Raw genomic sequence first — 52732 nt, 5'->3', positions numbered from 1 at the left:
CCGCGTTGTACCGGTGGGTGCTCACTCCGCTCGGGCATGGGCTGACCTGGCTGTACGCCCGGGCCGTCGTCCCCGCCGCGCTCGGGCTGTGGTCCGCCGTGGTCTGGCTCGTCCGCGCGTTGGTCATCCTCCCCGTCGTCTTCGTCCACCGCTGGATACTCAACCCCGTCGGGCGCTTCCTCGCCGTACTCGGGCGGGAGACGGCCGACGCGCTCAGGGTCGCCTGGCGGATCGCCGGATATGTCTCGCGGGCCGTGGGACGGGCACTGAAGTGGCTCGCCTGGAATCTGCTCGGGCGCCCGGTGGCCTGGTTCTACCGCGAGGTGTGCACCCCGGTCGGGCACGTCGTACGCGACCGGGTGTGGGGCCCCGCCAGGCGGGCCGGGATCGCGGCCGGACGGGCCGTACGCGGCGCGCTCGTATCAGCACGTCAGACCGTGCGGGAGGCGCGCCGTGCGGCGTGGTACGCCCTGGTCGGCGGGCCACCGGAGGTGCGGGGCGGAGAACCGGTGCCGGCGCCAGCGCGTAACCTGGAAGGTACCCCGACCCCTGGACCCGAGGTCTCCCCCCACCAGCGGGGGTGAGCCGGGAGAGGGCCGCAAGGGGACACACGCAGACCAGAGGGCGGCGTTTCACCGCGCCCGCCCCGCACCGAGGAGAAGAACCACTGGGCAAGCGACAGCCCGAAGGCCCGCCGCCCGCACCCGCGGTGCAGCGCATCCGACTGCGCTACACCAAGCGCGGCCGCCTCCGGTTCACCAGCCACCGTGACTTCCAGCGCGCGTTCGAGCGTGCGCTGCGCCGTGCCGAGGTGCCGATGGCGTACTCGGCGGGCTTCACCCCGCACCCGAAGGTCTCCTACGCCAACGCGGCACCCACGGGCACGGGCTCCGAGGCCGAGTATCTGGAGATCGCGCTCACCGAGGCCCGGGACCCCGAGAGGCTCCGGGCGCTGCTCGACGAGTCGCTGCCGGACGGGCTCGACATCACGGACGCCGTGGAGGCGCGGATCTCGGGGCTCGCTGACCGGCTCACCGCGTCGGTCTGGGAGCTGCGGCTCGACGGCGTGGCCCCGCAGGACGCGGAGCACGCCGTGAACGCGTTCCTCGCGGCCGAGACCGTGCAGGTCCAGCGCAAGACCAAGAACGGTATGCGCAGCTTCGACTCCAGGGGCGCCGTGGCCGCTCTGGAGGCGACGTATCCACAGCCTGATAGGCCCGGAGAGCGGCCCTGTGCGATACTGCGGCTGGTTGTTCGGCACGTGACACCTGCCGTACGACCCGACGACGTCCTGTCCGGTCTCCGAGCTGTGGCCGACCTGGCGCCGCCGGTCCCCGCTGCGGTGACCAGGCTGGCGCAGGGGCTCTTCGACGAGGAGTCCGGCACAGTGACCGACCCGCTCGCGCCCGACCGCGAGGCAGTCATGGCCGCCCCAGCCGATCGCTCAGGGGTCGCCTGACCGGCCGCGTCGGAATCTCCCGGCCATGCCGGGAGAGGCGGAGGGTACCGGTCCCGTGTAGGGGCAGCCGTCGAAGCGCCGCCCTTGTACTCGGGAGCCACCAGGGTCGGGCAGCGCTCAGACCAGGAGACTTTCGCCAGGCCGTGCGTACATCGCGTACGGAACCGGCGAGCCGAACACACAGCTCCCGTGCGGCGCTTGCGCCCCGGACGGCGGTCATCGCGGCCCACCGCGGAAGGGCCACCGGACCGGACCACGACGCAGCGCCCGGGAGCCTGACGGGAGAACCGCCCGCATGCTCGAGACGAACGACCCCGGTATGACCGGGGACAACACTGAAGACAACGGAAACACGCCGAGCGACACGCTGCCGCCGCGTCGCCGCCGCGCTGCCTCGCGCCCCGCGGGCTCGCCCGCGGGTGCCACCCCCGTGGAGACAGTCACCGACGTGACGGCATCCGTCGCCGCCGCCATACCGGCTTCGGCCACCGAGGACACTTCGGCCGCCGATGCGCCCGCGCCGCGTACCCGCCGCCGGGCCACGCGCAAGGCGACGGCCCCTGCGGGTTCGCCTGCCGCGGCTGAGGCTGTGGCTGCCGCGGAGGCCGCCGCAGCCCCGGCGCCATCCGCCGAGGAGGGCGGTACCGCCGCCGATGCGCCCGCGCCGCGTACTCGTCGTCGCGCTGCGCGCAAGGCGACGGCCCCTGCGGGTTCGCCTGCCGCGGCTGAGGCTGTGGCCGCTGCCGAGCCTGCCGCAGCCCCGGCGCCCGCCGCCGAGGACATTTCCGCCGCAGCTGAGGCGCCCGCACCGCGCAAGCGCCGTCGGGCCACCTCCCCCGCCGGGGCACCGGAGGCCGAGCCGGTGGCCGAGCAGACCCAGCAGGCGGAGCAGCAGGCCGAAGAGGAGGCCCCGCGCGGCCGTACCCGTCGCCGGGCGAGCCGTAAGGTGTCCACGCCCGAGGCGGCTGCTGAGGCCGCCGAGACCACCGAGGCCGCTCCGGCCGAGGTCGAGACCACCGAGGCCGAGCAGGCTCCAGCCGGCCGTCGCCGCCGCGCCACGCGCCGTGCAGCGGCACCTGCCGGTACTCCGCAGGCCGAGCGGGAGGCCGAGTCCGCTGACTCCGCCGCGCCCACCGAGCCCGCTGAGGTCCCTGAGGCCGCGCCCGCTCGAACCCGGCGCCGCGCCACCGCTCCGCAGTTCACCGCGGAGCCGGTGCGTGCGAAGCGCGAAGAGCGCGAGGACCAGACCGAGCGGCCGGAGCGGACCCGCCGCGCCGCCCGTCCCGCTGTCGCGGTGTTCCAGGCTCCCGTGTTCGCGGAGCCGATGTTCCAGACCCCGGAGACGGCCGCCGCCGCTGCCGCCGCCGAGGCGGTGGACTCGGACGAGACGGCAGAAGAGTCCGAGGAGGCCGTCGAGCAGCCCGCCCCGGTCGCGGAGACGCCTTCGCGCCGCCGCCGCCGTCGCCGCGCTGAGACCGCCGAGCCCGCGGCGGCCGCTGAGCCCGAGGCCGCGGAGGAGTCCGGCGAGGAGTCCGAGGCGTCCGCCGAGGCGGAGTCGGAAGAGTCCGACGAGTTCGAGGACCGGCCCACGCGCCGCCGTCGCCGTGGTGGCCGTCGCCGTCGCCGCGGCGAGGCCTCCGATTCCGATGAGCACGAGTCCGCCGATGAGGCGGAGGACGCCGAGGACGCCGAGGCTGAGGACGCAGACGAGGACGAGGACGCCGAGGGCGGCACGCCGTCCGCCGCGGGCACCAGCGGCAGCCGTCGCCGTCGTCGTCGCCGTCGCCGCAGCGGTGAGTCCCCCGAGGGCGAGGGCGAGCCCGGTGCCGACGACCCCGACCGTACGGTCGTCAAGATCCGGGAGCCCCGCCCCAAGGCGGAGCCGTCGGACGAGGTGCAGTCCATCAAGGGCTCGACCCGCCTCGAGGCGAAGAAGCAGCGCCGCCGTGAGGGCCGCGAGCAGGGCCGCCGCCGGGTGCCGATCATCACCGAGGCGGAGTTCCTGGCGCGCCGTGAGGCCGTCGAGCGGGTGATGGTGGTCCGGCAGAACGGCGACCGCACCCAGATCGGCGTCCTCGAGGACAACGTGCTCGTGGAGCACTACGTGAACAAGGAGCAGTCGACCTCCTACGTCGGCAACGTGTACCTCGGCAAGGTGCAGAACGTCCTGCCGTCGATGGAGGCCGCCTTCGTCGACATCGGCAAGGGCCGCAACGCCGTGCTGTACGCCGGCGAGGTCAACTTCGAGGCGCTGGGCATGGCCAACGGCCCGCGCCGGATCGAGTCCGCGCTGAAGTCCGGCCAGTCGGTGTTGGTCCAGGTGACCAAGGACCCGATCGGCCACAAGGGCGCCCGGTTGACCAGCCAGGTCTCGCTGCCCGGCCGCTACCTCGTGTATGTGCCCGAGGGCTCGATGACCGGCATCAGCCGCAAGCTGCCCGACACCGAGCGCGCCCGGCTGAAGACCATCCTCAAGAAGATCGTCCCCGAGGACGCGGGCGTCATCGTGCGCACCGCCGCGGAGGGCGCCAGCGAGGACGAGCTGCGTCGTGATGTCGAGCGGCTCCAGGCTCAGTGGGAGGAGATCCAGAAGAAGGCGAAGAGCGGAAACGCCCCGACCCTTCTCTACGGCGAGCCGGACATGACCGTCCGGGTGGTGCGCGACATCTTCAACGAGGACTTCTCGAAGGTCATCGTCAGCGGTGACGAGGCCTGGGAGACCATCCACGGCTATGTCTCGCACGTCGCGCCCGATCTGGCGGAACGGCTGAACCGCTGGACCTCCGAGGTGGATGTCTTCGCGACCTACCGGATCGACGAGCAGCTGATGAAGGCGCTGGACCGCAAGGTCTGGCTGCCGTCCGGCGGTTCGCTGGTGATCGACAAGACCGAGGCCATGATCGTGGTCGACGTCAACACCGGCAAGTTCACCGGCCAGGGCGGCAACCTCGAGGAGACCGTCACCAGGAACAACCTGGAGGCGGCCGAGGAGATCGTGCGCCAGCTGCGGCTGCGCGACCTGGGCGGCATCGTCGTCATCGACTTCATCGACATGGTGCTTGAGTCCAACCGGGACCTGGTGCTGCGGCGGCTGCTGGAGTGCCTGGGCCGGGACCGTACGAAGCACCAGGTCGCCGAGGTCACCTCGCTGGGTCTGGTCCAGATGACCCGCAAGCGGGTCGGCCAGGGGCTGCTGGAGTCGTTCTCGGAGACCTGTGTCCACTGCAACGGCCGCGGTGTGATCGTGCACATGGAGCAGCCGGCCACCACGGGTGGCGGCGGCAAGCGCGGCAAGAAGCGCGGCCGCGGCGGCGCCGAGCAGGAGCACGAGCACGTGCACGAGGCAGCTCCGGTGGAGGAGTCAGTGGCCGAGGTTGCGGCGGAGGCCGCAGCGCCGGTCGCGCTGCCCGAGCCCGAGTTCACGCTGGACGAGGAGCTGTACTCGAGCGCTGCCGAGGCCGAGGCCGCGGCCAAGCGGGGCAGTCGCCGCCGCCGGGCCACCCGCAAGTCCTCCGCCCCGGCCGGCGCGCCGAAGCAGACCGAGCCGGTGCAGACCGAGCTCGCGCAGGCCGAGTCGGCGCAGGCCGAGCCTGTGCAGACAGAGCAGCCCCAGGCCGACGTCGCGCCGGAGCCTGCCGAGCAGGAGACCGCGGCGCCGACGGGCCGCACCCGTCGCCGGGCCACCCGCAAGGTCTCGGCCCCGGCCGGTGCGCCGAAGGCCGCGGAGGAGGCCCCGGCGGAGATCGTGGCGCCCGTGGCGGCTCCCGCGGTCGCCGAGCCGGTCGCCGAGACGTCCGAGCCGGTGGCCGCTGCCGCTGGTGCCGAGGCTCCGGTCGCGGCCCCGCCGCGGGCGCGTCGCCGGGTGACGCGCAAGGTCAGCGCTCCCGCCGGTTCGCCGTCGGGCGCCGATGACACGGCCGTCCTCGTGGTGGCGACGGGGGCGCAGGCCGAGGCCGCCGCCCCGGAGGTCACCGCGGACTCGGACGCCGGCGCGGCGGACGAGACCACGGACGGTGCCCCGGCCAAGAAGACCGCGGCCCGCAAGACCGCCAAGAAGGCCACGGCGAAGAAGGCCGCCACCAAGAAGACGGCGGCCAAGAAGACCGTGGCTAAGAAGACGACCGCCAAGAAGGCCACCAAGGCGGCGTCGAAGAAGACCGCAGCCGCGGAGCAGCAGTCGTCGCCCTCGGTGACGGTCTCGGCGCCGCCAGCGGTCGAAAGCTGAACAGCCGATGACCGTCGGCTGAACGGTCGCGTCCCGTCCTCCACGATCGGAGGACGGGGCGCGGTCTTCGTAGCGCAATCGATGCCTTGCGCTGTTAACGGGCCCGAAATTGACTAGGAAATCCCTGATAATGTGACGGCGGTTGCTGCCGTGTCGGGGCCCCGCCCACACAATCCCGAAGATTACGGTCGGTGGCCGGCCCGGTTACACGGACTGACCGGTTCCCAGCATTCCTCGGTAGGGCGTCGGCATCATGCCGGGGGGTTCGCGTGGCCCACAGAACGCCCCGCAGGCCCCGGACCTCTGCCACATAGAGCTCTCGCGGTGTTCAAGGAGGACGTCCAATGCCGAGCAGCAACGAGCAGCCCATCCCCGCTGCCCGCCCGGTCATCGGTGAAGAGGAGATCGAGGCCGCCGTACGCGTGCTGCGCAGCGGCAGGGTCGTACAGGGCCCGGAAGTGGCCGCGTTCGAGGAGGGCTTCTCGGAGCAGGTACAGGGGCGCCACTGCGTGGCCGTCAACTCCGGTACCTCAGCACTCCACCTCCTTCTGATGGCTTTGGACATCGGCCCGGGTGACGAGGTGATCGTTCCCTCGTTCTCGTTCGCCGCCTCCGCCAACGCCGTCCGCCTGGTCGGCGCCGACGCCGTCTTCGCGGATATCGACCCGGACACGTACTGCATCGACCCGGCCGCGGTCGAGGCCGCCATCACCCCCCGCACCGCCGCGATCATGCCGGTGCACCTCTACGGCCACCCGGCCGCGATGGACCAGATCATGGCCATCGCCGACAAGCACAAGCTGGCCGTGGTGGAGGACGCCTGCCAGGCGCACGCCGCGGCCCTGCACGGCACCCCCGTCGGTGCCTTCGGCGCCGGTGGCACGTTCAGCTTCTATCCCACCAAGAACATGCACAGCCTCGAGGGCGGCATGATCTCCACGGCCGACGCCGAGGTCGCCCGCACCCTGCGGCTGCTGCGCAACCAGGGCATGGAGCAGCGCTACGCCAACGAGATCGTCGGCGCCAACATGCGGATGACCGACGTCAACGCCGCCATCGGCCGGGTCCAGCTCGCCAAGCTGCCGGGCTGGACCGAGCAGCGCATCGCGAACGCCGCGTACCTCTCCGCGCACATCACCGCGCCGAACGTGGTCACCCCGGTCGTCGCCGAAGGTGCGCGTCACATCTACCACCAGTACACGGTCCGGATCCGCGGTGACCGCGACGCCGCCATGGCGAAGCTCACCGAGGCCGGCGTCGGCAACGCGGTCTACTACCCGACCCCCATTCACCGGCTGAAGCCGTACTGGGAGCCGGACCAGAAGGCCGGCCGCACCTGGGACCTGCCCGAGACCGAGCGCGCGGCGGCCGAGGTCGTCTCGCTGCCCGTGCACCCCTCGCTGACCGAGAACGACCTTGAGCGCATCGTCACCGCCGTGAACGCGCTGGGAGAGAACCTGTGACTGCTGCTGGACTGCGGGCCGGGCTGATCGGCCTGGGCTCCATGGGGCGCCACCACGCCCGTGTGCTGGCCGGTCTCGACGGCGTCGAGCTGGTCGCCGTCGTGGACCCGATGGGGGACAAGAACGGCTGGGCGCAGGGCGCCCCCGTGCTGTCCACCGTCGAGGAGCTGATCGCGCTCGGTATCGACTACGCCGTGGTCGCCTGCCCGACCGCGCTGCACGAGGAAGTCGGCCTGAAGCTGGCCGAGGCCGGGGTCGGCGCGCTGGTCGAGAAGCCGGTCGCCGACACCGTCGCGGGCGCCCGCCGCCTGGTCGAGGCCTTCGAGTCGCGCGGCCTGGTGGCCGGAGTCGGCCACATCGAGCGCTGCAACCCGGCGCTGCGCTCGCTGCGCGCCCGGCTGGAGTCCGGCGAGCTCGGCGACGTCTACCAGGTCGTCACCCGCCGCCAGGGCCCCTTCCCGCACCGCATCGCCGACGTCGGCGTGGTCAAGGACCTCGCCACCCACGACATCGACCTGACGGCCTGGGTCACCGGCCAGCAGTACCTCTCGATCGCGGCGCACACGGTCTCCAAGTCCGGCCGCCAGCACGAGGACATGGTCTCCGCCGTCGGCAAGCTCTCCGACGGCACGATGGTCAGCCACCTCGTCAACTGGCTGAGCCCGCTCAAGGAGCGCTTCACCTCAGTCACCGGCGAGCGCGGCTGCTTCATCGCCGACACCCTCACCGCCGACCTGACGTTCTACTCGAACGCGGCCGTCACCACCGAGTGGGAGGCCCTCCAGGCCTTCCGCGGTGTCTCCGAGGGCGACATGATCCGGTACGCCATCCCGAAGCGCGAGCCGCTGCTGGTGGAGCACGAGCTGTTCCGGGACGCCATGCTCGGCAAGTCCCACGACATCTGCACCCTGCGCCAGGGCCTGCGGACCGTCGAGGTCGCCGCTGCCGTCATCGACTCCGCCAACACCGGCACCACGGTGAAGCTGACCCCGGAGGACGTGGCCAGTTGACCACCCCCGACGTCACCGTCGTCGTCGCGGTCTACAACACCATGCCGTACCTCACCGAGTGCCTGAACTCACTGGTGAGGCAGAGCATCGGGGTGGACCGGCTGGAGGTCGTGGCCGTCGACGACGGCTCGACCGACGACAGCGGCCCGGAGCTCGACCGCTTCGCCGAGCGCTATCCCGGCACCGTGAAGGTGATCCACCAGGCCAACTCCGGCGGCCCGGCCGCGCCCAGCAACCGGGCCCTGGACGTGGCCACCGGACGTTACGTCTACTTCGTCGGCTCCGACGACTACCTCGGCGAGGAAGCGCTCGAGCGGATGGTGGCCTGCGCCGACGAACACGGCTCCGATGTCGTGGTCGGCAAGATGGTCGGCACCAACGGCCGCTATGTCCATCAGGTGCTCTACAAGAAGAGCGACCCGGACATCAGCCTGTACGACTCGGCGCTGCCGTTCACGCTGGCCAACACCAAGTTGTTCCGGCGCGAGCTGGTGGAGAAGCACAAGCTGCGCTTCCCCGAGGACCTGCCGGTCGGCAGCGACCAACCGTTCACCATCGAGGCGTGCGTACGGGCGAGGAAGATCTCGGTCCTCGCCGACTACACGTACTACTACGCGGTGAAGCGCGGTGACGCGAGCAACATCACCTACCGCGCCAACCATCTCGCGCGGCTGCGCTGCACCGCCGAGATCATGAAGTTCACGGCGGGTCTGATCGAGGCCGGTCCGCAGCGTGACGCGGTGTTCAAGCGCCACTTCACCTGGGAGCTCGCCAAGCTGGTCCAGGACGACTTCCCGGCCCTGGACCGCGAGACCCAGGTGCAGGTCTGCGCCGGGATCGCCGCTCTCGCCGACGAGTACTTCACCGAGGCGCTGCGCGACTCGATGGACGTCAAGCGGCGGGTGCGGATCGCGCTGGCCCAGCGTGGCGCGGTCACCGAGCTGATCCGCGCCATCGGCGACGAGGCCGCGGCGGGGGCTCCGCCGATGCTGCTGGAGCACGGGCGGGCGTATCTGCGCTACCCCGGCTTCCGCGATCCCGCCCTCGGGCTGCCTGACCGGCTCTTCGAGGTCATCGGCGAGTCCGTGCCCAAGCAGCTCGCAGACGGCACCGGACTGGTGTCCGCCCAGTGGGAGCAGGAGGGCCAGGAGCTGGCGCTGGCGCTGTCGGTCCGGGTCCCCGTCACGGGTGAGACGGACCATGCCGTCATCCGCCTCGCCAACAAGGCCATGCCGAAGAGCGCCGACAAACCGGGCGCCCGCAGACTGCCCGCCGGCACCGAACTCCCCGCTCCGGCGGGGGAGCTGAGCCGCAGCACGACCGAGGACGGCACGGGCACGGTGCTCACCGCCCGGATCCCGGTCAAGCCCGCCAGGGCCAAGCTCGGCGTGCGCGCCTACCTGGACGTGGCAGGCTCGACGTACGAGGTCCCGGTGAAGACCCTGGGCCTGCCGCTGCCCCTGGCCCGCCGCTGGCGCGAGAAGATCCCGTACCGCATCGCGGCCAACGCGAACGACAAGGGCCGACTGGTGATCACCACGGCCCCGCTCTGGGAGTCCCTGTCGCCTCGCGAGGGCAGCCGGCTGCGCCACTTGATGTCCCGTGTGAAGAGGAAACTGACCCGATGAATATCTGTGTAGTCGCGCTCGGCAAGATCGGGCTTCCGCTCGCCGTGCAGTTCGCCGCCAAGGGCCACAAGGTCATCGGCGCCGACGTCAACGAGAAGGTCGTCGAGCTGGTCAACGCCGGCACCGAGCCCTTCCCCGGTGAGCACGACCTGGACGTCAAGCTGAAGCAGGTCGTCGACGCCGGGCTGCTTTCCGCCACCACCGACACCGCCGCGGCCGTCGCCGGGTCCGATGCCGTCGTGGTGGTCGTCCCGCTGTTCGTGGACGCCGAGGGCACCCCCGACTTCGGCTGGATGGACTCCGCCACGCAGGCCATCGCCAAGGGCCTCAAGCCCGGCACCCTCGTCTCGTACGAGACCACGCTGCCGGTCGGCACCACCCGCACCCGCTGGGCCCCGATGCTGGAGCAGGGCTCGGGCCTGACCGCGGGCAAGGACTTCCACCTGGTGTTCTCGCCGGAGCGGGTGCTCACCGGCCGGGTCTTCGCCGACCTGCGCCGCTACCCGAAGCTCGTCGGCGGCATCGACGAGGCCTCCGCGAAGCACGGTGTGGAGTTCTACGAGCAGGTGCTCGACTTCGACGAGCGTGCCGACCTGCCGCAGCCGAACGGTGTGTGGGACCTGGGCACCGCCGAGGCCTCCGAGCTGGCGAAGCTCGCCGAGACCACCTACCGCGACGTCAACATCGGTCTGGCCAACCAGTTCGCCCGGTTCGCCGACAAGAACGACATCGACGTCAAGAAGGTCATCGAGGCCTGCAACTCGCAGCCCTACAGCCACATCCACCAGCCCGGTATCGCCGTCGGCGGCCACTGCATCCCGATCTACCCGCGGATGTACCTGTGGAACGACCCGGAGGCGACCGTGGTGCGCGCCGCCCGCGAGGCCAACGCCGCCATGCCCGAGTACGCCGTCGACCTGCTGGCCGCCGCCTACGGCGACCTGAAGGACGTCAACGTGCTGGTGCTGGGCGCCGCCTACCGCGGCGGCGTCAAGGAGACCGCCTTCTCCGGTGTCTTCGGGACCGTCGAGGCCCTGAAGGCGCGCGGTGCGGTGCCGTTCGTCTCCGACCCGATGTACACCGCCGACGAGCTCGTCGCGCACGGCCTCACGCCGCACCAGGGCGAGAAGGTCACCGCCGCGATCCTCCAGGCCGACCACGCCGAGTACCGCGAGCTGGCCGCCTCCGACCTGCCGGACGTCACCGTCCTGGTCGACGGCCGCCGCACCACGGACCCGGCCCGCTGGGAGGGCGTCCGCCGCGTCGTCATCGGCGGCTGACGGACGGACCCCCGTACGGAACGACCGTGGCCCTGTCCCGTGTGACCGCGGGGCAGGGCCCGCTTGCAGAAGGTGCAGAAGGGTTTCCCATGACCTGGTTGGTTACTGGCGGCGCCGGATTCATCGGCTCGCACGTGGTGAAGGCGATGGCCGAGGGCGGCGAGCGTGTCGTCGTGCTCGACGACCTGAGCACGGGACGCCCCGAGCGGCTCCCGGACGGCGTCCCGCTGGAGGTCGGCACGGTCCTCGACCGGAACACCGTGGACCGAGTCCTGCACGAGCACCACATCACCGGGATCGTGCACATCGCGGGCAAGAAGCAGGTGGCCGAGTCCGTCGAGAAGCCGCTGTACTACTACCGTGAGAACGTGGAGGGCCTGCGAGTCCTGCTGGACGCGGCCGTGGCCGCCGGGGTGAGCCGCTTCCTGTTCTCCTCGTCCGCCGCGGTGTACGGCATGCCGGACGTCGACCTCGTCACCGAGCGAACCCCGTGCGCGCCCATCAACCCGTACGGCGAGACCAAGCTCGCCGGGGAGTGGCTGGTCACCGCGGTCGGCAAGGTCCACCCGATGGCCACCGCGTCACTGCGCTACTTCAACGTCGCGGGGGCGGCCACGCCCGAGCTGGGCGACGACGGTGTGTTCAACCTGGTCCCCATGGTCTTCGAGCGGCTCACGGCCGACGAGTCGCCCAGGATCTTCGGCGACGACTACCCGACGCCCGACGGCACCTGCATCCGCGACTACATCCACGTCGAGGACATCGCGTCCGCGCATGTCGCGGCGGCCCGCCGGCTCGCCGCCGACCCCGAGGCCCGTCTGATCCTCAACATCGGCCGCGGTGAGGGTGTGTCCGTCGCGGACATGGTCGCGATCATCAAGGACGTCACCGGCCACACCGACGTCAAGCCCGAGGTCACGCCCCGCCGCCCCGGCGACCCGGCCCGCGTGGTGGCCTCCGCCGACCGCATCCGCGAGGAACTCGGCTGGACCGCGCGCCACGAGGTGCGGGAGATGGTCGAGTCGGCCTGGGCCGGCTGGCAGCTGCGCCACCCGTAGAGGTACAGGCAGGGCAGAGGGCCCCGGGACATGTCCCGGGGCCCTCTGCCCTGCCTACGGTCAACCGTTTACCGCTCGTCGAGGAACAGCTCCTCGAAGTGCTTGCGCACCACGGGCCAGTCCCACACCGACAGTGCGTGCTCGGCCGCCAGCTTGCCCGCTTCGCGCCAGGCGTCCTCGGTGGCCGTGCTCTCGAGGATGCGCTTCGCCGCCTCCTCGGGGGAGCCGACCACCCAGCCCTCCGGGTAGAGGGTCCGGGCGCTGTTCGGCTTGCCGGCGTAGAAGGGCCAGTCGCGGGCGACCGGCACCGCGCCACTCGCCGCGCCCTCCATCAGGCCGACATGGCAGCCCTCGCGCACCGAGGAGCTGATGATGGTGCCGATCTCCGCGAGCTTCGACGGAACATCGTCCGTCGGCCCCAGCCGGACCACGGCGCCGGACTCCTCCAGCGGAGCCAGCTCCTGCTCGAACTCGCGGCGGTACTCGCGGGTCGCACGGCTGGTCTTCGGGTCCATGTCACCACCGACCAGGATCAGCCGGTAGCGCTCGTCGTGCTTGCGCACCCGCTCCAGGACCTCCACGGCCCACTTGGGGTCCTTGGCGACCTGGCTTATCCCGACCAGACCCAGGTTGAAGCGGGCCTCGGCCGGCTTCGGACGGGCGAAGCCCGACAGGTCCATGGCGTTGTCGAGGACGTGGAAGCGGGGCGCCGACTCGCCGCGCAGCTGCGGGACGAGGGAGGCCGCCAGGTCCTTGACGTGCGGGGCGACGAACACGAGGTCGTCGATCCGCGAGAAGTCCGTCATGTGCGGCCAGCGCGTGAACGCCTCGTAGCTGTGCAGCCGCACCACGATCCGGGTGTCACCCGGGTCGATGGTGGTGAGCATTCCGGCGGGACCCACCGACCAGTCCACGAAGACCGTGTCCGCCCAGTCGAGGTACGGGCGCATCAGGCGCTCCACCTCTTCCTGGTAGTCGCTGGTGCCGCCCGCGAGACGGTCCTCCAGCATGCGCCGGCCCGCCCAGGAGATCCGCTTCAGATGCTTCGAAGCGGCCAGGTCGAGGTAGCGCAGCTCCACGTCGGGGTGGTCCCCGAAGTGCTCCAGGATGTGGTGGAGGAAGTTGTCGTTGGCGCTCGTGGTCACCAGGAGCCGCAGTGGACGGTCCTTGGGCGCGGGCGCCGCCGGGACCTTGCGGCCCTGGGGACGGCTCAGCGCCTGCATCGCCTTGGAGCGGTACAGCGGCTTGACGAAGCCTTCGGCGTCCTTCGCCAGCGGCGAGGTCAGCTGGTCGATGTGCAGCACCCGGTGGAAGTCCAGGAACAGCGCACGGTCCAGAGCCGAAGCGGCCTTCGCCGTCTTGCCCGCCGCGAACTGCTCGTCCGCGTGGGCGAGCTGGGCCGCCACCGCCTTGCCGAGATCACGCGGGCTGATGCCCTTGGTGATCTCCTTCATCACGGCCTCGTCCATGAGCTGCGCCCTGAGCCCGAGGTCCGGGATCTTGGACGCCGCAGCGACGAGTGCTATGGCCGCGCCGCTGGTACGGCCCGCCCACTGCATGCCCTCGGCGACATAACGAGAGGTCGCCGCCCGCACCCTGGTCGGCACACCGGGCGCGGTGACGGCCGTGCGCCACAGCCGGGCACCCACGCTGGAGCGCATCACCGGGCGCGCCGTGGCGGTGCGCATCACCGCGGCGGGCAGCCCGTCCACGGAGCGGCGCACATCGCGGGCGACGGCGTCCAGGGGCGGCAGCGCCGAACGGCGGGTGACGCTGCCTCCCTGTGCCTGGAGGCCCTCGACGGCCTTCAGGGCGGGCGCGAGGCCGAACATGGCCTCGGCGCTGCGGTTGTACTGGGCGAGGCGCCACACGGTGTACACGGCGCCCGGGTCGAGGGCGACCAGGACATCCGCCTTGCGGGCCTGGGCGCGCAGCCACGCGTCGCCCTTGGACTGCATCCACACCCGCATGCCGAGTGGTGAGGTGCGGGCCTTGCGCCGCAGCGCCTGGCTGCGGTGCGCCACGGTGCGCGGCAGCTGGTGCAGCCCGGCCACCTCGAGCGTGCCGATCTCCTCGGCGCAGGACTCCAGATGGAACGTGCCCGCCATGTGGACGCGGGCGCCCTGGGCGTTGAACTTGCGCACCGAGTCGGCGAGTACGCCGAACTGCGGCTTGGCAGCGGCGATGAACAGGACTTCGGTCACGGGGTCGGTCCTCCGGCGACGATCGACTTCTCGGCGAGGGGTTCCTCGTCCCCGGTGCCCGGTGCCATCTCTCCGGGCGTGAGCGCATCGGCCGGCTCCGCCGGGTCCACGGCGCGCTCGGCCGTGAACTGCGTGACGAGGTTCTTCACGGCAACGGTCATCAGCGCCTCGCGGGTGAACTGGTCGGCGTGCGCCATCGCCTCGGCGTGCACCTCGTCGCTGGTCTCCACCGCCATGTGGGCGGCCCTGACGAACGACTCGGTGAGACCGGCCTCGTCGATGCCGACGGCGCCCGTCCACAGCGGGTGCCCCTGCAGCACGTTCGACGCGTCGTGCTCGACGACATGCGCCGAGACGATCGGCAGGCCGGTGGCCATGTACTCGTACACCTTGCCGGAGGTGACGTAGCGGCCGCCGATGAGGATCAGCACCATGGCGTCCCAGCGGGCGTAGATCGACGCGACCTCGGCCTTGGCGGCGGGGCCGCCGAAGTGGACGCCGTCGGCCTCGGCCTGCTTGAGGATCTCGGTGTGCCGGTTGGACTCGCGGCCCGCGCCGTTGCCGATGTGGCCGCGCACCTCGAAGCGCGCGTTGGCGAGCAGCGGTTCCTGCTCCCGGGCCGCCCGCCAGGCGTTCAGCACCGTTTCCAGGTGCTGGGGGGTGAAGTTGACCGTCCCGAGGTACCCGAAGACCAGCCCGGACTCCAGGTCCGGCGCGTGGGCGCGGCCCGGGGAGCTGTCGGCGTCGTAGCCGTTGCGCACGACGTGCACACGGTCGGCGAAGTCGGGGTAGCGCTTGCGGTAGTGCTCGGCGATCGGGTCGTTCACGACCCACAGCGAGACCGCGTGGTCGAGGATCCTGCGCTCCCAGCGACCCTCTTCGGAGTCGGGGCCGAAGGCCTCGACGCCCTCGATGACGTCGATGGACCAGCCGTCGCGGAAGTCGACCGCGTACGGCACCTGCTTGTCCTGCCACAGCTTCCAGGCCGCGGCGAGGTTCACGTACGGGACGCAGCTCGCCAGCAGCAGATCCGCCGGGTGCTCCTGGTGGATCCGCAGGACGGCCTGCTCCAGGTCGGTACGCCACTCGCCGAAGTTCGGCTCGGGGAACGGCTTCATCTGGCGGCGGCGGAGCTTGGCGACCCAGCCGTTGGGATTGAGCGCGCGGGCCTCGTCGTAGAGGCGGATGTCCGTCTCCAGGTCTTCACGGGCGAGCGGCAGCTCGACGATGTTGACCCGGGGGTCGACCTGCTCCAGCAGGGTGAGGTCGATTCCGGAGTCCCGTTCCCAGGACTCCTGGGCGACGGTGACGACGGTGACGTCCCAGCCCACGTTGATGAACTGGTTCGCGGTCTCGCGCATGCGGTACGCCGAGCTCTTGGCGGCCGGAGGGAAACCGATGGCGAGGTAGATCACATGGGGCCGCTTGCCTTCCGTGGGCAGCCCGGACCTGGGAGACGCTGACATAACCGGTGACGCTAGCACGGTGACATGTACGGATTCGGGTCACTCTCGCCACACTCCCCGGGGAGACTCCCCTGGAGCATGGTGAGGTGGGCCACGTGCCCGTCATGCGTGCTGGCTGCCTCCCTTCCACTCTTCCATGATCCGGACGACGTTGTGCGCGGCACGGCCGTCGCCGTACGGGGTACCGGGGTCACCGGTGGGTACGGCGCGGGTCACCGTTGCGGCCCACTCCTCCGACGAGAGGAGGTGGGGCTCGGGAACAAGGACGTTCCAGCCGGTCTCGACGGTTTCCACCCACTCGGTCTCGGGACGGACCGTGGTGCAGATGCGCTCCAGCAGGAACGCCTCCTTCTGGAGGCCGCCGGAGTCCGTGATCACGCCGGTGGAGGCCAGTACGGCGGCGACCAGGCCGGCGTACGGCAGCGGGCGGCCGACGTGCACATTGCCCTGCGCCAGGTCGATGCCGTGCGCCTCTGCCCTCGCCACCAGGCGGGGGTGGGCCAGCAGGGCCACCGGCACGGGCAGCTTCGCCATCGACTCGAGGATGGCGGTCAGCCGCTCCGGGTCGTCGGTGTTGTCCGGGCGGTGCAGGGTCGCCAGCAGGAACGGCTGCGACGGGTCGATGCCCTCCGGGAGCACGGGTGCGGGGTGCTGTCCGGCCCGTACGCCGTCGCGGATCTTCAGGCAGATGTCGACCATGACATCGCCGGCGAGCTGCGCGCGGTCCGCGAGGCCCTCGCTCGCGAGGTGGCGCATGGCCTCCTCGGTGGGGGCGAGCAGCAGGTCGGCGCAGTGGTCCGTGAGCACGCGGTTGTGCTCCTCGGGCATCCGGCGGTTGAAGGAGCGCAGGCCCGCCTCCAGGTGCGCCACCGGAAGGTGCATCTTCACGGCGGAGAGCGCACCGGCGATGGTGGAGTTGGTGTCGCCGTAGACGAGGACCCAGTCCGGCTTCTCGCGCTCCAGGACCGGGTCGAGCGCGGAGAGCACCGAGCCGGTCTGCACGCCGTGGCTGCCCGAGCCCACACCGAGGTGCACATCAGGGTCGGGGATGCCGAGACCGTCGAAGAAGACGTCGGAGAGGTCGGCGTCGTAGTGCTGTCCGGTGTGCACGATGAAGTGCTCGTGCTCGGTCCCCGCGAACGCCGCCGCGATGGGGGCGAGCTTCACCAATTGAGGACGGGCTCCGACGATGCTGATGACTTTCACTGAGCACTCTTCTTCTTGGTCCAGGGCAAGGGAGGGCGTGTCACGGTCTCACACTGGTCGCCATGGTAGGCAATCCACGGCGGCGCCCTGCCGGGCCCGGCAGGGCCCCGGAGGCTTTCCGGCGCCTTGGGCCGGGCGTTGTGCCATGGTCAGGGCACCGGCTGGACGACGCCGGGCCGCGGATCGTGATGTCCGGCAGCCGCATAACGATTGCGTGAATCGCGCGCGTACTTCGACCGAAAACGCGCCATGACCCTATGCCCTTGATGACCGGGTGTGATCGGCGGGTTGTCGAGTGTGAGCGGTGCCGCCACCGCGTCCGCCCCGGGCCGGCGGGCCTACGCGTGCCGGCGGACGCGGCACCCGGGTCAGACGGTGGCGCGCTCCGTCAGGACGCCGTCCTTCTCATCGAACAGGGAGCCGGTCTGCGGGCACTCCCACACCCCCGGCTCGCCCTCCCGCTCGGCCAGCCGCACACCGGCCCGGCCGACCCAGCCCACCTGGCGCGCCGGCACCCCGACGACCAGAGCGAAGTCGGGCACGTCCTTGGTGACGACGGCGCCCGCCGCGACCATGGCCCAGCGGCCGATGCTGATCGGGGCCACACACACCGAACGCGCGCCGATCGAGGCACCGTCGGCGATCTTCACGCCCACGGCCTCCCAGTCGCCGCCGCGCTTCTGCTTGCCCTCGGGGTCCACCGAGCGGGGGTTGTGGTCGTTGGTGAGCACCACGGCGGGGCCGATGAAGACCCCGTCACCGAGCTCGGCGGGCTCGTAGACCAGCGCGTAGTTCTGAAGCTTGCAGTTGTCGCCCATGCGCACGCCCGAGCCGACGTAGGCGCCGCGCCCGACCACGCATCCCTCGCCGAGGTGCGCGCCGTCGCGGATCTGGGCGAGATCCCACACGCTGCTGCCGGCGCCGATCTCGGCGCTCTCGTCGACCTGGGCGCTGGGCTGGACCCTGTAGTTCACTTCTCCGCCTTGCTTCCGGTGTCTGGCCTACCGGCGAGCATACGGGGCGCCCGCCCCCGGCCGTCCTCGCCGGCAGGCCGGGGGCGGGCGCCCCGTATGACTCCGTCCATGTGCGACTGCGCGATCAGACGCCGTCGGCGATCACCTGGTTCGCGGGAACCCACTGGCCGGCGAACTCACCCGCGGAGATCCGGCACATCGGCCGGCCGTTGACCACGGACCGCCGGTCGAAGGTCGCGGTCCGCTCCGTCGTGTACCGCGTCGTCTTCATGGTGCCCGCGACCCCGTCCGGGCCGAACTTGAACACCGTGATGTCGGTGTTGGCGCGGAAGGTGAGGGTGCGCTGGACCCGGTACGTGAACGCGAGGTGCTCACCGCGCAGGAAGACGTTCGGCCACGACTCGCCGATCCACAGGCCCTTGTACGCGCCCGCGCTGATCCGGTACCAGATGCCCGCGCCCTGTATGCGGCGCCGCTTGTCGACGGGCGCCTGGGTGGCCCTGCTGAAGGTGACGCTCTTCCGGCTGAGGATCTTGTCCTTGCCGGCGCCGGTCTTCTCGTTCTCGTACCAGTCGCCGGTGTCGACCTTCACCTTCTTGCCGTTCTGGGTGACCTCCACCACCTTCGTGTCCAGCTTGTAGAGGGTGTGGCTGCCCTTGGCGATCGCGATCGTCGCGCCCGCCTGCACCCCGGGGCTCGGGAAGTCGTCCACCAGCTGGTCCAGCTGGTTGGCGAACCGCTTGCTGTTGGTGTGCCAGTGCAGCTGCTGCCACAGAGTGATGTGGTGGTGGTGGTACGTGCTCGCCGGGATGCGGTGGGCCTGGCAGTAGTAGGAGAACCACCGGGGATTGCGCAGCAGGGAGAAGTATCGCGCGATCGTGGTGCAGCAGCCGTCGTACAGCTCCTGCGCCAGCTCGCTGCCGGTCAGCTGGAAGTAGTCCCAGATGCCGAACATGGCGAAGATCATGCCGTTGTAGGTGAAGTCGCCCGTGCCCGGCGTCTTGAACGGGTACTCGTGAATCCACACGTAGCCCGCACGGTCCTTGGCCACGACCCAGGGGTAGGCGTTGTCGGCGCGCAGCAGCGAGGCGAAGGCGCCGTCCGCCGCGCCCTTGTAAAGGGTGCGTTCCTTGTCGGTGATCCCGTCGAGCTGCGCGAGCTGGGCGAAGAGGCTGATCGCCTCGCCCTGGGCCATGCCGGAGTACCAGGGTGCCTTGTAGGAGACACCACTGTGCACCTCGTGCGAGTAGTCCCACGGGTACGGGAAGTACCAGGCGCCCCGGGTCTCGACCCGCTTCTCGATCAGTCGGTCGGCCTGGGCCTTTGCGCGCTTGAGGAAGAGTGCCTTGCGGGTGGGGTCGCTCTCGTTGCGGTAGCTGGCAATGCAGCCGAGCCCGAACTGGATCTGGCCCACGGGGTGGTCGTACCCGACGGAGCTGTACCCACCGGACGCCTTCTTCGGGTACTTCATGTACACACCCTGGGAGTTCAGGTGGTACTCGCCCGTGGAAGGGGAGAGGTTCGCCCACAGGGTCGGCCGGTTGCGCCACGGCCGCAGGGCCTCCGGCAGATCCTCCACGATCTTGAAGCCGTCACGGTTGAACGTGAACGGCAGGGAGGTCGGTACGTCCTTCTCGACGGCCCGGGTGTCCGGCCGGCGGTCCGCGTACGGAATGCGCCGGGTCGGGTTGATGGTGGCCGTACCGCCCTCGAGGGGGTCCGGGAGAGGAGGCAGCGGCATGCCCTCGGCCGGGGTCTGGGGCAGGCTCAGCGCCAGCGACCTCGGCATACGCGCGAAGAGGTCGGTCTGGGGCTCGTCGAACAGTCCCGTTGCCATGGCGGTGAAGGTGCCGCCCCCGGCCACCGCGACCCCCGCCGCGCCGCCGCCTGCCAGTCGGATGAACCGCCTGCGGCCGACGTCGGCACGCCTCTTTCCAGCCATGACTGTAAACCCCCCACGGGAATGACTTGGTGATGGCTGTGGATCGTATGTGAAAGCTTTGAGTTTTCGTGAACCATATGTGCAAGATCACTCACACGAGTAGGCGCGGAAAGAGCGGAGTTGGCGGAAATCCGGTCCACCGTGTATTCGTCGTCGACTCGCGCGGCCTCGCCGGTGCCCGCGCCGTTCCGGCAGCCGTGCCCCCGGGCCCGTGACCGCGTGTCCGCGCTCGCCCAGGGCTCCGAGGGCGTGACCGGACCCGGTTTGACCCCCCGAGTGGCGCCCCGTAACCTTGACCCTCGGCGTGTTTCCATGCACGCCGGCTTCTGAGCACCTTCCTCCGGGTCTTTCGGTCCGGAGAGGTCGTCCATCTCTCTGCGGATAGTCACGGGTTCCGCCCGTGCGGGCGGCTGGCATCAGGGGTTCCCGTTGTTCGAGCGAGAGAGAGATCCGCGTGTACGCCATCGTGCGCAGCGGTGGTCGCCAGCACAAGGTTGCTGTCGGCGACATCGTTGAGGTTGACAAGATTTCCACTGCCAAGGTTGGCGACACGGTCGAGCTCTCGACCCTGCTCGTTGTCGACGGCGACGCCGTGACCAGCGACCCGTGGGTGCTGGCCGGGATCAAGGTTGAGGCCGAGGTCGTGGACCACCACAAGGGCGCCAAGATCGACATCCTGCGCTACAAGAACAAGACCGGCTACCGCCGTCGTCAGGGCCACCGCCAGCAGTACACGGCGATCAAGGTCACGGCGATCCCCACGGCTGCGAAGTAAGGGACTGAGAAGAGATGGCACACAAGAAGGGCGCATCGTCCACCCGGAACGGTCGCGACTCCAATGCTCAGCGGCTCGGCGTGAAGCGCTTCGGCGGTCAGGTCGTCAACGCCGGTGAGATCCTCGTCCGTCAGCGCGGCACCCACTTCCACCCGGGCTCGGGCGTCGGCCGTGGCGGCGACGACACGCTGTTCGCGCTCCAGGCCGGTGCGGTCGAGTTCGGCACGTTCCGTGGCCGCAAGGTCGTGAACATCGTTCCGGTCGCCTGACCCAGGCCCCGTAGAACGACTTTTTCGCGAGGGCGGACCTTTCTTCCCCTACGGGAAGAGGGTCCGCCTTTCGCGTGTTACCCAGTAGAGATCACGTCCGAGAAATTCCCCGCTCTGGAGGGCACACCACCATGACCACCTTCGTGGACCGCGTCGAGCTGCATGTCGCCGCGGGTAACGGGGGCCACGGCTGTGCCTCCGTGCACCGGGAGAAGTTCAAGCCTCTCGGCGGCCCCGACGGGGGCAACGGCGGCCGTGGCGGTGATGTGATCCTCACCGTCGACCAGTCCGTGACCACGCTGCTCGACTATCACCACTCGCCGCACCGCAAGGCCACCAACGGCAAGCCGGGAGAGGGCGGCAACCGGTCCGGCAAGGACGGACAGGACCTGGTGCTGCCGGTGCCGGACGGCACGGTCATCCTGGACGGGCAGGGCAATGTGCTCGCCGACCTGGTGGGACACGGCACCACGTATGTCGCGGCCGAGGGCGGTCGCGGGGGGCTCGGCAACGCTGCCCTGGCCTCCGCACGCCGCAAGGCGCCCGGCTTCGCGCTGCTCGGCGTGCCGGGGGACGCCGGCGACATCGTGCTGGAGCTCAAGACCGTCGCCGACGTGGCGCTGGTCGGCTACCCGAGCGCGGGCAAGTCCTCCCTGATCTCGGTGCTGTCCGCGGCGAAGCCCAAGATCGCCGACTACCCCTTCACCACCCTCGTGCCGAACCTGGGCGTGGTGACAGCCGGCTCCACCGTCTACACCATCGCCGACGTGCCGGGCCTGATCCCGGGTGCCAGCCAGGGCCGGGGCCTCGGTCTGGAGTTCCTGAGGCACGTCGAGCGCTGCTCCGTGCTGGTGCATGTGCTGGACACGGCGACCCTGGAGTCCGACCGTGACCCGGTGTCCGACCTCGATGTCATCGAGGAGGAGCTGAAGCAGTACGGCGGGCTGGACGACCGCCCCCGGATCGTGGTGCTCAACAAGATCGACATCCCGGACGGCCAGGACCTCGCGGACATGATCCGCCCGGACCTGGAGGAGCGCGGCTACCGGGTCTTCGAGGCGTCGGCGGTGGCGCGCACCGGACTGAAGGAGCTGTCCTTCGCGCTGGCCGACATCGTCGCCAAGGCGCGAGCGGCCAAGCCGAAGGAGGAGGCGACCCGGATCGTCATCCGTCCCAAGGCGGTCGACGACGCGGGCTTCACGGTCAGGCAGGAGGAGGACGGCCTCTTCCGCGTGCGCGGCGAGAAGCCGGAGCGCTGGGTCCGTCAGACGGACTTCAACAACGACGAGGCCGTCGGCTATCTCTCGGACCGCCTGAACCGCCTCGGCGTCGAGGAGGCGCTGATGAAGGCCGGTGCCCGTGCGGGCGACGGTGTGGCCATCGGCCCCGAGGACAACGCGGTCGTCTTCGACTGGGAGCCCACGATGATGGCGGGCGCCGAGATGCTCGGCCGCCGCGGTGAAGACCACCGTTTCGAGGCTCCGCGCCCGGCGGCCCAGCGCCGCAAGGACCGCGACGCCGAGCGGGACGAGGCCGAGCGCGAGTACGACGACTTCAATCCGTTCTAGACGTCACTGACTGGCTTCGGCCGGTACCAGTCGGTTCCGGCCGGAAACAGCAGATCTGTTCGGGTCCCTGCGAGGAGCAACCTGACGCCCGCAATCCCCGTCTTGCACTCGGGGGTTGGGGTGAAAGGAGCCTCAACGGGAACCGAACGGGGCGTTGATGAAGGTCTCCTTCCTCATCCATACGATCTACGGCATCGGCGGCACCATCCGCACGACGCTCAACCTCGCGGAGGAGCTCGCCGGGCGGCACGAGGTGGAGATCGTCTCTGTCTTCCGGCACCGGGACGAGCCGCTGTTCGCGGTCGACCCCCGGATCACCGTCGTACCGCTCATCGACACCCGCCCCAAGTCGCCCACGAACGAGCTGAAGCACCCGCTCGCGCTCCAGCCCGCCGAGTACTTCCCCGCCCGCGAGGCGCGGTTCAAGGAGTACAGCAAGCTCTCCGACGAGCGGGTGCGCGACCACTACGCGGCGTCCGACGTGGATGTGGTCATCGGGACCCGGCCCGGACTGGTGGCCTATGTCGCCCAGTTCGCGCCGGGGTGCGCCGTGCTCATCGGCCAGGAGCACATGACGCACAACCACCACAAGCCCGAGCTGCGCGACGAGCTGAGGCCGCACCTCGCGGCCATGGACGCGTTCGTGACCGTGTCGGAGGGCGACGCGGCGGTGTGGCGGGAGCGGATGCCGCTGCCCGGCACCCGGGTGCTGTCCATCCCCAACAGCGTGCCCGAGCCGATGGTCGCGCCCGCCGATCTGAGCGGTACCACGGTCGTCGCGGCCGGGCGGCTGGCCTCCGAGAAGCAGTACGACGTGCTGATCGAGGCGTTCGGCAAGGTCGTGGCCGTGCGCCCGGAGTGGACCCTGCGCATCTGCGGCTGGGGCAAGCAGAAGGGGCGACTGCGTAAGCGCATCGACGCACTGGGCCTCTACAACCACATCCAGCTCATGGGTCCGCGCTCGCCGATCGAGCCGGAGTGGGCCAAGGGCGCCGTCGCCGTGTCCACCTCCCGCCATGAGTCCTTCGGTATGACCCTGGTCGAGGCGATGCGCTGCGGGCTTCCGGTCGTGAGCACCGACTGCGACTACGGGCCCCGCGAGATCATCGACGACGGTGTGGACGGGCTCCTCGTCCCCGTCGGTGACACGGACGCCATCGCCGCGGCACTGCTGCGCCTCATCGACGACGAGGACCTGCGCCGCCGGATGGGCGCCGCGGCGCTCTCCCACGCACGCCGTTTCGATCCGGGACCGGTGGCCAAGCAGTACGAGGAGCTCTTCGCGGATCTGGGTGCCGGCTCCGGAGCCAAGGCCCCTGAGGCCCGGACCCGGGTGGTTCGCACCCCGGGTCCGCCCGAGGCGGACCGCATGGGGGACCCGGACGCCGCGGGTCCCCTCCGCGTCGACTGCGTCGCCGAGGAGTCGGGGGCGATCACGGTGACCCTGCCCGGGCAGCGGCCCGACGCGGGCGCTCTGGTCTGCGTCCACCCCGACCCCTCCGTACCCGACCGGACCTTCCCCTTCGACGCGCGCGGCCGCGCCATCATCCCCGGGGACGACGGCTTCGCCGAGGGCATCTGGACCTGCCACACGGCTGAGGCCGGGCCCACCGGACAGCGCCCTCCGCTGGTCACCCGCTCCGTCGACCAGCGCGGGGCGATGCGCGCCGCGCAGCGGGTCCGCCCCGGCGCTCCCGTGCGCTCCCTCGTCCCCTATGTGCGCCACGGCGGACTCGCTCTGCGGTCCTGGGTGCGGCCGGTCCACGCCGAGTCGGCCGCGGTCGATGTCACCGGCCGCGGCATCACCGTTTCCGGGCGTTTGCTCGGTGAGGCGCGACTCACCGGTGATCCCGCCCTCCTGCTGCGCCGCCGCGGCAAGATCCCCGGCGAGCTGGAGTTCCCCGGTGCCCGCGTCGGCACCGACGGCTTCCGCTGCACCGTTCCGCTCACCGAGCCCGTCCGTGTCCAAGCCGACGCCCACGATGTCTGGGACCTGTGGCTGCGCTACGCCCCCGGCGCCGAGCCCGTGAGGATCGGCAGGGTGCTCGACGACGTGGTGGAGAAGGGTACGGTCCACCCGTACCCCGCAGTGGATCTGCTCAAGGCGCGCCCGCTGGCACGGCTGCGCGCGGTGCTGCGACGGCTGCGCCGCAGGCCACAGGAGAAGGTGACGGTGAAGATCTTCTTCAGCGCAGGAAACGAACTCGTGATCAACGTCGTCGACAAAAGCGGCCAAGTAACGACGTAACGCAGTGAGACACCGGACGCATGTGGCATCAGTCACCCCGACCATCGCCCACATCCCCGCAAATCTCCCTGGCCACAGGGTGAACAGAGGGTTTCGGCGCAGTGCGGGGCGCCTGGTGCGCGCCTTGCGGGACCGTCACGCAGAGTGCGACCATCACACCGTCCCCCCATCAACGCAAGGTAGAGGTCGTCTGTGTCCGTGCCGCATGAAGCCAAGACCCGCACCACAGCTGTCGTGCTGGCCGGAGGTACCGGTCAGCGGGTGGGGCTCGCGATCCCGAAGCAGTTGCTGAAGATCGCGGGCAAGGCAGTCATCGAGCACACCCTCACGATCTTCGAGCAGGCAGAGGCCATCGACGATGTGATCGTGCTGATGGCGCCGGGTTTTGTGCCCGACGTCGAGAAGATCGTCGCCAAGGCGGGACTCACCAAGGTCAGCAAGATCATCGAGGGTGGCGCCACCCGCAACGAGACCACCGAGCGGGCCATCACCGCCCTCGGGGAGGGCCTTGCGGAGGGTGAGGACGCCAACGTCCTCTTCCATGACGCGGTGCGTCCGCTTCTGTCACAGCGAGTGATCGCGGACTGCGTGCAGGCCCTCGACCGCTACCAGGCCGTCGACGTCGCCATCCCCTCCGCGGACACGATCATCGTGACCCGCACCCACGGCGAGGACGGCGAATTCATCACCGACGTCCCGGACCGCTCACGGCTGCGCCGCGGCCAGACCCCGCAGGCCTTCAAGCTCTCCACGATCCGCAGGGCCTACGAGATCGCCGCGAGCGACCCCAACTTCCAGGCCACGGACGACTGCACCGTCGTGCTCAAGTACCTGCCCGACGTGCCGATCTACGTCGTCGCGGGTGACGAGTACAACATGAAGGTGACCCAGCCGGTCGACGTCTTCATCGCCGACAAGCTCTTCCAGCTCGCCTCGACCGCCGCCCCGCGCCAGGCCGACGAGGCCGCGTACCGCGAGCTGCTGGAGGGCAAGACCCTGGTCGTCTTCGGCGGCTCGTACGGCATCGGCGCCGACATCGCCGCGATCGCCGAGCGCTACGGCGCCAACGTCTACGCACTCGGCCGCTCCACCACCGGCACCCATGTCGAGAACCCGGAGCACGTGGACGACGCGCTGTCCCGCGCCTACGCCGAGAGCGGCCGGGTCGACTACGTCATCAACACCGCGGGCGTCCTGCGCATCGGGAAGCTCGCCGAGACCGACAACGCGACCATTCAGGAAGCGCTGAACGTCAATTACCTGGCACCCGTCCAGATTGCGCGTGCATCGTACAAGTATCTGGTGGAGACCAAAGGGCAGCTGCTTCTCTACACCTCCTCCAGCTACACCCGGGGCCGGGCCGAATACAGCCTTTACTCGTCCACGAAGGCCGCCATGGTGAATCTCACCCAGGCGCTCGCCGACGAATGGGCGGCCGACGGAATCCGTGTGAATTGCGTCAACCCCGAGCGCACCGCGACGCCCATGCGCACCAAGGCGTTCGGTCGGGAACCGGACGGCTCGCTGCTGTCCTCCGAGGCAGTGGCCCGGACCTCGCTGGACGTGCTGCTCTCCGAGATGACCGGCCATGTCATCGACGTGCGGCAGCAGGACCCGACCCGCGAGGCCAGCGAGGCGAGCGGGTTCGAGCAGGCCCTGGCGTCCGTGCTCGACCGACAGGAAGATGTGTAATAATCCACCGCTATCGCCGCTAAGATCGTTAATCGCTCATCGGGCCTCTGAATTTGCCACGGCTTAGCGCTCAGGCGATGCAGAGGCCTGATTGCGTGAAGCACTGCCTTCACAAATTCCTGCGATTGTGAAACAACCGGCAGCTTTGGAGGCAGGTTCTTCGTGATTTCGACCGCCATTCGTCTGGCACGTGTAGGCAGCCGATCAGAGCTGGCCGCGGCAGTGCTCATGCCGCTCGGCTATCTCTGTGTGCTGAGCGCCGCGCTCATCCCGAACCTCTGGATGTTCGCGGTGTCCGCCGCCGTGACATACGCGGCCGACTGGTATCTGCACCAGCGCGGCAGCTATCTGGTCAACCGGCTGAACAAGGTCAGGGCCGGTCTGCCGATCCGCTTCCTGCTCCGCCAGCTGCTGCTGATCCTGCTGCTCGCCCGCGAGGGCCTCGCCGAGCAGCCGCTGTTCTACGCCGCGGTCGCCTGCTTCCTGCTCTTCTACGGCCTCCAGGCCCCGCAGGGTGCCCTGGCCACCCTGATCCGGCTGCGCAGGACGATGCCGGTCGTCACGCGCAACGTCGACCTCCACGCCGTTCGCATCCCCGACGCCCCGCCGCGCGCCCTGCTGCGCCGCTCCGGCGAGAAGATGCTGCACCTCGACATCCCCGCCATGGCCGGCGTGATCATCGCCGCCGCCACCGGAAGCTACCTCGTCGGATACATCGGCGTCGCGATCACCATCGGGCTCGGCCTGCTCTACACCGCCGCCCTCGTGCCCTTCCTGCGCCGCGGTCGCCGGGTGCCGTCCGCCCCCGCCGTGCTCAAGGCCGTACAGAAGTGGCTGGGCGAGTACCAGCCCACCGTCGCGCTGTACTTCTCCGGCTCGGACGAGTCCGCCTACCAGGTCAACATGTGGCTGGAGACCATGGAGCAGCTCGAGGGGCGGCCGCTCATCATCATGCGTGAGCGGGGCCTCGTCAGGAAGCTCAACGAGACCTCCGTGCCCGTGCTGTGCATCCCGGGCGGACAGCACCTCATGGCGATGAACCTGGACACGATCCGCGTCACGCTCTACCCGGCCAACGTCGGCAAGAACATCCACATGCTGCGGGTGCCGACCATGAAGCACGTGTTCATCGGTCACGGCGACAGCGACAAGCTCGCCAGCGTCAACCCGTACTCCAAGGTGTACGACGAGGTGTGGACCGCCGGGCGGGCGGGTCGTGACCGCTACGCCCTCGCCGACGTCGGCGTCCGCGACGAGGACATCGTCGAGGTGGGCCGCCCTCAGCTCGCGCCCATCGAGACCGGCGCCAAGGGCACCAGGAACCTCATCCCCACCATCCTGTACGCCCCCACCTGGGAGGGCTGGGACAACAACCCCGGCAACACCTCCCTGCTGCTCGCGGGCGAGAACATCGTCCGCAGGCTGCTGGAGGCCGAGCGGCCCGTGCGCCTCATCTACAAGCCGCACCCCTTCACCGGCATCCGCAACAAGAAGGCCCTGGCCGTCCACCAGCGGATCACGGCGATGGTGAAGAGCGCCGCGGCCGAACGCGCCACCGACCCCCGCTGGGCCGAGGAGGCCGCCGCCGCGCAGCCGGCACAGACCGCCGCGCGCGCCGAGCTGACCCGTATCGAAGCCCGCCTCGCCGAGCTCGCCAAGCCCGGCCGCGCGGGCGGCGACGAGGCCGAGGTGTCGCGGGTCTCCCTCGCCGACCCCCAGCGCCTGGCCGAGACCAAGAGGCTGCGGGAGCAGTGGAACGACGCCTACTGGCGTACCACCGGCTGGTGGGAGCACCTGGTCGTGACCGGCTCCGAGCCCAAGCTGTACGACTGCTTCAACGAGTCCGACGGCATGGTCTCCGACATCTCCAGCGTCGTCTCCGACTTCATCGCGAGCGGCAAGCCGTACGCGGTGACGGACTCCGCCGAGCTGGGCGCCGACGAGTTCAAGCGGCAGAACACCGCCGTACGGGCCGCGGTCATCCTCTCCAACAGCGCCGCGGAGCTCGACCAGCTGCTGGCCGCCGTGTCCGATCCGGCCGCCGACCCGCTGGCCGATGCCAGGGCCGAGCTGAAGAAGTACCTGCTCGGACCGGACGAGCCCACCTCCATCGAGCAGTTCAACGCCGCAGTCCAGGCACTCACGGCCAAGGCCGAGGCACGCAACACCGGTGTGGCGCAGCGCATCGGCACCCAGGCCATCGGCGAGCTCGACCGGGAATCCGACGCCGAGAGCGGCACGGAGAACGGTGCGGCGGCAGCCGGCGCCGAGGACAAGGCCAAGGAGAACGACGGCGCGGAGGCCACCAGCTCCCTCGCCGGCTGACCACCGCGACAGGCGCACGGCCCGTGAGCCCGCCCCCGACCGGGGCGGACTCACGGGCCGTTCCGCGTGCCGACCCGCCCCGGGGCCGGGGGCTGGGCACGATGGGCTGATGGCCGACAGCTGTGCCGAGCCCGCCCCGGGGAGCGCGCGTGTCCCGTGTCCCGATGTCAGCGTGATCATCGGCGCCTATGAGGCGATGCCCTATCTCGTGAAGTGCCTCGATTCCGTCGAGGCCCAGTCGCTGGCACCGGAGCGGATGGAGATCGTCGCCGTGGACGACGGCTCGACCGACGGCACGGGGGCGTACCTCGATCAGTTCGCCGCCCGGACACCGGTGCCCATGAGAGTGGTGCACCAGCCCAACTCCGGTGCCCCCGGCGGTCCGCGCAACGTCGGCCTGGCCATGGCCCGCGGGCGGTACGTCTTCTTCCTCGACGCAGACGACCACCTGGGGGGCGAGGCGCTCCAGGCCCTGGTCGCGATGGCCGACCGGGCCGGCACCGATGTCGTCCTCGGCAAGGTCGTCGGGGTCAACCGAGGTGTCGCCACGTCGATGTGGACCCGGACCATGGAGCGGGCCGACCTCTACACCTCCAACATCAAGTACGCGCTGAGCGCGCAGAAGCTGTTCCGGCGCGAACTGCTCGCCCGGCACGGCATCACGTTCGATGAGTCCCTGCGCACCGGCGAGGACGCGCTGTTCACGATGGAGGCGTATCTGCGGGCCTCGGGAATCTCCGTCGTCGCCGACCGCGTCTGCTACTACCTCGTCGGCCGCGACGACGGCAAACACCTCACCAAGACCGGTGGCTACGCGACCCGCTTCGACTCGGCCCGCGCCCTGATGGGGCTGATCGCCGGGCACCTGCCGCCCGGCACCCGACGCGACCAGCTGATGGTCAGGCCCTTCACGGTCACCCTGCTGCCGCAGTTCGGCCCCGTCGTCCTGCGGCAGCCCGAGGAGTATCTGCGGCACAAGCTGGAGCTCGCGGCCCCGCTGATGGCCGCCTACTGGACACCAGGCGTCGCGCGCCGGCTCAGGGTCGAGCAGCGGCTGCGGCTCACCTGCGTGGCCCTCGGCCGTCCCGGCCCGCTCAGGGACGTCCTGGACTTCTGCCAGCAGGGACGGCTGCCCGATCTGGTGCACCGCCGTGGCCGCGCCTACCTCGCGTATCCCCACTTCGACGCCGCGGAGGCGGCATCGGACATCCCGCTGTCGGCCTATGAGATCACGGTCACCGAACAGATCGGCGAGCGGCGGATCGGGCCGCGACTGCCACTGCTCAGAGGGACGGCACGCAGGGCGCGCCGTCTCGTAGGCCGGGTGGCTGACCGGGTGGCCGGCTCCGCCGGGGTCGGCGGGCGGTTCGTCCAGCGGCTGAAATGAGTGAGCACCAAGCTCGCCCGCTGGATTAGATTCGCCTTGTGACAGGTGCAAGGCAGTCAGGGGCGGCAGGGGCAGTGGCAAGGGAACACCGGAAACTCGTGGCTGACGCCCGCAGGATCGTCGTCAAGGTCGGCTCGTCCTCGCTCACCACCGCCGCGGGCGGCCTCGACGCGGACCGTGTGGACGCACTCGTCGACGTACTCGCCAAGGTCCGCAGCGGCGGGGAGAAGGAGATCGTGCTGGTCTCCAGCGGCGCCATCGCGGCCGGACTCGCCCCGCTCGGACTCGCCCGGCGCCCCAAGGACCTCGCCCGCCAGCAGGCCGCCGCCAGCGTCGGCCAGGGCCTGCTCGTCGCCCGCTACACCGCCTCCTTCGCCCGCTACGGCGTACGCGTCGGGCAGGTGCTCCTCACCACCGACGACACCAGCCGGCGCGCCCACTACCGCAACGCCTACCGCACCCTCGACCAGCTCCTCGCCATGGGCGCGGTCCCGGTCGTCAACGAGAACGACACCGTCGCCACGGACGAGATCCGCTTCGGCGACAACGACCGGCTCGCCGCCCTGGTGGCCCATCTCGTACGCGCCGATCTGCTGGTGCTGCTCTCCGATGTGGACGGGCTCTACGACGGTGACCCGAGCAAGCCCGGAACCTCCAGGATCGAGGAGGTCAAGGGCCCCGCCGACCTGGAGGGCATCTCGATCGGCTCGGCGGGCAAGGCGGGCGTCGGCACCGGGGGAATGGTCACCAAGGTCGAGGCCGCCAGGATCGCCGCGGCCGCGGGTGTCCCCGTGGTCCTCACCTCCGCGAGCCGGGCCGCGGACGCCCTCGCCGGGCGGGACACGGGCACCTACTTCCGGCGCACCGGGCGCCGCAGCGCCGACCGCCTGCTGTGGCTGGCCCATGCGTCGACCCCGCAGGGCTCGCTGACGCTGGACGCCGGGGCCGTGCGGGCGGTTGTCGAGGGCAGGAAGTCACTGCTGCCAGCCGGAATCGCCGCGGTCGATGGCGAGTTCAGCGCGGGCGACCCGGTGGAGTTGCGCGATGCCGGGGGCAGGCCGGTGGCCCGCGGGCTCGTCAACTTCGACGCCAAGGAGATCCCGAAGCTCATCGGCCGCTCCACGCGCGAGCTCGCCAAGGAGCTGGGTCCGGGTTACGAACGCGAGGTCGTGCACCGGGACGATCTCGTCGTCCTGACCCACTGAACCCTCCCGTGTCGCCATGAAACGGGCTCCGAAACGGCTGAAAGTCCCGCCTTCAGGTGAGGACGTTCAGCAAAACCGCCCCACGTGTGCCCCGGGACTGGTCAACTTTGTCGGGGGAACTTTGTCAGAGGGACATCCGTCATGGGGCAGGACGGGGTCCGGGCACGGCAACGGATCAACAGGAGGCCGTCGGTGAGACGAGCGCGCCCAGGGGCGGTGCCCCGGGGGACAGGAGGCAGCGCAACCGCACGCGCCCGCAGGCCCGCGGGGGAGCAGCGCGCCCTCACCAGCGTGGAGGCGGGTGCCGACTTCAAGGAACCCGGCGCCGCGGAGGTGGCCGAGGGTGATGCGGCGATGTCCAGGCTCTGGCACATCACCTTGTGCGTCTCGGGCGCGGAGACCCCGCTCAAAGAGGTCAGACGGGGTCTTGAACAGCTGGCCCACGACCACCCGTTCCTGCTGACCAGCCGCTATGCCAACGACCACGCCGAGATCCGCTACTGGGAAGAGGCCCGTGATCTGCACGACGCCGCCGCGGTGGCGCTGCGGCTGTGGGGCGAACACCGCTCCAGTGCCAAGCTGCCGCCCTGGGAGATCGTCGGCCTGGAAGTCATCGACCGCGAGACCTACCACCAGCGCATCGCGGAGGGCTATGGCCTGCCGCCCGCGGCCCCTGTCGGTGTCCATCCTTACTGAGGTCCGTGCGCCGGGCCGCGCGATGGTCCGTCTCGCAGTGCGGGATACGGTGCCGGATGTCCGGGGCGGGCGCATTACCCTGCGGGCATGACCTCGCTCTCCCCGTACGACGACATGTCCCCGGTCACCCAGGCCGCCTACCGGGCTCGCGCTGCCGCCGCCGAGATCGCGCCACTTCCGCGGGCGGTCAAGGACGACGCCCTGCTGGCGGTCGCCGACGCCCTCGAGGTGCGTACGGCCGAGATCGTCGCGGCGAACGCCGAGGACATCACCCGGGCCCGCGAGGCCGGAACCAGCGAGGCGATCATCGACCGGCTTACCCTCACGCCGGAGCGGGTCCGCGCCATCGCCGCGGACGTCCGCGATGTCGCCGCCCTGCCCGACCCCGTCGGCGAGGTCGTACGCGGCTCCACGCTGCCCAACGGCATCGATCTGCGCCAGGTCCGCGTCCCCCTCGGCGTCGTCGGCATCATCTACGAGGCCCGTCCCAACGTCACCGTGGACGCCGCGGCCCTCTGCCTGAAGTCCGGGAACGCGGTGCTGCTGCGCGGCTCCTCCTCCGCCTACGCCTCCAACGCCGCGCTGGTGCGGGTGCTGCGCGATGCCGTCGGCGGCGCCGGGCTGCCCGCCGACGCGGTCCAGCTCGTGCCGGGCGAGAGCCGCGACTCCGTCCGTGAGCTGATGCGGGCCCGCGGCCTGGTCGACGTGCTCATCCCGCGCGGTGGCGCCTCCCTCATCAAGACCGTCGTGGAGGAATCCACGGTGCCGGTCATCGAGACCGGCACCGGCAACTGCCATGTCTACGTCGACGCCCAGGCGGACCTCGACATGGCCGTGGGCATCCTGATCAACTCCAAGGCGCAGCGGGTCAGCGTCTGCAACTCCGCCGAGACCGTCCTGGTGCACCAGGACATCGCCGCCGAGTTCCTCCCCCGCGCCCTGGACGCCCTCGCCGAAGCCGGGGTCACCGTCCACGCCGACGAGCGGACGCTGGCCTACGCCGAGGGCACCAAGGCCACCGTCGTGCCCGCGACGCTGGAGGACTGGGAGACCGAATATCTCTCCTACGACATCGCCGCCGCGGTGGTCGACTCCCTCGACAAGGCCGTCGAGCACATCCGGCTGTGGTCCTCCGGCCACACCGAGGCCATCGTCACCACCTCCCAGGCCGCGGCCCGCAGATTCACCCAGTTGGTCGACTCCACCACCGTGGCTGTGAACGCGTCCACCCGCTTCACGGACGGCGGCCAGTTCGGCTTCGGCGCCGAGATCGGCATCTCCACGCAGAAGCTGCACGCCCGGGGTCCGATGGGGCTTCCCGAGCTCACCTCGACGAAGTACATCGTCACCGGCGACGGTCACATCAGGTGACGAGGGAGTGCGGGCAGTTCCCCGCACTCCCTGCCCAAAATCCCCGGCCCGGTCTACCCTGAAGACGTGCCGGACGACGTGGGGGGCAGGCCGTTTCCGGACGGCTGGGAGCCCGACGACGACCGCGGAGGCGCGGATGAGCACTTCGCCTCCGTGGTGTTCGACGAGGACTTCGTCCGGGCCGCCCGCTTCCATGAGCCCTCCGCCGCCGAGCGGCGGATCGCCGCTGCCCAGGCCCGGGCCGAAGCCGAGGCCACCCGGGCGCGCGCGGGCGCCGGGGGCGCCGACGACGAGCTCTACGACGATGGGTACGGCTCGGGCGGTGCGTACGGCCATGAGCGCCTCTACGACGCCTATGGCGCCGACGACCGCGGTCCCTACGACCTGGACCCCTACGGCCCGCACGGCGGCTCTCTGCGCCCCTACCGCGGCTCCGCCCGCTGGCACCGGCCCGTCGCTTGGGTGCTCGCGCTGGTGATGGGGATAGGCATGGTCGCCCTCGCCTTCGCCGCCGTCTACCGGGGCGCCTCGGCCAACCGCCAGGACAGCGTCCCCCCGCCCGCTACGACCGGCGTCGACCAGCCCTCGGCGAACCCGGAACCGGACCGGGTGACATCTCCTGTCCCCGCCGTCCCCCGCCTCCCCTGAGTCCTGACCGTCGGCCCGGGCAGGCGCGGCGGGTGAACGCTTGTCCGAACTTGCCGATCGGCTCCGCGTTTACGTTGGGCCCGCCAGACCTACTCTGAAGGTATGGCAGGGCGTGGAGACCCACCTGAGGGGACACCCGAGGGGCTCCCCGGCGGAGGTGAGGACGAATACGGATCCGTCGTCTTCGACGAATCGTTCGTCCGTGCTGCCCGTCTCCAGGAGTTCTCCGCCCGGGAGCGCATGGGCGACCACGCAAGGGCCGTCCGCAGCCGCCCCGGCTGGCGGGTGTGGACCGGTGCGAAGCAGGCCGTCCTGCTGGTCCTGCTGATAGCCGTGGCCTTCGGCACCGCGATCTACATGGGTGTCCGCCATCCCTACCAGCCGGCGCCCGCGCAGCCCGCCGAAGCGCTGCGGAGCATGGTGATACCCCTGGCCCCGCAGGGCCCCGTGCCCGGCGGTGACCCCGCCCGGCTGTACGCGCGCAGCCCGGCCGCCGAGTACCGCTCCGGAGGCGCCGGAATCACCCTTCCGGCCGCCAGGCCCACCAGGAATTTCTCCGAGAGCCAGGTCATGACCGCGCTGACCATAGCCAAGGACTATCTGGTGGACTCGTCACTCGATCCCGCGGTGCTCAACGGCACCTCGACGCGACCGGTGCGGGCGCTGCTCGATCCGGACCAGATCGAACAGTTCGACCGCTCAGTCGACGCCCCCACCAACGACGGCCGCCACGCGGCGACGGGCTGGCTGGTGCGCTTCGACCCCGCGAAGACCAAGCTCGCCGACCCGGAGATACGGGTCCATGGCACCCTCCGGGTCACCGACGCCGGCCCCAACACGCTCGAGGTGGCCTCCGACCACACCTTCACCTACGCGCTCCAACCCGCGGACACCGCCCCGCGTGTGAACGACGCCTCCCTCTTCACCGTCCGTCGCGAGCTGCACTTCCGCTTCGACCGCGACGATCTGCGTACCCACCGGGCGGAGCTGCTCTCCAGCTACACCCAGGCCGGGCCGATGGCCTGCGCGGCCGACCCCTCTGGTGCCCTGGAGCCCCTGCTGGCGGGCCAGCGGGCGACCGGCACAGGCCCGGCCGGCACCGACCCGTACCAGACCGGACGGACCGCCGCCGCCTTCTGCGGCTCACTCGCCCCGGGCGCCCAGCCTGCCGCGGCGCCCGCTCAGCCCACCACCTGACTTCCCGTACGGCCGGGCTTCAGCCCTTGCCGCCTTCCTCTGACGGTTGGCTCCCGCCGGTGCCGCCCGTACCGGTGAACTTGTCCCGCAGCCGACCGCCCAGATCGCCTGCGCCTCCCGCTATGTCGCCGACCAGCTTCATCAGCGGATCCTTGCTCGTCCGTACCGAATCCGCGTAGTGCGCGGCCGACTCGCGGATGGAGTCCGTGACGGACGTGTCCTTGTCCTCCGCGCGGCGCGGGTAGTGGCCGTCCATGATCCGCTGGTAGTCGCGGCTCTCCGCCCACTTCTTCAGCTCGGCTGCACGCACCGTGGTGAAGGGATGGGAGCGGGGAAGCAGGTTGAGTATCTTCAGCACCGAGTCGCGCAGGTCCCCTCCCGCCTCGTATTCCTCGGCCTGCTCCAGGAAGGCGTCGACATTCATCTCGTGCAGATGATTGCCACCGGCGATCTTCATCAGACCCCGCATCGACGCCTGGATGTCCTGGCCCACGAGCAGACCGGCGCGGTCCGCCGAGAGCTCCGACTTCCGGAACCACTCGCGCAGCGCCGTGACTATCGCCATGATCGCGACGTTGCCGAGCGGTATCCACGCGACCTTGAGCGCCAGATTGGTGAGGAAGAGAAGTATCGTCCGGTACACCGCGTGGCCGGACAGGGCGTGTCCCACCTCATGACCGACGACCGCCCGCATCTCCTCCTCGTCGAGCAGCTCCACCAGACCGGTGGTGACGACGATGATCGGCTCGTCGAGGCCGATGCACATGGCGTTGGGCTTGGGGTCCTGCGTGACGTACATCGGCGGGACCTTCGCCAGGTCCAGGATGTAGCAGGCGTCGCGCAGCATGTCGTTGAGGTGCGCGAACTGGGCGTCGCTGACCCGGACGGAGTCGGAGAGGAAGAGCAGCCGCAGGCTTCTCTCCGGCAGCAGCCCGCTCAGCGCCTTGAAGACGGTGTCGAAGCCGCTGAGCTTGCGCAGCGCGACCAGCGCCGATCGGTCCGCCGGATGCTCGTAGGCCCGGGAGGAGATGTCGGGGAAGCGCTGGCGCTGCCTGCTCGGCACTTTCTCGCTCCCGGAACTGCTGTCGGTCATCGTATGCCCCCTGATCCTCTTACCAGTGCTGGCGGCCCGTCTCCGGCCCGTCCTCCTGACAGACCCCAGATTAGGGGCTGAGGTTGCGGCGCCGCCGGGCCTGTGGACAACCGAGGGCCGAGGCAACGACTGAGTCGGCGTGAGCGCGTCCGCACCCGGCGCATACGATGTGCGCGAAGTCTCCGCTCCGACTCCCGATCGATAGGGCCTGTAGAAGATGAGCCTCGCCAGCACCGCCGCCAACCTGGTCACCCTCGCAGAGGGCGCAGAGCACGGTGGCAACCACGAAAGCCTCAGCCCCTACCTCACCGGCTTCGGCGCGTTCGGTGTCCTGCTGCTTCTGCTGTGGATCACCACCCGCTTCAACCGCGACCGCTGATACGGGGCCGGACGGCCGTGCCAGTAGGCTCTGCACGCATGGGTAAGGGACAGCAGGATCTGCCTACGAGGGGCGGCAAGCGCCGGCTCGGTGTCATGGGCGGGACATTCGACCCGATCCACCACGGCCACCTGGTGGCGGCGAGCGAGGTGGCCGCCCTCTTCCACCTCGACGAGGTCGTGTTCGTGCCGACAGGACAGCCGTGGCAGAAGAGCCACAAGGCGGTATCCCCGGCGGAGGACCGCTATCTGATGACGGTCATCGCCACGGCGTCCAACCCCCAGTTCTCGGTGAGCCGCATCGACATCGACCGCGGCGGTCCGACGTACACCATCGACACCCTGCGGGATCTGCGCTCCCTCAACAGCGATTCGGACCTCTTCTTCATCACCGGCGCCGACGCCCTCGCCCAGATCCTCACCTGGCGGGACGCCGAAGAGCTCTTCTCGCTCGCCCACTTCATCGGCGTCACCCGCCCCGGCCACGATCTGACGGACGACGGACTGCCCAAGGGCGGCGTCTCGCTCGTGGAGGTCCCGGCGCTCGCCATCTCGTCCACCGACTGCCGTGCGAGGGTCGCGAAGGGGGATCCGGTCTGGTACCTGGTGCCGGACGGTGTGGTGCGCTACATCGACAAGCGCGAGCTGTACCGCGGCGAGTGAGACAGGGAGAGGGGCAAGGGTGAACGACCAGCAGAACCCGTACGACCCGTACTACTCGCAGCAGCCGCAGATCATCGGCTACGACGAGTACGGTCAGCCGGTCTATCAGCAGCCCCAGCACTCCCAGCAGCCCCATCGCTACGATCCGTACGGACAGCAGCAGCAGCAGTATCCGGAGCAGGCGCAACAGCAGCCGGGATACGGCTACGACTACGGGTACGGAACCGACTCGTATCCCCAGCAGCAACCCCAGCAGCATGGCTACGACCCCTACGGTCAGCAGGTCGCCCCGCCGCCGAGCACCGCTCCGCAAGCCCCTGAGCCGGGTCCGTCCTATGGCTACGACGACGGCTACGACAGCCATGACGGCCACGTTCGCCACGACGGCTACGACGCCCCCGCCCCGCACCACCGGGAGCCGGACCCCGAAGCGCACCCGGAGCCTGACCGGACCGCCGCCGTACCAGGCCCACGCCGCCCCGCAGACGCCGGCGACGGCGGTTCCGCCGCCGCCGGGCGCGAGTACCGGACCGAGCAGTTCTCGTTCATCGAGGAGCCGGACGAGGACTCCGACGATGTGATCGACTGGCTCAAGTTCACCGAGAGCCGTTCCGAGCGCCGCGAGGAAGCCAAGCGCCGGGGCCGCAACAGGGCCGTGGCCCTCGTCGTCGTCCTGGCCCTCGCGGTCGTCGGCGGAGTCGGATACCTCTGGTCCACCGGCAGACTGCCCGGCACCGGCGGCTCCGGCGGCTCGCAGAACACCGCGTCGGGCCCGCAGAAGCGGGACGTGATCGTGGTCCATCTGCACAACACCAAGAAGGGCGGCACCTCCACCGCCCTGCTCGTCGACAACGAGACCACCAAGCAGGGCACCACCGTCCTGCTTCCGAACTCGCTCGCGGTCGCCAGCGACGAGGGCGTCGGCACCACGCTGGGCAAGTCCGTCGACGAGGACGGCTCCACGGGCACCCGGGAGTCGATCGGCACACTGCTCGGCGCGAGGATCACCGGCACCTGGCGGCTCGACACCCCCTACCTGGAGAATCTCGTCGAGCTCGTCGGCGGCGTCGACCTCACCACGAACACCGAGGTGCCCGGCGCCAAGAAGGGTGAGCAGCCGCTGGTCAAGAAGGGTGAGAGCCAGACTCTCAACGGCAGGATGGCGGTCGGCTACGCCACCTACCGGGGCAGCGGCGAGCCCGAGGCCGCGCAGCTCCAGCGGTTCGGCCAGGTGATGTACGGCGTGCTGCGGAAGCTCTCCAGCGATCCCGAGGCCGCCACGGTGACGATCGAGACCCTCGCGCAGATCCTCGACCCCTCACTGCCCGAGAAGGATCTGGGCGCCTCGCTGGCCAAGCTGTCGGAGTACGCCAAGGGCGGTGACTACAAGACCGCGCTGCTGCCCGTCCAGCAGGACGGGACGCTCAGCGAGGAGGTGAGCGACCGCGTCGTCAAGGACGTCCTGGGCGGCACGGTCAGCGCCCCCGAGCAGGGCGCGGCGGTGCGGGTGGGGGTCCGTAACGCCTCAGGGAACGCCGACGCGACCGAGGCGGCCCGGATCGTCCTCGCCAACGGCGGCTACTCCTTCGTGGACGCGGGCACGGCCGATGCCGTCTCGTCCTCCCAGGTCCTGTACGCGGACGAGGCCCAGAAGTCCAGGGCAGTCGAGGTCGCCAAGACCCTCGGGCTGCCGGAGGAGGCCGTGAAGAAGGGCAAGGCGGCATCGAACGCCGACGTCACGGTGCTGCTCGGTGGCGACTACGAGGTCCCGAAGTAGGCACGGCAGAGCCGCTGGCCGCCGGTCTGCCCCGGGCTTCCGCCCGGGGCAGACCGGGCCCCCGATCAATCACCGCGTGAGCTGTCGGTGGTCCGTGAGACCCTTGAGGGGTCTTGACCACCGACGAAAGCCTGCTTGTGACCGCCACGGACCGCTCCCTGGAGCTTGTCAACGCCGCCGCTCAGGCGGCAGCCGACCGGCTCGCACACGACATCATCGCGTACGACGTCAGTGACGTCCTCTCGATCACCGACGCCTTCCTGCTCGCCTCCGCTCCCAATGACCGCCAGGTCAAGTCGATCGTGGACGAGATCGAGGAGCGGCTCCTCAAGGAGCTCGGCGCCAAGCCGGTGCGCCGCGAGGGCGACCGCGACGCGCGCTGGATCCTCCTCGACTACGTCGACATCGTCGTCCATGTCCAGCACAGCGAGGAGCGCGTCTTCTACGCACTGGAGCGGCTGTGGAAGGACTGCCCCGAGCTGCCGCTGCCCGAGGACGCCCTGAAGACCCGCGGCAAGGCCGAGGAGCACGCCCGTCTCATGGGGGACGGCAGCGGCACGGACGGTGAGCTGAGCTGAGCGCCACCGGCCAGGGCAGAGGCAGGGACCGCCGCATCGTTCTGTGGCGGCACGGCCAGACGGCCTGGAATCTGGAGCGGCGTTTCCAGGGCTCGACGGACATCGAGCTGACGGAGGCCGGCGTCGGTCAGGCCCGTCGGGCCGCCCGGCTTCTCGCCTCCCTCAGGCCCGACGCGATCATCGCGTCGGATTTGAAGCGGGCGGCGGCCACGGCCCGCCACCTCTCCGCCATCACCGGCCATGACGTGACCCTCGACTCGGCGCTGCGAGAGACCTACGCGGGCGTCTGGCAGGGGCTCACCCACGACGAGATCGTGGCCCGGTACGGCGAGGAGTACGCAGCCTGGAAGCGCGGCGAGCCCGTGCGCCGAGGCGGCGGCGAGCTCGAGACCGAGGTCGCCGATCGTGCCGCCCCCGTGGTACTCGAACACGCCGACAAGCTGCCGGACGGTGGCGCGCTGGTCGTGGTGAGCCACGGAGGCACGATCCGGACCACCATCGGCCGGCTGCTGGGCATCGAGGCACACCACTGGGAGAGCCTCGGCGGGCTGTCCAACTGCTGCTGGTCCGTGCTCGGCGAAGGTGCGCGCGGCTGGCGCCTGCTGGAGCACAATGCGGGCACGCTGCCCGAGCCGGTACTCGGCGACGACGACTGAACGGGGTGCGGCGCCCGCCCATGCCCCGGACCGGCCGGATTTCACTTTCCGGCTGGTCACAGGCTAGAGTTCTTCTTGTTCGCAGCGCGGAGCGTGAAGAACACAAGGGGCTATAGCTCAGTTGGTAGAGCGCTTGCATGGCATGCAAGAGGTCAGGAGTTCAATTCTCCTTAGCTCCACAAGTTGGCGCACCGATCCCGTCCTCCTCGTGGAGGGCGGGATTTCGTGTTTCGGCGCTTCAGCCCTCAGTGACCTCAACCTCCTCAGGTCTCCACCACTTCTCGTGCCGCGTGGCAGTGCCATGGCAGAATCGGGACGGCCGGAGGAGACGACGGCCGGAACGGGAGGAAGGGCGATGCCCGGTGGCAGCCTCGAGGAGGGCGATGATCTGCTCGCCCCTGCGGAGGCCCGGTCTCGCCTCAGCTGCCCTTCGTGTGGCTCGTCTCAGGTCGCCCAAGTGCTCGGTGACAACGGAGGTATTTCGTACGTGTGCACCGCTTGCGGCCACAGCTGGAGCTGAATGATGGGTGCACACAGGCGGAAGTGTGACTGGTGTGACAGCGGTACGCCGATCGTCCGGGATATGGACCCCGTCAACCCCGAGTACCAGTACTGGTGCGAAGAGTGCGCGCGGGCACTGATCATAAAGGGCGACCCGATCGAGACATATCGGGAGCTCGAGGGCGAACCGATCTACGGCAGGCTGCTCGATGAGCATTGCGCCCTCAAGCGGTTCTACTCGTTCGCAAGAGCCTGAGGGCGCGTGAAGGGGTCGGGTGGTGGCCCGGAGGCCGTTCGTCAACCGCTCCAAAACGGGCATTTCGGACCAGAAGGCTGGTCGTGGGAAACGATTTGCTGAACCACCGGGGAGACCGTGTAATGTTCTCCGTGTCGCCGCGAGGGAAACCGAAAGGCCGACACACCGCAAGGGGCTATAGCTCAGTTGGTAGAGCGCTTGCATGGCATGCAAGAGGTCAGGAGTTCAATTCTCCTTAGCTCCACAGCAGCTCACTCAGAGCAGACGAAGAGGGCCATCCGATCCGGATGGCCCTCTTTCGTGTCTACCGTCAACCCCGCCCGCTGCCAAGTGCCTTGCGGCCGGAGCCGGAACTGGGCAGCTCCGGGCGCTGCTTCGGGCGCCGCTCCGCGGGTGCCTGCTCAAGGCGGATCGCGAGCGCCGGGCAGCGGCGTACGACGCGCTGGGCGCGGCCCTGCAGATGCGTCGGCACCGCGGCCTCCGCCACCGTGGGGAAGCCGTCGGGACCCATGCGGATCAGCTCGGGCACGATCTCGGCGCACATGCCGTGGCCCTTGCACAGCGTCCAGTCGATGGCGAGCTTCTCACCGCTCGGGATCGACTCCTCCGCCTCCTCGTAGCCGGGCAGCGGCAGCGGCAGCACGCCGGTCGTCTCACGGCCGCAGCCACCGTGCAGAACGTGCGCCGCCAGATCGTCCGTGAACGCCGACAGGGTCGACGCGAAGAAGCGCGCGGAGCCGTCCGGGTGCTTGCACGCCCCGCGGCCCTTCACTGCCTGTGTGACCTCCCTCAGCGCCTCCAGTGCGGCAGGTCCGCCGCCGTTGATGACGTCGGACAGCCCGCCGGCCGCCGCGGGCAGGCCGAGCTTGCAGGGGCCGCACTGGCCGGCCGTCTCGGCCGCGAGCCAGTTGGCCACGCGCTGTGCCTCGCCGAGCGGGCAGGTCTCGGGACCGATGGGCAGGATCGCGCCCGCGCCGAGCGCGCCGCCCACATTGGCCAGTGACTCCCGCGAGATCACCGCGTCATGCGTGGCGGCGGCGTCGATCCAGTTGCCGTGGTAGCCGCCTGTCAGCACACCCTGGGGGACCGGCGGAGCGCCCGCGAGCTGGAGCACGTAGCGCAGTGGCACACCGGTCGGCACCTCAAGGACCATGGGGCGTGCGACGGCCCCGGACACCGTCAGCATCACCGTGCCCGGCTCGCTCTCCAGGCCCGCGTGGCAGTACCGCCGGGCACCGACCCGGGCGGCCACGGCAAGCTGGGCGAAGGTCTCGGCGTTCGACAAAAGCGTCGGCGCGCCGCCGACACCGGACTCGGCGGCGCGCTCACGGCGGCCCGGGGGCAGTGCGGGGCCGCCGTTGATCGCCCGGATGATCGCCGAAGCCTCGCCGGAGACCATGCGTTCGGGGTTGCGCTGCACCCGGGCCCGCAGCTGCTGACCGCGCCGGTCGGACAGCCCCCGCTCGGCGAGGGCGGCGCGCATCGAGACCTCGGTCGAGTTGCGGGTCACCGCGACGACCAGGGTGCGGGCGCCCAGCGCCTCGGCGGCGAGCAGCGCGCCGTCCAGGATGAGGTGGGGCGCCCGGTTGACCATCACCGTGTCCTTGCGGCACGCAGGCTCGTCTTCACTGGCGTTGATCACCACGACGGGGCGTACACCGCGCCGGATGGCTGCCTTGGCCACGGCCCGAAGCTTCTGGTGAAACGGGAACCCCGCGCCGCCTCGGCCGCGCAGGGATATGTTCTCGGCCAGCTGAGCCAGCCGCTCCCCGGTCATGGGCTCGAGCGGACCGTGCACCTTCAGGTGCATCTGGAGGTCGAGGCGCTCGACCAGGTCGAAGCCCTGCGTCAGTTGGGGGAGGCCGACGACGCGGACTTCGGGGACATCGGGGAGAGGGGCGTTCACGGTCGTTCTCCTGCGGGTGTGTTCCAGGGCTCCCCGGCAGTGGGCGGGTACAGCGGGCCGGGGGCTTGTTGCGTGTCGTCCAGCGACGGGCGGGGCGCGGCCGGGTCGGCGTAGCCGCCGCCCACGCCCCCGTACGCGGATGCGGCGCTGTAGGGGTCGGCGTACTGCGGCGTGGCGCCCGTCTCGTACACCGGGTTGTTTCCGGTGTCGTACGCCGGTGTGCCGCCGCTTCCGTAGGCCGGGATGTTTCCGGTGTCGTAGGCGGGGACGGAGCCGGTGTCGTAGGCAGGCATGGAGCCGGTGTTGTACGCCGGTATGGAGCCGGTGTCATACGTCGGCACCGAGCCTGCTCCAGCCCCGGTCCCGTATGCCGGTACGGAGCCCGTCCCCGTGTCGTATGCGGGTATCGAGCCGGTGTCGTACGGAGCGGCGGCCGTGGTCTCGTAGCGGGTGGCGGCGGACGGCGGGGGGAAGGCCTGTCCGGGCGGCGGCGGGGAGGGTGTCGGCCACGACTCGGGACGGGGACCGGACTCGTCGACGATCGGGAGTTCCTCGGTCATCGGGACGCGCTGGGCGAAAGGGACATCGCCGGACGGCGCCGCCTCAGAGGCGCCCGAGGTGCGGGCGGGTCCTTCAGCGGCGAGGGACACGGCGCGGTAGGCGGCGGAGATTCCCGTGCCGGGGCCGTCCCCGGCGAGCGAGCCGCGGGACGACGCGCCACTGCCCAGGAGGGACTCAGCGGCCGTGTCGGGTCCGGCGGATGCGAAGGCCGTCGCCGATGGCGCCGCTTCGTACAGCGCGGGGGAGGGGGCGGGGATGCGCGGGGTGTCTCCCCGCGGCGGGGCGAGCGGCTGACCGAGGGACGCGGTGAGCGGGGATCCCAGGGCCTGAGCGCCGGATCGTCCCAGGGCCTCGTCCATGCCCTCCGGGCGCCGGCGGGGGAACTCGCGCTCGAACTCGGTCCCCGACGCGCTCCCTGAGCCCGGAAGAGGAGAGGTGGAGAGGTCGCGCCGGGACGTCTCGGGGGCTTCGGCCGCGGGGCGGTCGCCTCCCATCAGGAGCATGAGGCGCTCCGCCACTTGGCGCTGCGCCTGACGCGGCAGCAGCCGCAGGGCGACGACTCCGGTGACGCCGGCGAGTGCCAGGCAGTACATCGTGGTCACCCAGGTGGCCGCGGGGCGACCCGCGTAGAGACCGTGCACGAGTGCGAAACACCAGGCGGGGTAGGCCAGCATGTGCAGGGCCCGCCAGCGCGCTGCAAGCTGGACATTTCCGGCGAGTGCGCTGCGTGCGGCACCTGTGGACGCGGCGACGATCATCAGCAGACCGGCGAGCGAACCGAATCCGATGAGGGCGGACGTACCTGTGACACCGAGGCCGAACGGTATGAGCGCGCCGATCAGCGCGACGTGGCCGAGCGAGACCTTGACCGCGACGTGCAGCAGCAGGAAGCCGAGCGAGGCGGTCGCGGTGCCGCGGTGGAACCCCTGGGCGAGCAGCCGCTGGCGTGTGTTGAGGAGCAGCCGGTCGGTGGCGAGGAGGCCCCACGCGACCGAGGCTGACAGCGATACCAGCGAGAGGACACCGGAGGCGAAGTCCAGGGCGGCGCGGAAGCTGTCGCTGCCGCTGACGGCGATCACGGGGAGGATGACAAGAACGGCCACAATCAGTGCGCCCTGCACCTGGCGGCTGAGTCCCGGGTCCTGACCGGGCGATGAGCGGATCTTGCGACGAGGGTTCATAGGGGCGACTCCGATGGTGCGGGAAAGCGGTCCCGTGGATCGCATGCTAGGTCGAGCCATACCAAGCAGTACGCGCTTTGCTCGTTTAATGGTCAGTCCGACCGGCAACTGACCCTGGGGTTGCCCCGGAACGGGGCGATACGCCGAGTAACCCAAGGCCTGAAATGGCCCGGAAGGCGGTTGGAGCGTGGCCGGAATCACGTTCTCAAATGGCGAGATTGTGCTCACCCCCGGTGTACGGGTGAACGCTGCGTGTTCGTGGGCCGTTGATCCGCTCCCCACATCGAGTACGCACCCTGCGGTACCCTGACGCCATGCGTGCCGTACGCCGTCTGCTTAGCGGGCCGCGCTGACCAGTCCCGGCCGGTGACTCATCCGGTCGGAGTCAGCGCGGCGTCCCCTCCTGTGTGAGGGGTCCTTTTGTTTGTGGGCACAGCCCGTTCCGGGACCGCTGGCAGAGACGACCGATGGAGCTTTAAGGGATCATGACCGAGACCAACACGGGTGCTGCCGAGGCCGCACCGCACCGCTATACGGCGGCCATGGCCGCCGATATCGAGGCACGCTGGCAGGACTTCTGGGACGCCGACGGCACGTACGAGGCGGCCAATCCGAGCGGCGAGCTGGCCGGAGACCCGGCCGTCGTCGCCCGCCCCAAGAAGTTCATCATGGACATGTTCCCGTACCCCTCGGGCGCGGGTCTGCACGTCGGCCACCCGCTCGGCTACATCGCCACCGACGTCTACGCCCGCCACCAGCGGATGACCGGTCACAACGTCCTGCACACCCTGGGCTTCGACGCCTTCGGCCTGCCCGCCGAGCAGTACGCCGTCCAGACCGGCACGCACCCGCGGGTCTCCACCGAGGCCAATATCGAGAACATGAAGGTCCAGCTGCGCCGGCTGGGCCTGGGCCACGACAAGCGCCGGTCGTTCGCGACGATCGACCCGGACTACTACAAGTGGACCCAGTGGATCTTCACCCAGATCTTCAACTCCTGGTACGACGAGGACGCGAAGAAGGCCCGCCCGATCGACGAACTGGTGGCGCAGTTCGAGAGTGGTGAGCGCGCCACTCCGTCCGGCGGCTCCTGGAGCGGGCTGAGCGCTGTCGAGCGCGCGGAGGCCCTGGGGCAGTACCGCCTGGCGTACGCGTCGAACGCCCCCGTCAACTGGTGCCCTGGCCTGGGCACCGTCCTGGCCAACGAGGAAGTCACGGCCGACGGCCGCTCCGAGCGTGGCAACTTCCCCGTCTTCAAGGCCAACCTGCGCCAGTGGAACATGCGCATCACGGCCTACGCCGACCGGCTGCTGGACGACCTGGACGCGCTGGACTGGCCCGAAGCCATCAAGCTGCAACAGCGCAACTGGATCGGCCGCAGCGAGGGTGCGCGGGTCGACTTCGCGGTCGAGGGCCACGAGGGCGAGCCGGCCACGGTCTTCACCACCCGCCCCGACACGCTGTTCGGCGCGACCTACATGGTGCTGGCGCCCGAGCACGGCCTGATCGACGCGATCCTGCCCGCCGAGTGGCCGCAGGACATCCCGCAGGACGCCAGGGAGCTGTGGACGGGCGGTGCCGCGACCCCGGCCGAGGCCGTCGCCGCGTACCGCAAGCAGGCCCAGTCGAAGAGCGATGTCGAGCGCCAGACCGAGCACAAGGACAAAACCGGTGTCTTCACCGGCGCGTACGCCCTGAACCCCGTCACCCGCACCCGGATCCCGGTGTTCGTCGCCGACTACGTGCTGATGGGATACGGCACCGGCGCCATCATGGCCGTGCCCGGTCAGGACGAGCGCGACTGGGAGTTCGCCGAGGCCTTCGGCCTGCCGATCATCCGTACGGTGCAGCCGCCGGACGGCTGGGAGGGTGAGGCCTTCACCGGCCAGGGCCCGGCCGTCAACTCGTCGAACGACGAGATCTCGCTGGACGGTCTGGCCGTCACCGAGGCCAAGTCGAAGATCATCGCCTGGCTGACCGATCGCGGTATCGGCGAGGGAACCATCAACTTCCGGCTGCGCGACTGGCTGTTCAGCCGCCAGCGCTACTGGGGCGAGCCCTTCCCCATCGTCTACGACGAGGACGGCGTCGCCCACGCGCTGCCCGACTCGATGCTGCCCCTTGAACTGCCCGAGGTCGACGACTACGCCCCGCGGACATTCGACCCCGACGACGCCGACACCCAGCCCGAGACCCCGCTGTCGCGGAACGGCGAGTGGGTGCACGTCGAGCTGGACCTGGGTCGGGGCGAGGGGGTCAAGCGCTACCGCCGTGAGACCAACACCATGCCCAACTGGGCCGGTTCCTGCTGGTACGAGCTGCGCTACCTGGACCCGCACAACGAGCGGCAGCTGGTCGACCCCGCGATCGAGCAGTACTGGATGGGCCCGCGCGAGGGCCAGCCGCACGGCGGTGTCGACCTGTACGTCGGTGGTGCCGAGCATGCCGTGCTGCACCTGCTGTACGCCCGGTTCTGGTCCAAGGTGCTGTACGACCTGGGTCATGTCTCGTCAGTCGAGCCGTTCCACAAGCTGTTCAACCAGGGCATGATCCAGGCGTATGTATACCGGGACAGCCGTGGATTCCCGGTGCCGGCCACGGAGGTCGAGGAGCGGGACGGGAAGTTCTTCTTCGACGGTGAGCCCGTCAAGCGCGAGCTGGGCAAGATGGGCAAGTCCCTGAAGAACGCAGTCACCCCGGACGAGATCGCCGCCGAGTACGGCGCGGACACGCTGCGCCTGTACGAGATGGCGATGGGCCCGCTGGACGTCTCCCGGCCATGGGACACGCGTGCCGTCGTCGGCCAGTACCGGCTGCTCCAGCGCCTGTGGCGCAATGTCGTGGACGAGGCGACCGGCGAGGTCACCGTCACGGATGCCGAGCCCGACGAGGCCACGCTGCGCGCGCTGCACAAGGCGATCGACGGGGTCGGCCAGGACATGTCCGCCTTGCGCTTCAACACCGCCATCGCCAAGATCACCGAGCTGAACAACCATCTGACCAAGGCGGGCGGCCCGGTGGCGCGGCCGGTCGCGGAACGGCTGGTTCTGCTGATCGCTCCGCTGGCCCCGCACATCGCGGAAGAGCTGTGGCACCGTCTGGGGCACACCGGGTCCGTGGTCCACGCGGACTTCCCCGTCGCCGACCCGGCGTACGTGGTGGACGAGGCCGTCACCTGCGTGGTGCAGATCAAGGGCAAGGTCAAGGCACGTCTGGAGGTCGCGCCGTCGATCACGGACGCCGAGCTGGAGACCCTGGCGCTGGGGCATGAGGCCGTGGTCGCGGCCCTGGACGGGGCCGGGATCCGCAAGGTGATCGTCCGGGCCCCGAAGCTGGTGAACATCGTCACCGCGTAGGTCCGGGCAGGCCAGGGCCCTGTCCCTGGAGTTTCCCCTAAGGGCAGGTTGGGGGTTCCGATGGAACCCCTGGCCTGCCCGCTGCGTTTACGGTGGGAGGACACACCGCATACGAACCGGAGGGCGTTCCGTGCTAGAAGTCATCGTCATCCTGGCGCTGCTCTTCGTCGCCTTCGTGGCGCTCGGGGTGTATGTGAGCGTGAAGGCGATCGGCGCGGCCAAAAGGGGCGTGGACCGCACCATCAGCCAGGCCAAGCGCACGGTGGAGGACACGACGCTGCGCGCGAGGAGCCTCGGACAGACCGGTGTCGCCGGTGAGCTGGCCCAGCTCCGGGTGCGGCTGCGCACCTCGATGAAGGCCACTCAGGACGCGCTGCACGCAGGTGTGGCCGAGGACGCGTCGCTGAAGGAGTCGATCGGCCTCTTCGAGCAGCTGAGCGCGCACGGCCATGAGCTGGATGGCCAGCTCCGCCGGCTGGAGCGGGAACCGGACCGGAGCAGGGTCGCGCAGCGGCTGCCCGAGCTGCGCGAGCGCGTGGAGCGGATCGCGCAATCGGCGGACTCGCTGCGCTGGGCCGCGCGGGACCGCGCACGGGCGTTCGCAGCAGAGGACCTGGAAGCGCTGAGCGCACAGATCGACGTGGAGGCGGGCGCGCTCCGCGACTGGTCACGGGCGGAGCCGGACTGGTCGGCGGTGGACATGCCCGACCTGGCCCCCGCCGGGCCGGACACGCCCGCGCCCGAACAGGGGGCGGCCCGACGACGGGAGACGGCCGACCCGAAGGCGGGGACCGCCGAACCGGGTGCGGATGGCGCGCGTCCTCCGCAGGCCCTTACGGAGCGGGACCCGAGGCAACAGCCGTACTCATGGCAGAAGGCGCCGCGTCCGGAGGCGACGAACTAGGTCCTGTCCGGGCAGGACCCGGGCAGAGCAGGCAGAGCCCCGCGTGCCAGGCGTTCGCAGAGCGGAACGGCCGGGCAGGGTGGGGTCGGGCTGCCGTGCGGCGCCCCCTGCCGGTAACCTCCCGCTCATGTCCCGCCATGTCGCGATCGTCACCGATTCCACGGCCTACCTGCCGCCGCAGACGATGGCGCGGCACCGCATCACGGCGGTACCACTGACCGTGGTCCTCGGTGACCAGGCGCTCGAGGACGGCACCGAGCTGTCGGCGCGATCGCTGGCCCTCGCGCTGCAGAAGCGGCGACCGGTGACCACCTCGCGACCGAGTCCTGAGACCTTCGCCGCGACCTATCGCGCCACGGCGGAGGCCGGTGCGACCGGAATCGTTTCTCTGCATCTGTCCTCCGAGTTCTCCGGGACTTACGACGCCGCGGTGCTGGCAGCGCGCGAAGCGCCCGTCCCGGTGCGCGTGGTGGACACCGGCATGGTGGCGATGGCCCTCGGCTTCTGCGCGCTCGCGGCCGCGGACGCCGCGGACGCCGGCGGCGCCTTGGACGAGGCCGTGGCGGCGGCCGAGAAGCGCGCGGCGGCCACATCGGCCTACTTCTACGTCGACACCCTCGACTACCTGCGCCGAGGGGGCCGCATCGGCGCGGCACAGGCCCTGCTCGGGTCCGCTCTCGCCGTGAAGCCGCTGCTCCAGCTCGACGGAGGCAGGATCGAGCTGCTGGAGAAGGTCCGTACGGCGTCGAGGGCGATCGCCCGGCTCGAGGAGATCGCGGCCGAACGAGCGGGCACGGGCCAGGTGGACATCGCCGTGCACCACCTCGCCGCGCCGGAGCGTGCCTCGGCGCTCGCGGAGCGGCTCCGGGAGCGGGTGCCGAATCTCGCGGAGCTTCACGTCAGCGAAGTCGGGGCAGTGATCGGCGCACACACCGGGCCGGGGCTGCTGGGGGCTGTGGTCTCACCCCGGTAGTTCGCTCGTACGGGTGATGAAGATATCCACAATGAGCAGAGTATCCACCGGAATTGGGGGTGGTCAGCGGGAATGGGCGGTTGTGTCTACCGTCAGGTGGCATGACTCAGCGATCACGTTCCGCGACCAGTGGCCCGGGCCGCGCCCCGGGGTCGGACGGCCGGGTCCGCGGCAGTCGACATCGATTGCGTACCGGGCGCCCGGCCCGCGTGCCGGCTACCGCACTCACCGCTGCGGCGCCTGACGTCCGGCACACCACCGCTCCCGGTCCCGTCCCAGACGCGGGCCCGGATCCGGAGTCGGCGGTGCGGCGGCGAGCGGAGGCGCTCTTCACACCGCCGCAGACGTCCCCGCCCGTGGCCCGACCGCCAGATGTCCATCCTCCGCCTGCGACCGCCGAAGCCGCGCCCACGGTGGCGGTGCCGATGAGCGGGCGGGGGCGTCATGCCGTGCGCGACAGGCTGCCCCTGTGGCTCCAGCTCCGGTGCGGGCTGGAGCCGAGGGCGCTCGCGGCGCTCGCGGTCGTCCTCGTGGCCGCGGTGGGCTTCGCCGTCCACCACTTCTGGACCGGGCGACCGGAAACAGTGCGTGCGCCGCAGCTTGTCGGGGACAGCCGCAGCACCAGCCTCGCGGTGCCCCCGAGCACCGAGCCCAAGCCAGCTCCCGGGCTGCCGCCCGCTCCGGGGAGTGGCGGGGCACGGATCGTGGTCGATGTCAGCGGCAAGGTGCGCAGACCGGGTGTGCTGCGACTGCCCGCTGGTTCGAGGGTGGCCGACGCGCTGCGCGCGGCGGGCGGAGTGAGGTCCGGCACGGACCTCACCGGACTGAACCGGGCCCGTGTCCTCATCGACGGCGAGCAGGTGCTCGTCGGTGCCACACCGCCACCGGGCCTGCCCCCGGGGCAGGCGGGCGCGGCGGGCATCCCGGTCGGCCCTGGCACGGGACCCCTCAGCCTGAATTCGGCGACCGCGGACCAGCTCGACGGGCTGCCAGGAGTCGGTCCGGTGCTCGCCCGGCACATCGTCGACTACCGCACCGAGCATGCCGGTTTCCGCTCCGTGGACGAGCTGCGCGAGGTCAAGGGGATCGGCGACCGCAGATTCGCGGATCTACGCGCCCTGGTGCGGCCATGATGCGCATCGCCGCGGCGGCGGACCCGCGGCAGGAGGGCCCGGTCGACCTCCGGCTGGTCTTCCCCGCGCTCGCAGCCTGGGGTGCCGCGGCCTTCGGTCTCACCGCACGACCACCCTGGCCGGCGACCGTGGCCATGCTGTGCCTCGTCGTGGCGGGCGTGCTCATCGGGCCCGCGTGCATGGCCGCTCTACGGGGTCGGGCGCCGCGGACCTCCGGGAATCGGGTGGCGGTCGCCGCGGTCCTGGTCTGCACCGCCGCGGGCGCGGCGGCGGGCGGCCTCTGCGGGGCCGATCTGTACCGGGGGCCGGTCCCCGAGGCAGCGGGCCGGTACGGCCGGATCACGGTCGAGGTGGCGGTCACGGGCGATCCGCGCACTCTCCAGCCCCGGGTCCAGGCACCCCATATGACGGACACGGCGATCGCACTCGACGCCGAGGTCACCACGGTCACCGGTCCCGACGGCGCGGCGGTGGCGACACGGGCCCCGGTCCTGGTGATCGTCAGACCGGGCACGGCCGCGGCGCGGTGGTTGAGTCTGCTGCCCTCGACCCGGCTGAGGCTGACGGCCCGCGCGGAGCCACCGCTCGGCGACGACGGCCGCTACGCCGCGGTGCTGAGGGTGCGGGAGACGGGGCCGCCCGCGGTCACCGGGCCGCCGTCCGCTGTCCAACGGACGGCCGGGACGCTGCGCGCAGGGCTCCGTCGCGCGACCGACGGACTCGGCCCGGACGCGCGCTCCCTGCTCCCCGGGCTTGTCGTCGGGGACACCTCGCGGATCGGTCCCGAGCTGCACGACGCCTTCAAGGCAACCGATCTCACGCACCTGTTGGCCGTGTCCGGGAGCAATCTCACGCTCGTGCTGTGCGTGCTCGTCGGGCGGCCCGGCAGGGCGCTCCTGGCCGAGCGCGGGGGACTGGCCCCACGTCTTGGGCTCTCACTGCGGACGACGGCACTGACCGGGGCGGCGCTCACCCTCGGGTTCGTGGTGGTGTGCCGGCCAGAGCCCAGTGTGCTGCGGGCGGCGGCCTGCGGGCTCATCACCCTGCTGGCCATCGGCACGGGCCGTCGCCGGTCCCTGGTTCCGGCGCTGGCCGCGGCCGTGCTGCTGCTGGTGCTCTACGACCCGAAGCTGGCGCGCACCTATGGGTTCTTGCTGTCCGTGCTCGCCACGGCGGCACTCCTCACCATCGCCCCGTGCTGGAGCGATGCGCTGCGACGCCGGGGAGTGCCGGAACCGCTCGCGGAGGCGCTGGCGGCGGCCAGTGCGGCACAGCTGCTGTGCGCACCAGTGGCCGCGGTGTTCGCGGAGCGGGTCAGCCTCGTGGCGATCCCCTGCAATCTGTTCGCCGAGCTCGCGGTCGCGCCCGCGACGGTGCTGGGCTTCGCCGCGCTCGCCGTGGCCCCGGTTGCGATGCAAGCCGCGGAGGTGCTGGCCTGGTGCGCCGGTGTGCCCGCCGAGTGGATCGCGGGAGTCGCCCGCAGCGGGGCGGCGCTTCCCGGGGCGCAGATCGACTGGCCG

At 70.6% G+C, this 52732-nt stretch carries 38 protein-coding genes, 2 tRNA genes and 1 pseudogene (1 of these 41 running past the window's edge); 33 read left to right on the top strand and 8 right to left on the bottom strand.

The window, feature by feature from the left end:
• From ABZ532_RS04670 to galE, 8 genes and pseudogenes are all read left to right on the top strand, one after another.
• Positions 1-584: pseudogene (locus ABZ532_RS04670) on the top strand (hypothetical protein); the annotation flags it as partial.
• Between the two features lie 125 nt (positions 585-709).
• Positions 710-1459, top strand: coding sequence for a TIGR03936 family radical SAM-associated protein (locus ABZ532_RS04665; protein WP_361279579.1), 750 nt, complete (start codon positions 710-712; stop codon positions 1457-1459).
• Between the two features lie 295 nt (positions 1460-1754).
• Entirely contained in the window at positions 1755-5684 is a 3930-nt protein-coding gene (locus ABZ532_RS04660) for an Rne/Rng family ribonuclease (RefSeq protein WP_361279578.1), read from the top strand.
• 344 nt (positions 5685-6028) lie between these two features.
• Positions 6029-7147, top strand: coding sequence for a DegT/DnrJ/EryC1/StrS family aminotransferase (locus ABZ532_RS04655; protein WP_361279577.1), 1119 nt, complete (start codon positions 6029-6031; stop codon positions 7145-7147).
• A complete protein-coding gene (locus tag ABZ532_RS04650) occupies positions 7144-8157 on the top strand; it encodes a Gfo/Idh/MocA family oxidoreductase (RefSeq protein ID WP_361279576.1) in 1014 nt (337 codons plus the stop codon). The genes ABZ532_RS04655 and ABZ532_RS04650 overlap by 4 nt, the downstream gene beginning before the upstream one ends.
• Entirely contained in the window at positions 8154-9785 is a 1632-nt protein-coding gene (locus ABZ532_RS04645; protein WP_361279575.1) for a glycosyltransferase, read from the top strand. Before ABZ532_RS04650 ends, ABZ532_RS04645 begins: the two co-directional genes overlap by 4 nt.
• Entirely contained in the window at positions 9782-11065 is a 1284-nt protein-coding gene (locus tag ABZ532_RS04640) for a nucleotide sugar dehydrogenase (protein WP_361279574.1), read from the top strand. The genes ABZ532_RS04645 and ABZ532_RS04640 overlap by 4 nt, the downstream gene beginning before the upstream one ends.
• A gap of 89 nt (positions 11066-11154) precedes the next feature.
• A complete protein-coding gene (gene galE / locus ABZ532_RS04635; RefSeq protein WP_361279573.1) occupies positions 11155-12123 on the top strand; it encodes a UDP-glucose 4-epimerase GalE in 969 nt (322 codons plus the stop codon).
• Positions 12124-12191: 68 nt separating this feature from the next.
• On the opposite strand, the gene ABZ532_RS04630 is transcribed toward galE, so the two are convergent.
• The 5 genes from ABZ532_RS04630 to ABZ532_RS04610 form a co-directional block, all read right to left on the bottom strand.
• Positions 12192-14327: a glycosyltransferase family 1 protein gene (locus ABZ532_RS04630; RefSeq protein ID WP_361279572.1), complete on the bottom strand. Its 2136-nt coding sequence runs from the start codon at positions 14325-14327 to the stop codon at positions 12192-12194.
• Positions 14324-15742 (bottom strand): glycosyltransferase, encoded by a 1419-nt coding sequence (locus tag ABZ532_RS04625; RefSeq protein ID WP_361279759.1) that lies wholly within the window; start codon positions 15740-15742, stop codon positions 14324-14326. Before ABZ532_RS04625 ends, ABZ532_RS04630 begins: the two co-directional genes overlap by 4 nt.
• 153 nt (positions 15743-15895) lie before the next feature.
• Entirely contained in the window at positions 15896-16999 is a 1104-nt protein-coding gene (wecB, locus tag ABZ532_RS04620) for a UDP-N-acetylglucosamine 2-epimerase (non-hydrolyzing) (RefSeq protein ID WP_361279571.1), read from the bottom strand.
• 368 nt (positions 17000-17367) lie between these two features.
• Positions 17368-17973, bottom strand: a complete 606-nt coding sequence (locus tag ABZ532_RS04615; RefSeq protein WP_361279570.1) for an acyltransferase — start codon at positions 17971-17973, stop codon at positions 17368-17370.
• Positions 17974-18097: 124 nt separating this feature from the next.
• Positions 18098-19915, bottom strand: a complete 1818-nt coding sequence (locus ABZ532_RS04610) for a D-glucuronyl C5-epimerase family protein (protein ID WP_361279569.1) — start codon at positions 19913-19915, stop codon at positions 18098-18100.
• 454 nt (positions 19916-20369) lie between these two features.
• Between ABZ532_RS04610 and rplU the strand changes: the two genes are divergently transcribed.
• The 12 genes from rplU (at position 20370) to ABZ532_RS04550 (ending at position 35296) form a co-directional block, all read left to right on the top strand.
• On the top strand, positions 20370-20690 hold the full coding sequence (rplU, locus tag ABZ532_RS04605; protein WP_030211179.1) for a 50S ribosomal protein L21: 321 nt from the start codon (positions 20370-20372) through the stop codon (positions 20688-20690).
• A gap of 14 nt (positions 20691-20704) precedes the next feature.
• The gene (rpmA, locus tag ABZ532_RS04600; protein ID WP_142151933.1) at positions 20705-20959 is read left to right on the top strand and encodes a 50S ribosomal protein L27; all 255 of its coding nucleotides are present in this window, start codon (positions 20705-20707) and stop codon (positions 20957-20959) included.
• A 131-nt stretch (positions 20960-21090) separates the two neighbouring features.
• Positions 21091-22527, top strand: a complete 1437-nt coding sequence (gene obgE, locus ABZ532_RS04595) for a GTPase ObgE (RefSeq protein WP_361279568.1) — start codon at positions 21091-21093, stop codon at positions 22525-22527.
• Positions 22528-22684: 157 nt separating this feature from the next.
• On the top strand, positions 22685-24775 hold the full coding sequence (locus tag ABZ532_RS04590; protein WP_361279567.1) for a glycosyltransferase family 4 protein: 2091 nt from the start codon (positions 22685-22687) through the stop codon (positions 24773-24775).
• Between the two features lie 192 nt (positions 24776-24967).
• Complete coding sequence (locus ABZ532_RS04585; RefSeq protein WP_361279566.1) at positions 24968-26467, top strand: bifunctional cytidylyltransferase/SDR family oxidoreductase; 1500 nt, start codon at positions 24968-24970, stop codon at positions 26465-26467.
• Positions 26468-26629: 162 nt separating this feature from the next.
• Positions 26630-28792 (top strand): hypothetical protein, encoded by a 2163-nt coding sequence (locus ABZ532_RS04580; protein WP_361279565.1) that lies wholly within the window; start codon positions 26630-26632, stop codon positions 28790-28792.
• A 109-nt stretch (positions 28793-28901) separates the two neighbouring features.
• The gene (locus ABZ532_RS04575; protein ID WP_361279564.1) at positions 28902-30179 is read left to right on the top strand and encodes a glycosyltransferase family 2 protein; all 1278 of its coding nucleotides are present in this window, start codon (positions 28902-28904) and stop codon (positions 30177-30179) included.
• Positions 30180-30277: 98 nt separating this feature from the next.
• Positions 30278-31384, top strand: a complete 1107-nt coding sequence (gene proB / locus ABZ532_RS04570; protein WP_361279563.1) for a glutamate 5-kinase — start codon at positions 30278-30280, stop codon at positions 31382-31384.
• A 192-nt stretch (positions 31385-31576) separates the two neighbouring features.
• Entirely contained in the window at positions 31577-32080 is a 504-nt protein-coding gene (locus tag ABZ532_RS04565; RefSeq protein WP_361279562.1) for a hypothetical protein, read from the top strand.
• A gap of 87 nt (positions 32081-32167) precedes the next feature.
• Positions 32168-33451, top strand: a complete 1284-nt coding sequence (locus tag ABZ532_RS04560) for a glutamate-5-semialdehyde dehydrogenase (RefSeq protein WP_361279561.1) — start codon at positions 32168-32170, stop codon at positions 33449-33451.
• Between the two features lie 66 nt (positions 33452-33517).
• Complete coding sequence (locus tag ABZ532_RS04555) at positions 33518-34099, top strand: hypothetical protein (RefSeq protein ID WP_361279560.1); 582 nt, start codon at positions 33518-33520, stop codon at positions 34097-34099.
• Between the two features lie 102 nt (positions 34100-34201).
• The gene (locus ABZ532_RS04550; protein ID WP_361279559.1) at positions 34202-35296 is read left to right on the top strand and encodes a hypothetical protein; all 1095 of its coding nucleotides are present in this window, start codon (positions 34202-34204) and stop codon (positions 35294-35296) included.
• 19 nt (positions 35297-35315) lie between these two features.
• On the opposite strand, the gene ABZ532_RS04545 is transcribed toward ABZ532_RS04550, so the two are convergent.
• On the bottom strand, positions 35316-36389 hold the full coding sequence (locus ABZ532_RS04545; RefSeq protein WP_361279558.1) for a M48 family metallopeptidase: 1074 nt from the start codon (positions 36387-36389) through the stop codon (positions 35316-35318).
• A 217-nt stretch (positions 36390-36606) separates the two neighbouring features.
• On the opposite strand from ABZ532_RS04545, the gene ABZ532_RS04540 reads away from it, so the two are divergent.
• The 8 genes from ABZ532_RS04540 (at position 36607) to ABZ532_RS04505 (ending at position 41442) form a co-directional block, all read left to right on the top strand.
• A complete protein-coding gene (locus ABZ532_RS04540; protein WP_361279557.1) occupies positions 36607-36768 on the top strand; it encodes a hypothetical protein in 162 nt (53 codons plus the stop codon).
• A 38-nt stretch (positions 36769-36806) separates the two neighbouring features.
• Entirely contained in the window at positions 36807-37430 is a 624-nt protein-coding gene (gene nadD, locus ABZ532_RS04535) for a nicotinate-nucleotide adenylyltransferase (protein ID WP_361279556.1), read from the top strand.
• Between the two features lie 19 nt (positions 37431-37449).
• Positions 37450-39207 (top strand): LCP family protein, encoded by a 1758-nt coding sequence (locus ABZ532_RS04530; RefSeq protein ID WP_361279555.1) that lies wholly within the window; start codon positions 37450-37452, stop codon positions 39205-39207.
• 137 nt (positions 39208-39344) lie between these two features.
• On the top strand, positions 39345-39785 hold the full coding sequence (rsfS, locus tag ABZ532_RS04525) for a ribosome silencing factor (RefSeq protein ID WP_361279758.1): 441 nt from the start codon (positions 39345-39347) through the stop codon (positions 39783-39785).
• Positions 39782-40441, top strand: coding sequence for a histidine phosphatase family protein (locus ABZ532_RS04520; RefSeq protein ID WP_361279756.1), 660 nt, complete (start codon positions 39782-39784; stop codon positions 40439-40441). The genes rsfS and ABZ532_RS04520 overlap by 4 nt, the downstream gene beginning before the upstream one ends.
• A 106-nt stretch (positions 40442-40547) precedes the next feature.
• Positions 40548-40620 (top strand) — tRNA-Ala (locus ABZ532_RS04515).
• A 344-nt stretch (positions 40621-40964) separates the two neighbouring features.
• Positions 40965-41198, top strand: coding sequence for a hypothetical protein (locus tag ABZ532_RS04510; protein ID WP_361279755.1), 234 nt, complete (start codon positions 40965-40967; stop codon positions 41196-41198).
• A 171-nt stretch (positions 41199-41369) separates the two neighbouring features.
• Positions 41370-41442, top strand: a tRNA-Ala gene (locus ABZ532_RS04505).
• 66 nt (positions 41443-41508) lie between these two features.
• On the opposite strand, the gene ABZ532_RS04500 is transcribed toward ABZ532_RS04505, so the two are convergent.
• Entirely contained in the window at positions 41509-43104 is a 1596-nt protein-coding gene (locus ABZ532_RS04500; RefSeq protein WP_361279554.1) for an NADH-ubiquinone oxidoreductase-F iron-sulfur binding region domain-containing protein, read from the bottom strand.
• Positions 43101-44846: a hypothetical protein gene (locus ABZ532_RS04495; RefSeq protein WP_361279553.1), complete on the bottom strand. Its 1746-nt coding sequence runs from the start codon at positions 44844-44846 to the stop codon at positions 43101-43103. The genes ABZ532_RS04500 and ABZ532_RS04495 overlap by 4 nt, the downstream gene beginning before the upstream one ends.
• A gap of 485 nt (positions 44847-45331) precedes the next feature.
• On the opposite strand from ABZ532_RS04495, the gene leuS reads away from it, so the two are divergent.
• From leuS to ABZ532_RS04470, 5 genes are all read left to right on the top strand, one after another.
• Complete coding sequence (leuS, locus tag ABZ532_RS04490; protein WP_361279552.1) at positions 45332-48202, top strand: leucine--tRNA ligase; 2871 nt, start codon at positions 45332-45334, stop codon at positions 48200-48202.
• 130 nt (positions 48203-48332) lie between these two features.
• Complete coding sequence (locus ABZ532_RS04485) at positions 48333-49106, top strand: hypothetical protein (RefSeq protein WP_361279551.1); 774 nt, start codon at positions 48333-48335, stop codon at positions 49104-49106.
• A 127-nt stretch (positions 49107-49233) separates the two neighbouring features.
• Positions 49234-50079, top strand: coding sequence for a DegV family protein (locus tag ABZ532_RS04480; RefSeq protein ID WP_361279550.1), 846 nt, complete (start codon positions 49234-49236; stop codon positions 50077-50079).
• Between the two features lie 449 nt (positions 50080-50528).
• Positions 50529-51212, top strand: a complete 684-nt coding sequence (locus ABZ532_RS04475; protein WP_361279549.1) for a ComEA family DNA-binding protein — start codon at positions 50529-50531, stop codon at positions 51210-51212.
• Positions 51209-52732, top strand: the 5' portion of a protein-coding gene (locus ABZ532_RS04470) for a ComEC/Rec2 family competence protein (RefSeq protein WP_361279548.1). The gene runs 963 nt beyond the window's last position; the window shows 1524 of its 2487 coding nt (coding positions 1-1524); its start codon is at positions 51209-51211; its stop codon lies beyond the right edge, outside the window. The genes ABZ532_RS04475 and ABZ532_RS04470 overlap by 4 nt, the downstream gene beginning before the upstream one ends.

This window comes from Streptomyces sp. NPDC019396 (assembly GCF_040632375.1).
Classification (GTDB): domain Bacteria; phylum Actinomycetota; class Actinomycetes; order Streptomycetales; family Streptomycetaceae; genus Streptomyces.
The sequence above is the reverse complement of the archived record's forward strand: the minus strand, read 5'-3'. Positions and strand labels throughout refer to the sequence as shown.

What these genes read in the sequence shown, in the direction of transcription:
- ABZ532_RS04660 (WP_361279578.1), top strand. Translation starts at nt 1,755, where the DNA reads ATGCTCGAGACGAACGACCCCGGTATGACCGGGGACAACACTGAAGAC.
- ABZ532_RS04655 (WP_361279577.1), top strand. Translation starts at nt 6,029, where the DNA reads ATGCCGAGCAGCAACGAGCAGCCCATCCCCGCTGCCCGCCCGGTCATC.
- ABZ532_RS04640 (WP_361279574.1), top strand. Translation starts at nt 9,782, where the DNA reads ATGAATATCTGTGTAGTCGCGCTCGGCAAGATCGGGCTTCCGCTCGCC.
- galE (WP_361279573.1), top strand. Translation starts at nt 11,155, where the DNA reads ATGACCTGGTTGGTTACTGGCGGCGCCGGATTCATCGGCTCGCACGTG.
- ABZ532_RS04610 (WP_361279569.1), bottom strand. Translation starts at nt 19,915, where the DNA reads ATGGCTGGAAAGAGGCGTGCCGACGTCGGCCGCAGGCGGTTCATCCGA.
- rpmA (WP_142151933.1), top strand. Translation starts at nt 20,705, where the DNA reads ATGGCACACAAGAAGGGCGCATCGTCCACCCGGAACGGTCGCGACTCC.
- obgE (WP_361279568.1), top strand. Translation starts at nt 21,091, where the DNA reads ATGACCACCTTCGTGGACCGCGTCGAGCTGCATGTCGCCGCGGGTAAC.
- ABZ532_RS04590 (WP_361279567.1), top strand. Translation starts at nt 22,685, where the DNA reads ATGAAGGTCTCCTTCCTCATCCATACGATCTACGGCATCGGCGGCACC.
- ABZ532_RS04575 (WP_361279564.1), top strand. Translation starts at nt 28,902, where the DNA reads ATGGCCGACAGCTGTGCCGAGCCCGCCCCGGGGAGCGCGCGTGTCCCG.
- ABZ532_RS04560 (WP_361279561.1), top strand. Translation starts at nt 32,168, where the DNA reads ATGACCTCGCTCTCCCCGTACGACGACATGTCCCCGGTCACCCAGGCC.
- ABZ532_RS04550 (WP_361279559.1), top strand. Translation starts at nt 34,202, where the DNA reads ATGGCAGGGCGTGGAGACCCACCTGAGGGGACACCCGAGGGGCTCCCC.
- ABZ532_RS04545 (WP_361279558.1), bottom strand. Translation starts at nt 36,389, where the DNA reads ATGACCGACAGCAGTTCCGGGAGCGAGAAAGTGCCGAGCAGGCAGCGC.
- ABZ532_RS04540 (WP_361279557.1), top strand. Translation starts at nt 36,607, where the DNA reads ATGAGCCTCGCCAGCACCGCCGCCAACCTGGTCACCCTCGCAGAGGGC.
- nadD (WP_361279556.1), top strand. Translation starts at nt 36,807, where the DNA reads ATGGGTAAGGGACAGCAGGATCTGCCTACGAGGGGCGGCAAGCGCCGG.
- ABZ532_RS04510 (WP_361279755.1), top strand. Translation starts at nt 40,965, where the DNA reads ATGGGTGCACACAGGCGGAAGTGTGACTGGTGTGACAGCGGTACGCCG.
- ABZ532_RS04495 (WP_361279553.1), bottom strand. Translation starts at nt 44,846, where the DNA reads ATGAACCCTCGTCGCAAGATCCGCTCATCGCCCGGTCAGGACCCGGGA.
- leuS (WP_361279552.1), top strand. Translation starts at nt 45,332, where the DNA reads ATGACCGAGACCAACACGGGTGCTGCCGAGGCCGCACCGCACCGCTAT.
- ABZ532_RS04480 (WP_361279550.1), top strand. Translation starts at nt 49,234, where the DNA reads ATGTCCCGCCATGTCGCGATCGTCACCGATTCCACGGCCTACCTGCCG.